Consider the following 57,671-nt stretch of genomic DNA (forward strand, 5'->3'; position numbering starts at 1 on the left):
GGCGGTGTCCATGCCGAAGTCGGTGGTGCGGTGAGTCATGAACATGCCGGTTTCACGGAACGTGCCCTCGTCGACGAAGTTGTCGATACGCTCGCGGGCAGTCATCTTCCCACGTTCGTGCTGCTTGGCCTGGCGGGCTTCACCGCCACCGGCCTCCACACGCTGGCGCTGCGCATCCAAATAATCCAGGCGCTCCGCCATCGAGGCATCGACGCCCGGCGCGACGGCATCCGCCGAATTCGGCTGGTTTGCTGAACTTTGCGACATTGCTATCTCTTCTCCCGATGTTCTTAGGCGGGTTCCACCTGGACGGTCTGCGAGCGACCGCCGACGGTGACCTTGTAGCGGATTGGCTCGCGAATGGCATTGGCAGCGCCAGAGGCCTGCTCTGCCTCGCGCTTAAGCTGCTCGGCGGTCTTGCCGACGTTCTTCGGCCCCTCGCCGCGAGTGGTGAAGAATCCCGGCGCGACGGATGGGAACAGAGCGTTGGTCAAGACGTCTTCCGCAGTGCCGTTGTAGCCGTCGAGCTCCTTGGCCTCCTCGACCAGGTCATCCCACTCTGGCTCGAGCAGATCAGCCGGACGGACAGTGATTTCTTCCTTCTTGGTCTGCTCCGCTGCCTGCTTGATCAGCTCTGGGTTGCGCTCACCCGGGCACTGGCCGTAGTAACCGAGCATGAGGTCGGCGAACTCGGCGGTCATGACCTTGTAACGCCCCATCAGCACATTGAACACAGCCTGCGTACCGACGATCTGCGAGCTCGGCGTCACCAGCGGTGGGTAACCTGCGTCCTTGCGAACGATTGGCACCTCTCGCATAACCTCATCGACGCGGTCGCCCGCGCCCTGGGCCTTGAGCTGGTTTTCCATGTTCGACAACATGCCACCTGGAATCTGCGACATGAAGATGTCGGTGTTGACCAGGGTCTTGGACTCGAACTCTGCGTACTTCGGACGTACCTTGCGGAAGTGGTCACGAATCGTAATCAGATTGTCCATGTTCAGGTCGGTGGTGTAGCCGGTCCCCTCCAGCATCTCCACCAGTGACTCGGTCGGGTTATGCCCCGGACCAAGCGACATCGACGAAATTGCCGTGTCCACAACATCCGCACCAGCTTCGATGGCCTTCATCAAAGTCACCATCGTCACACCGGTGGTCGAGTGACAGTGGACGTTAATCTGGGTGTCCTCGCCGTAAGTTTCCTTGATACCGCGGATGATGTCGTAAGCCGGCTGGGGTTTCAGCAGTGCTGCCATGTCCTTCAACGCAATGGAATCTGCACCCATATCCAGTAGACGACCAGCGAGCTTTACGTACCCGTCGACGTCGTGAAGCGGAGACGTCGTGTAGCAGATCGTGCCCTGCGCATGCTTGTCGACGTTCTTGACCGCGCGCATGGCGTGCTCGAGATTGCGTGGGTCGTTGAGGGCGTCGAAAACGCGGAATACGTCCATGCCGTTTTCTGCGGACTTTTCGACGAATTTGTCGACCACCATGTCTTCGTAGTGGCGGTAGCCGAGCAAGTTCTGGCCGCGCAGCAGCATCTGCAGGCGACTGTTGGGCATCAACTTGCGGAATGTTCGCAGGCGCTCCCAGGGGTCTTCGTTAAGGAAGCGGATGCAGGCGTCGAAGGTTGCGCCACCCCAGCACTCCACACTCCAAAAACCGGCCTTGTCCATTTCTTCACAGACATCGACCATGTCTTCCATAGCCATTCGCGTTGCCATGAGGCTCTGATGAGCGTCTCGGAACGCTACTTCCGTTACACCAATGCTTCGTGGACTCATAATTCCAAAAGTAAAGGCCTTTGGGAATCTTCGCGCGTTGGTGACCGCGAATATTGGGGATTCGGTGCCCACCAAGGTGCGTTTGGAACGTCAAATTGCCCACTTGCAGGGTTAAATACTTATTTTCGCGCGAAGTTTATGCACTTAACCGTTCGACTCGATTTTTTCTTGGGGGTCGTTTTTGCGAAGTGCGCTCGACAGATGGGACGAATGGCGCGCCCACACGGGACCGAAAAGGCTCATGTTTTTTACAAAACGGTTAAGGTAGTCACATGAACCAAGCAAACACAGTCGGCGATTATCAAGTGTGGCCGGGTGAGCCTTACCCGCTCGGATCTACCTACGACGGCGCTGGCACCAACTTTGCGCTCTTTTCCGACGTTGCGGAAAAGGTAGAGCTTTGTCTGATTAGCGCCGAAGGCGAAGAAACACGCATTGAGCTGGAAGAAGTCGATGCGCATATCTGGCACTGCTACATCCCGTCCATCATGCCGGGCCAGCGCTACGCCTACCGCGTACACGGCCCATTCGATCCGGCCAACGGTAAGCGTTGTGACCCCAACAAGCTGCTGGTCGACCCATACGCCAAGGCTTTCGACGGCGAATTCGACGGTCACTCCTCCCTGTTCAACTATGACATTCATGACCACTCGAAGCGCAACACCGAGGACAGCCTGGGACACACCATGACGTCCGTGGTCATCAACCCGTTCTTCGACTGGGGCGCTGACCGCGCACCTCGCACGCCGTACAACGAGACCGTGATTTACGAGGCCCACGTCAAGGGCATGACCATGACTCACCCGGATATCCCGGAGGAGATGCGTGGCACTTATGCAGCGCTCGCTCATCCAGCGATTATTGACTACCTCAAGGACCTTGGTGTCACGGCTATCGAACTGATGCCGGTCCACCAGTTCCTCCAGGACGACCACCTGCGCGAAAAGGGACTGCGCAACTACTGGGGCTACAACACGTTCGGTTTCCTGGCACCTCACCAGGACTACTCAGCTTCCCAAAAGCCAGGTGGCGCAGTCAGTGAGTTCAAGGGCATGGTGCGCGCATTTCACGATGCCGGCATTGAGGTCATCCTCGACGTGGTCTACAACCACACCGCCGAGGGCAACCACATGGGCCCAACCATCTGCTTCCGAGGCATCGACAACGAGGCCTACTACCGCTTGGTCGAGGGTGACCGACAGCACTACATGGACTACACCGGAACCGGTAACTCCCTGAATGTGCGCCACCCTCACTCCCTGCAGCTGATTATGGATTCGCTGCGCTACTGGGTCTCCGAGATGCATGTCGACGGCTTCCGTTTCGATTTGGCCTCCACCCTGGCTCGAGAATTCCACGATGTGGATCGCCTCTCCGCCTTCTTTGACTTAGTGCAGCAGGATCCGATTGTCAGCCAGGTCAAGCTCATCGCAGAGCCGTGGGATGTCGGCGAAGGCGGCTACCAGGTCGGCAACTTCCCACCGCAGTGGACTGAATGGAACGGTAAGTACCGCGACACCATCCGCGACTTCTGGCGAGGTGAGCCATCCACGCTCGGCGAGTTCGCTTCACGTATCACCGGTTCCTCGGACCTCTATGCAAACAATGACCGCCGCCCAACTGCGTCAATTAACTTCGTGACCGCGCATGACGGTTTCACCCTCAACGACTTGGTCAGCTACAACGAGAAGCACAATATGGCCAACGGCGAGGACAACCGCGATGGCGAGTCCCACAACCGTTCGTGGAACTGCGGTGTGGAAGGCCCGACCGACGACGAGCGCATCATTTCGCTGCGCGCTCGCCAGCGTCGTAACTTCCTGACCACTCTCCTGCTGTCCCAGGGCACTCCGATGATTAGCCACGGTGATGAGATGGGACGTGGACAGAAGGGCAACAACAACGTCTACTGTCAGGACAACCGTTTGTCCTGGGTCGACTGGAATCAGACTCGTACCAACTCTGAACTGGTCGAATACACCCAGTTCCTGACTGAGCTGCGTGCGGAGCACCCAGTCTTCCGGCGCCGCCGCTTCCTGCGCGGTGGCCCGCTCGGTGCGGAAACCGACGATCGTGACATTGCCTGGCTGACCTATGAGGGTCGTGTCATGACTACCGATGACTGGAACTTCGACTTCGGCAAGTCGTTGATGGTCTGGCTCAACGGCGATGCCATCACCGAGCCTGATCGCCGAGGTCACAGGATTGAGGATGACTCCTTCCTGCTGTGCTTCAACGCCCACCACGAGGACATCATGTTCCAAATTCCGGGCACCGAATACGCACACAGCTGGGAAGTCATCATCGACACCACAGAGATCACGGGTCGCCCGACCCGCGAGCGCATCGTTGAGCCAGAAGGCGAGCTCCGCGTGCCAGCCCGTTCTACCATCGTGCTGATCGAGCGACACTAGCCGCGTCCGCATTGGGTGTAGGGGCCTGGGCCTGGGGTTGGGCCCTACACAAAAATCCCCTGTCGGCGGAAGTTTTCTTCCACTGACAGGGGATTTTCGGCTCTGAGTTCAACTCAAAACAGGGATTGGGTCAACACAGCACTGCGGGAGCCGAGCTGGCGTGAAGTCTTCTTACGCAGATGCGCGCATATTGAACTCCGCCTGAGAGTTCAACCAGTACTCCGGCTCGGTGTCAAAGTAGTCGGACAGTCGATTTGCGAGGTCAGTGGTGACCGCAGTGCGGCCGGTGCGAAAGCGCTCCAGAGTTGAGCTTGGCACGCCGATGGCAAGAGCCAGTCGGTAAATAGAGAGGTGTCGCGGCTCGAGGAAATTATCGTTCAAGATAGAACCAGGGTGCACAGGATGCGTGCTCAAAATGTTTACTCCTTATTTCATCGCTTCACTGGCATACGTTGTTTCCGCTTTGCCCTTCGCTTGAGCCCGAAAGCTCGAACGACCAGTTACCGCCGTTCGTCGAAAAGTATAAGGAGCGCCCGCTCAAAATGCATCCGGACATTTAATCCCCCAAAACATGTGGTTTTCAGGGGTACAGGCACCCCCACTGCCCGAACGCTCCATAAATATTCCTATTTCTGTGGACATTTCCACACTGTCGAAAGCCACATATACCCGGCGAGAATCGCAGGTACCGCAGCCTCTATGGGGCTCAATCCGCCATCGGCGCTACCATCTAGTGCATGATTACGACCACGCCATCCTCCGAGCCCGCCGTCGTCTTCGAGCTCACCGGCGACACGGTGACTATTACCGCAGATGGGCTCCGCCTTACCCACACCATCAACACGGCTAGCACCGCCCCCGCAAAGCCCCTCCCGCTTGCCGACGTTGCCGAGGTCGCATCGGCAAGTAAAAACGGTGTCTATACTCCGGCCAACCGCTTCTTCCCCGGCACGGTGGACCTCGGGGTAGCTTTGCCAAAGGCCCGTGTGATGTCTCATCGCCAAGCAGCAGCGCAGTTGCTGGCTGACCTCATGGCGGAGATGGCCAAGCATCCGGAGTTCTACAATTCAGCAGATGCTTTTACTTCCACGTTGATGCCGTGGGTGGCACAGCGCGCGGCGGTCACCGAAGGCGTGAGTGTGGTTGGGGGCGCGGGCGACGTCGTTAAGCAGTCTGTGCCCTTTGCACCGCTTCCTACTGGGGATGAGGTTGCGGCATCGGACATCGCACCGTTTGCAGCGTTCGATGTAGAGACAGCGAACGAAGACACCGGCTCGATTATTCAGCTTGGCGTTGCGGTCGTGCGTGGCGGGAAGGTGACGGAGCGTTATTCCTGGATGTGCCGTCCGCCAAAGGGGCTGGAGTATTTTGATGAAGCCAATGTCGCGATTCATGGCATCACGGCGGCGGATGTGGCCGGTGAGCCGTCATTTCCGGAGCAGCTGGCGAAGTTTGTTGACGTCGTCGGGGATTTGGACGTAGTTGCTCACAATGCGCGGTTTGATTTCACAGCCCTGTCGCGGGCGTGCCGGGCGGAAGGCATTCCAGCACCGAAGCTGAATTTTGCGTGTACTTATATGTGGGCTCGGCAGATGCAGTTGGGGCTGCCCAATTTGAAGCTGCCTACGTTGGCGGAGGCCGCAGGGGCGTCGCTGGAGAATCATCATGATGCGACGGCGGATGCGGTCGCATGTGCTGAGGTAGCGCTGTGGTTGATGGAGCAGCAGCGCGCGACATCGGTGGCTGATTTGAGCCAGAAGGTCTCGCTGAGCTTGGGCCAGATTGGCAGTGGACGAGTGCGGATGGTGCGCTATGACCCGTCTGGTGTCGCCAGCACTGGTGCCGGGACCAACGCGGGAACTGGTGCTGGTGCGCAGTCCGGCAGTTCCGCGCCGTCACGTCGGCCGCGTCGCAATGCGAAATGGGATGCAGCCAAGACACCGGACACCATTCCAGACCCAAATCCGGACGCGGATCCAAGCGGCCTCCTGTACCAGCAGCGGGTGACACTGACCGGTGATTTTGCACCGTATGACAAGGGCTTTCTGTGGGACAAGATTGCCTTTGCAGGTGCGAATATCAATAAGGGAGTCACGAAGAAAACGACCATTTTGGTCGCCGGTCCGTGGGATTCGGTGACCTCGAAGGAGAAGAGGGCTCGACAGCTGCAGGCCGAAGGCCAGGAAATCCAGATTTGGACTGAGAAGGAGCTCTTCACCGCACTCGGGCTGAATCCAGAAGAGGATGGCGCGTCCGAAGCCGGAGACACTGCGGAAGGGACGCCTAGCGCCAGCGCCGGGAACAACTCCAGTGAGTCGGTTCCGTTGTTTGGTTCCACTTCCCTGCCCGGCGATGACGGAATGCCGCCTTTCTAGGCCACGTTCACGAGAAGAAATTCGCATTCGGGCGGCGGGCCCAGGCTCCGGGGCTAGCTGCTGCCACAGCGGTCAGGCAGCAGCTTTTCCTGGTGGGCGGTATAAAGGGGAACATGAGTCGCCGACCAATTACGTCCACCTACCGTCTCCAACTCCGTGGCCCCAAGGCCGACCCAAACGGGCGCGCTTTCACGTTCGCTGACGCGGCTGAACAGGTCGGCTACTTGGCAGACCTCGGAATTTCACACCTGTATCTGTCGCCTATCCTCACTTCTGTACCGGAGTCGAACCATGGCTACGATGTCATCGATCCGACGACGGTGAACCCGGAGCTCGGCGGCATGGAAGAGCTGCAGAAGCTCGCGCAGGTGGCGCACAAGGCCGGTCTGGGCATCATTATCGACCTGGTACCGAACCACCTCGGTGTTGAGGAGCCCAAGCTCAATGTCTGGTGGTGGGACGTTCTGACCTATGGCAAGGATTCTCAATTCGAGCCATACTTCGATATCGACTGGCACGAGGACAACGGGGCCAACGGCAAGATGGGGTTGCCGATTCTGGGCTCCCCGGAGGATATCGACAAGCTGGAGCTCGACACCTCTGGCGACGAGCCACTTCTGCGCTACTACGACAATGCATTCCCGGTGCGCCCGGGCACCGAGGACGGCACCCCGCAGGAAGTACATGATCGCCAGGCCTATCGCCTGATGTACTGGAAGGACGGGGTCATTGGCTACCGTCGATTCTTCAGCGTCAACGGTCTGGCCGGCATCCGCCAGGAAAACCCGGTGGTATTCGAGCACACACACCGCATCATCCGCGAGCTGCTGGCTGCGGACATCATTGACGGTGTCCGCATTGACCACCCAGATGGCCTCAGCGACCCATTCGGATACCTCAGTGAGCTGCGCCGTCTACTCGGCGATGACAAATGGCTGGTTATCGAGAAGATTCTGGGTGCCGAAGAGCCACTGGATCCGAGACTCCAGGTTGACGGCACCACGGGGTACGATGCCCTGCGTGAGTTCGACAATGTCTTCGTCAACCGCGACTCCCGAGACGCCATGAGCATGTTGGCTCTGCAGCAGTCCGGCTCAACCTGGGACAAGACTGCCGTGCAGGCAACTGCGCAGGCCCTCAAGCACGATGTCGCAGCGCACGAGTTGGCTGCAGAGGTCCGTCGTCTAGCGCGTGCCCTGCGCCGCGATAACTGGTCTATCAGCGGCACCAGCGTAAGCGACGAGGTACTTATCGACACCATCTGCAAGCTGGTCGCTGCCATGCCTGTCTACCGTTCGGACTATGTCTCCCTGTCACGAGTGGCTTCCACGGTCATTGGTGAAATGGCAGCGCGTTTCCCCTCGCGTGTCTTTGCTCTCGACCTCATTTCGGCAGGTTTGGTAGCCGGTGGTGAGGCCGCCACGCGGTTTGCGCAGGTCTGTGGTGCGGTCATGGCAAAGGGGGTCGAAGACACCACCTTCTACCGTGCCTGTCGCCTAATCAGTCTGAACGAAGTCGGCGGTGATCTCGGTCGCTACGGTATGTCAGCGGCGGAGTTCCACCTGTTGCAGTCGGAACGTGCTCGCCTCTGGCCACGGACCATGACCACGCTGTCCACGCACGACACCAAGCGCGGCGAAGATGTCCGAGCCCGCATTCTCCAGCTCTCCGATGTCTCCGGCGACTGGGCTGAAAATGTCCGCAACTGGATGGCCATCACCCCCGCCCCGGACGATGCCACCGGCTACTTCCTGCTGCAGAACATCATCGGAGTCTGGCCGACTGACGGCGTAATTACCGATGAACTGCGCGAACGCCTCCACAATTACGCCATTAAGGCCATCCGCGAGGCAGATGTTCACACCTCCTGGACGGAGCCGGTCGAGGAGTTCGAACTCGGCATCCGCAGCTGGATCGACGCGCTTCTCGACGGCCCTCTGACCGACTCCATCACAGAATTCGTCCGCTCCATTGCGCCAGCTGCCCTGACCACCTCTCTGTCGCGCAAGCTCCTCCAACTTGTCGGCCCCGGTATCCCCGATACCTACCAGGGGACGGAGTTCACAGAGGACTCCCTGGTTGATCCCGACAACCGCCGCTTCGTCGACTATGATGCGCGCGTCGCGGCGCTGGATAAGGTTGCCCGCGATGAGGTCACGTCGGTGACTAAAAGTCAAGAGCACCCAGCCGAGCTGCCGGAGGACTTTACGGATGCCGATGCGGACGTCGCAAAGCTGATGGTGACTCACCACGGAGTAAAACTGCGTGCGGAGCGCCCGGAGTCCTTCGTCGGCGGTACCTACCAGCCAGTATTCGCCGTCGGTGTGGGCGAGCGTCATCTGGTCGGTGCAGCACGTGGACCGAAGGGCGAGCCGGAAGATGTTATCGCGCTGGTGACGCGCCGCCCGCTGGGGCTGCAGCGCGAAGGCGGTTGGGGCGACACTACAGTGACACTTCCCAAGGGATTCTGGACCGACCGTTTCACCGGCCATACTTGGTCCGGCACCATCACCGTGGCTTCTCTGTTCAGCTCCTTCCCAGTAGCACTGCTGGTACGCGAGGACGATGACGACTAATCGAATGAAGGATTCGCTTGCCGACGATTCCCGCGAGCAGACCCGCAAGGCTCAGTTGGCGGAGGATCGAGAGGTTACCCGTGCGCTGCAGTCGAAGTACGACTCGTGGGCAACTCGGCACCCCACTGCCGCGCAGGACTTTGTCGATGCGATTAAAGAGATTCTCTCCGATGCCGGTTTGGCCTTTGACAATGTCACGGCGCGGGTGAAGTCTTTCCGCTCATTGCGGCAGAAGGCCCTGCGTCGTGAAGCGGACGGCAGCTACGTCTACCCTGACCCGTGGCACGATATCCACGACATCATCGGTGTGCGTGTAACCACGTACCATTCGACGGAGATTCCCGCGATTATGGATGCGCTGGGAGATTCGCTGACTGTGCTGCGCACGATTGACAAAACTGCGGAGACACGAATCAGCGGCCGGTTGGGATACGGCTCCCAGCACTTGATCTGCAAGGTGTCGACGGCGGCGCCGTCAGAGCTAGCTCCATATGCGGATATGCAGTTTGAGGTGCAACTGCGCACTGTGCTGCAGCATGCGTGGGCGGAGTTTGAGCACGATATTCGCTACAAGGCCCCTGAGGGAGCGACAGACCCGCGGATTGATCGAGCTTTTGCGCTGGCCGCTGGCCTTATTGAGCTCGCAGATCAGCAGTTCGACCAGGTCGTTGCCGTGCTGGAGGAGTCTACGCCGGACGATTCCGCGCAGGGAGAGGGTGAAAAGCCCTCGGTTCCGGCAAAGACCACAGCCGATGACATTGTGGTGACTGAGGAAACCCTACCCGGCGTGCTGACGATGCTGCTTCCCGATGCACCCCGCTCAAAATCAGAGCATTACGGCTGGGCAGAAGAACTGCTGGAGCGCAATGGCATTCGCACTGTCGGGCAGCTGCGAGAGCTACTTAATCCGCAGCGCCTCAGCGCGGTAAGTAAGGCCATGAAGTACCGCTTTAACCCCGGCCATGTGCGTGTTATCGATGACCTACTACTGGCGGCTCGCGGTGAAAAGCATATTAAGGCCACTGCGGATACCAGCCATAACCCGAAGCGTCGACCAGCCCGTTTGCGCGCACGGTTGCAGCAACTAGCGGAGGCCGGGATGCCTATGAGCGACGTCCCCGAAGACGATCGAGCTGACGGCGATCGCGCTTCGTAGGCCGCCCGGCACCGCGGTCGCGCATCGGCATCGATGCGAGAATCTCCCTCGGAGGCGGTGGCGGAGAGTGGTCGATATAGCACTGCCTGGCCACCGGAGCTCCGACCCGTTTCTTCACCGTCTTGGTGACCTCAACAACGTGTTCGCGGTGGTTTGCCCACAGTCGCACTCTGTCCCCTGGGACGACTAGAACTGAGGGTTTCACGGCTTCGCCGTTGACTTTGACGTGGCCACCACGGCACGCATCTGCGGCCAATGAGCGAGTTTTCAGCAACCTGACCGCCCAAATCCAGGCATCGATACGCACTGGTTCGGTAGACAATTGCTGCTGAGCAGGCATTTACTGCGGATCCTTGTAGTTCACAATCCGCTGAACCTTTTGCCAATTGAGAAAACCACCGACCAGGCCGACTACTGCCAGGATGAGGAATAGAGACATGCTTCCGGCTAGAAGTCCGAGCACTGCACCGCCGACGACACCGCTGCCTGCCCATACAACGGCATTGCGGGAGTACTTTCGCACCGCGTTCTTGCGGAGCTCAATGGGGTTCTGAGGTTGGGGCTGAAGATAGCTCATGGAGTACATATTAGAGCGTTCTGGTCTCCCTGACGCATCGCATAGGTCGATAGGGCGTACAATTCGGGAAAAATTTCTACAGCCATAGCAAACCTGCTAGATATTCCTATTTGGGTAGGTAATTAACACAATGGCGTAGGTTGATTGCTAGAGTTAGTCCTATGACAGAAACTGTCCGCCCCCGCCACCGCATGGTCGACCGCGTTGCGGCAATCCTCGAACTCGTTGCGCGCTCTAACGAAGGTCTAACCCTCACTGACATCGCCCACACGCTGAACTATCCGCTCAGTACCACGCAGGGCCTTGTCAACGGTCTGACTGTGACAGGTTACCTTGACGAGTCCCACAAGCGTTATACGCTCGGCATGGCGCCGTTTCTGCTCAATGTCATGGCCGGTCGTCGCATGGTCAACGTTCCGACGGCTGAGCTCGAGGCGATTCACAACGAAACTGGGTTGATTACCGTGCTGGCACTGCCGGTTGGTGGCAAGCTTTTCTACCTCAAAACCGTCGGTGAATCCATGCGCTACCAGTACCTGACGGAGAACTTCCTGCCGCGCTCACTGCTGCGCACCTCTGCAGGTTGGGTTTTGATGAGTCGGTTTGAAAAGCGCGAACTGTGGTCCTACCTGAACTCCGCGCGGCCGGAAGACCAGGTCTATGTGGATGATTTCCTCCGCCAGGCCGGGGAAATCGCAGAGACCGGCGTCTGTGCTGCCCCGGGTATTGCCGAAGGCGGTGGCGTTGACGGTGTCTCTATCGCAGTGGAGGAAGACGGTGCTACTGTCGCGGCAGTCTGCGTCTTCGGTCGGCCGGAAAAGATTGCAGAAAATAAGGACGAACTGGTGGAAATTCTCAAGCGCCATCGCGGTGCACATAACGGCGAGGAATCCCCGAACCAGGGTTAATGGCTGTTAGGCGCGCAGCTCCCACCAGATTTTGCCACCGTCCGTAGACGGCTCGCTAGCTCCCTTAGTCAGCGCCTGCATTTCGCCGTCCAGCTGGGCAATCCCATCGGCAGTCACCGCGATGGAAAACTCCACGTTCTGGCCCCACCGCGTTTCCACGATCTCATAACCACGAGCACGCAATTCCGCTTCGATGCGACCGGCATCTGCGGCGGAGATACTCACTACCCTCAAGGCTCTTTGCACGCGCCGCATGCGCGTGACTTTTTCTAGACACTCTGAGACCGAATCCGAATAGGCTCTCACAAGCCCACCCGTGCCCAATTTGATGCCACCAAAATAGCGGATCACTACGGCGGTGACATTCGTCATTCCAGAGCCCTGGAGCACATCGAGCATCGGGCGCCCTGCCGTGCCACCAGGTTCACCGTCATCTGAGGATCGCTCCACCCGATTCCCTCCGACGACCTCATGAATGTATGCGCTGCAGTGGTGGCGAGCATCCGGGTACTCCGCCTTGGCCAAATTGATGACCTCTCGGGCGCTGCCTTCGTCGTCGGCACGCGCGATCCACGTAATGAAGCGAGATTTCTTAATCTCGATTTCATTCGTGACGATGTCACCGTCGGCGGGGACAATCAGCTCGATGTCACGCTGATTCTGCGTCGCTTCGGTCGAAGTGGATGGCTCGGTGGTCATAGTGTCCATTGTTGCGTATGGGCTTAGTGCACACCCAATCACCGCCGCTCGGTACTTTCTCGACCTCACCTTGAGCTCCCCTTGAATCCGCGGTGTTCGAAAACGTTTCCCCTGTGCCAATCCGCTGACTGACCTACCATGGTGCCCATGAGCAACTACCGAGTCTGGGCCCCGTACGCTTCCGAAGTCCGTCTGCTGTTGGGCAATCCTGACGCGCCAGCGATTTTTGATATGCATCCCATCGCTGACGCCACCGATGGCTACGGCGCCAACTCTGGTTGGTTTGAAGCTGATGTGGCTCGCACACCGGGGGATCGCTACGCATTTTCGCTGCGGGCACATGCGGGATACGGCGCGCCTGACGGCGAATCGGGGGACGGCTCCTCCCCCGCTGTCGGTGACTGGACAATACCGCTGCCAGATCCGCGTTCCCAGTCCCAGCCGGATGGTCCGCATGGTTTCTCCGAGGTCGTTGACCTAGGTGCCTATAAGTGGAAGGACTCGGCCTGGTCGGGCCGAATTCTGCCAGGCGGTCTGATTTATGAGCTGCATGTGGGCACCTTCAGCGATTCTGGTGATTTCGAAGGTTTGGTGGAACATCTAGACCACCTGATTGAGCTGGGGATAACGCACATTGAGCTGATGCCAGTGCAGCCTTTCGGCGGTGACCGTAATTGGGGCTATGACGGTGTGTCCTGGCACAGCGTGCACGAGGGCTACGGTGGCCCGCGGGGTCTACAGCAGCTGATTGATACGTGCCACCGAAAGGGTTTGGCTGTCATTTTGGATGTGGTCTTTAACCACTTTGGCCCAGACGGCAACTATGTGGGATTTTTCGGCCCCTACACCGCTGGTGGTACGACGGGTTGGGGTGAGGTTGTCAATCTCACTGGCGACAACTCTGATGAGGTGCGTGCGTATATTTTGGATGCAGTGCGCCAATGGTTGGTGGATTACCACGCCGATGGCCTTCGTCTGGATGCAGTCCATGCCCTGCATGACGAGGGGGCATTCCACATTCTGGAGCAGATGCAGGTTGTTGCAGACACTGTCGCAGCCGAGACTGGTATTCCGCGTTCTTTGATAGCAGAGTCCGACCAGAATGATCCGCGTTTGGTCCGCCCGCGCGCTGCCGGTGGATTTGGCCTCAACGCCCAGTGGGATGATGACGTCCACCATGCACTGCACACGCTGGTCTCTGGCGAGGACCACGCCTACTACTCAGACTTTGGGTCGGTGGAAGCGCTAGCTAGTGCTTTGGAAACTGGCTTCTGGCATACGGGCACAATGTCGACGTTCCGTGGTCGTACTCACGGCCGCCTCTTCGACCTGTCTGTCCAGCCCATGCATGCTTTCGTAACGTACACGACCACACATGATCAAACGGGAAACCGCGCTGTCGGCGACCGTCCGTCGATGAACCTCACTCCGGCGCAGCAGGTTTTAAAGGCAGCAGTTATCGCCTGCAGTCCTTTCACCCCGATGCTCTTCCAAGGTGAGGAATGGGGAGCCTCTACCCCGTTTGCTTTCTTCTGTTCCCATGAAGATCCGGAGCTGCAGCGGCTCACGCGCGAGGGACGCCTTCGTGAGTTTGCCCGTGCCGGGTGGGATCCGAAGGATGTATCCGACCCATCGGATCCAGAGACCTTCCACCGCTCGAAGCTCAATTGGCAGGAGGTCTCGGAGGGCTCGCACGCCACTATTCTGGCGGCCTACCGCGATCTCTTCGCGCTGCGGAAGTCTCACCCGTCGCTTCGCACTCCGTGGTCGGCATCTGTGGTGACCGAGTATGACGAGGACAATCGTTGCCTTGTCGTTGTGCGCAGCCAGGATGAGCGCGAAATGGGTGCCCGAAACTCGGATGCCTTTGAAACTGTCGCTTTGGTTGCGAATTTCTCCGACGCCGAAACCAGCGTCAGCCTGGATTCCGAGTTCGGTTCCGCCCATCTGCTGCACACTTTTGAAGACGCAGCAGCCAGCATCGTCAATGACGAAGCTGCTGGTCCCGAAATCTCGCTTCCAGCGTGGGGCTACGCTGTCGTCTCGCTCAGCTAGTCAGCCGAACTTTCAGCCTCGGTTCCGGGCTCTTGCTCATCCGCCGCACCCGACTCGGGTGCTGGCCACGGCAACTCGGTGACATCACCGTGGAGGACATGAGCCACCAACGCGTCTGCGATGAGAATATCGCTCATCACCAACGTCGGAACCAGGTCCGCCAGCTGAGCCCACATCGGAATCAGCTCACGGACAGCGGCGACACTGGCATCAGAGTTCTCAGCCTGAGTACGGGCCAATACGCGGGCAGCCACTGCAATAAGCAGTGACGTTCCCGGCACCAGAGTCCAGTGCAGCGAAGGATCATCCGCATCGATGCCATCGAGCTTGTGGAAGCGCACATTGACCGCCTTGCGCAGTCGCGGAGACGCCTTCGACACCGTCTTAAACAACACCCGAGAGGCGGCGGCAAGCTGGGTCATCACACCGGATTCCACAATCTCAGCACGATTGCGTACCACTTCGTAGATTGCCGTGAAGCGAGCGTCATCGTCGGTCAGCGGCCCCGGGACCATGCGGTAAGGATCAAAGACCTGCGACAAAATAGCGCTGGCCTGTGCTTCCGGCAGCGAGGTAATCTGCACCGAGCTCTGGTCGATAGTGGCGGACTCCAGAGTGGTGTCCTGGCCGCTGGCAGCAATGTCCAGCAGTCCCTGGCCACCAGTTGTGCGCAGATAATCCAGCTGACGAGAACGGTCCACGCTCTCATCAGTGAGATCCGCCAACGCTGCCAATGCACCGAGCCACGGCACACGGCGACGCCCCGGCACTGGCTTAGTAGCGCTGAAGTCTCCCAGCACGAGTCCGGAGGCGATAAACATACCCGGCTGATCGTCGAGCGCGATGACTGAGCGGTTCAACGCAGCCAGACCGGCGCGTGGTTCAGCACACAAGATCGCACCCAACCTAGGTGCGGCCAGCAGCGGATTCGCCTGCGCCATGTCGGTTGCACGACCAGCCCGCAAGGTCGCCAGTAGCGTCCACAAACGTGCGAGCTGATCCTGATTTAGCTCGCCCCACAGTTCCTGCGCGCGAGCAACGGGATCGGTGTCCTCGCCATCGAGGTCAACAGCCTCGGCATCATCGACATGATGCAGAATGGTAGACCCGGCCGCCGGCCACTGTGGGTGGCGTTCCTTCTCCACACCGAGAGTCACCTGCGCGACAAATGGGCCAAGGCCGCGGAGTTCGTCGGGAAGCTCGCATTCACCCTCCACGACTTCCAGGGCGACGGGTTCGCGCCACGGCTGACCTGCGGCCCAGAGCCACAGGGTCATCGGCAAGTGCGAAACATCGTCAGCGACATCAACCTCGATGATGTCAGTGGCTTCATCGTTGAAGGCAATCTGGCGGATGGCATCGCGGGAGGAAGCCTCCACCAGCGGTACAGACAGGCGCTTACGTCCCGTCACACGTGTCCAGTCCAAACTGATGCGCAGGGCCTTCAGCAGGGAGATACGGTCTGCAAATTTGCCGAACTCCGCGTAGCCAGTATCGCCGAAACGCTTGATGGGGACGCGACAGATGTCGCGCTCACCGCTGGAAACTGCAACATGCGCATGGCGCAACTCGCCCGGGGCATTGACGACAATCTTGCCGAAGGCATCGACACGCTTCGGGCGGGTGACCAATGTAGTGGTGCGGCGGGCGACGGATTCATCGGCAAGCGGAACCTCAAACTGCAGCGTGCCTGGCGTGACCTGCAACTGCAGCCATGCGCCTTCTTCGGTGGAAAGCTCGACGGTACCTGTCACTTCGTCCGCCCCGAGGCGCACGATAGCGGGCTCGGCGTCAAGCGGCTTGTCACCGGAGACAACGCGAATGTCGGCGGGGCTCAGACCGTCGATAGTCGGGATGCGGAAGCCGTCGCCACCACCGCTGTAAGTAATCGTGAGGTCTGCCTGCTCCGCAATGGCGAAGTGCTTCTGGAAGCTGCGGCCACGCGGATTGACCAGGCGAACCACGAACTCGCCGACCCACGGGTAATCGTCATCGGTAAGGATCTCAACCTCGCCACCTGCGGCGGGTACCTCGAGGTCATAGACCATGACGGAATCCGTGGTAAACGCACCGTAACCGCCAAAATCGGTGACGATAGCACGCCAGGACTCGTCCTTACCGGACAGCGTCGGCGGAAACACAGCGACCGGACCACCAGCGTAAACCGGGGTGCCGTAGGCAGACACCGTGCCGTCGAGACGCGCGTGGGGCATGGTCATTCGCGGTTGACGCTGCGGTGACGCTGACCTAACCTCGCCCGCCGCCCCGGACCGACGAACCTGAACTGCATGAACATCGCGAAGATCAATCTCAGCGACTTGCCACAGCTCCCAGTCAAATGGGCGCGGGTCCGATAGCAATGGCACCTCGGCACCCGTGACGGGGTCAACGAGTGTGGCATCAACCGGGTAGACCACCGTAGCGGACGTCGAGTGCAGCGAGACCTTGTCTGTGACCGACTGACCGTCGGCACCGAAAATGAGAATCGGGTCCTCAGTGCTAATCGCCGGGACTCGCCAGTGCTTCTCATCGCCGATTTCCACCAGCACATCGCGCACCGGCTCATCGATGGTCACCACTGGACGCGGCAGCGAATCCTGCAGGCCCACCACCGGTGTCGTTGCTACCGTGCCGCCGAAGGTGACACGCCAGGTCCGTCCCGCCGGATCCAGCGGCGTCGGTAGCTGTACGCCAACGGTCTGCGTCAGCTCATCGAAGTACAGCTGCGGGCGGCCGGTCGTTGCCACCACGCCCACGGCTTCACGACGATTCGCAGTACCCGCCGGACGCATACGCAGCTCTTCACGCGCAGCGGCCACCAGAATGGGCGGAAGGCCCGCGTCAAGCTGACCGAGTTCTTCCCGAGCCTCCCAGTTGGCCGGATCAGCGGCGGTGGCAATGGCGTAGCCGAGGGTTGCCTTAAACAACTTGTGCGCCTGACGAGGTGCCGTCCTGGCCAACTGACGCAGCGCCAGCGGGTAGACACCATCTTCGGCCTCTGCTATTTCGGTCAGCAGCCCTTCGAGCAGCGGATGTACCTTCGACAACGCCTGTACCAGGTCATTGGCCGAAGGATTGGTCAGCTCCGCTACCCCGGCAAGTTCCTCGCAGCGCTCGATAAACAGTGGCATCACCGATAGCTGCACACCCGCGTGCAGCAGAAGCACCTGTGCCGCTTGCTGCAGCTCATCCGAATCGGCCTGGTCGCTGTCGACGTCGTTAGGCAAACCAGCATTGGCCAGCATTGTCGGCACTGCGGCGGCGAGGTGCTCGATGAGCGCGCCGGTAGTGTCAGCGTCTGGATTCAGCTGCAGAGCCGCCGGCCAGTCCAGCCACATTTCGCTTGCCGACGCAACACGCGCGGCGCGTCCTACCAACGAGGCAAGGGTGACCAGCGGGTGATTGTCAACGACACTCTTCGCAGCTTCAATATCGGCAGCAGTACCGCCCTCCAGATGATGGGCCAGGAGCGTTCCCAGGAAGCGGTCGATACGCTCAACCTCGTCCATCGACAGCCCTGACCAGACAAACAGTGGCTCAACTTTGGCCTGTGTGGCAGATTCCAGCAGCCCTGGAATCCGGGTGGCCAGGTCCTGCTCTGCGGCAGCCAGCCACATTTCGACAATCACGGTATTTTCCACTCGGACACCCTGGTCGACACTGCTTGCCCCAGTCATAGTGGGTGGACGCTCCCCTTCGCTACAAAGCTTGCTCGAAAAGATTCAATTAATTGGTTGAGTTGATGGCCCTCGGAGGTCTGTCTCGGAGGTTTCCCAGATTGACCTAGCAAGTCTAGGTCAAAAAGTCATACTCTGGCGTGCCTGGCACCAGTCGGCGGCACTTCAGCGGCGAGGCATCCATGCGTGCGAGCAATTCATCGAGGTCAGAGGCACGACGTAGCTCAATACCGACCAGAGCCGCACCAGTTTCGCGGTTGTTGCGCTTGAGGTATTCGAACTGCGAGATGTCGTCATCCGGGCCGAGAACATCGCTGAGGAACATACGCAGCTGGCCAGGCTTCTGCGGGAAGTTCACTAGGAAGTAGTGCTTGAGGCCGCGGTAGACCAGCGAGCGCTCCATGATCTCGGCATAGCGCAGCACATCGTTATTACCGCCCGAGATGATGCAGACAACAACCTCGCCCGGTTCAAACTGCATCTGCTCCAACGCAGCGACAGACAACGCACCCGCGGGCTCCGCGATGATACCCTCGTTCTGATAGAGATCCAGCTGCGCCTCACAGACCGCGCCCTCTGGCGCAATCATCGGATGAACGCGGTTGCGGTTGGCCTCCAGAATGTGCCATGGCAGGTCACCAAAGCGTGCCACCGCGGCGCCATCGACGAACGGGTCGGTGTGCCCCAGCGTGATCGGGCCGTTGTTCTCCAAAGCTGCGCGCATGCAGGCCGCGCCCGCAGGTTCCACACCCATGACCTGGGTGTTCGGTGACATGTCCGACAGGTAAGAGGTGACACCGCTGAGCAGACCACCGCCACCGACCGGTACGCAGATGGTATCCAGAGTCAACCCCTGACCGGAGAGCTGCGCAATAATTTCAGCTGCGACGGTGCCCTGGCCGACGATGGTGTTGAAGGAGTCGAATGGCTCCACCATGGTGGCACCAGTGCGCTGTGCGTCAGCACGCGCAGCAGCGGCGGCCTCATCGAAGGAGTCTCCGACAACGACGATCTCAACGGCATCGCGGCCGTGGTAAGCGATACGGTCGCGCTTCTGCTTCGGCGTGGCATTGGGTACATAGATGCGTCCCTTAATACCCAGCTGACGGCAGGCGTACGCCACACCTTGAGCGTGATTTCCTGCAGATGCCGCAACGACACCTGCTGCCCGCTCTTCGTCGGTGAGCTGAACCATGGCGTTGTAGGCACCGCGAATCTTGTACGAGCGCACGTCCTGGAGGTCTTCCCGCTTGAGGAATACCTTAGCGCCGGTGATTTCGGAAAGACGTGGGCTGAACTGCAGCGGAGTGGCCGCAATAACCGAAGAAATTCGTGCCTGCGCAATCTGAATATCGGCCGCATGGACAAGTCGGCGTTCGGTCTGGGAAGCAGGCACGGAATTCTCACTCATGAGCTATGACTCTACTCGGTCATACAACCGGTTGCGACAATCAGGGCCACGATAAGCTACCCCAGAATACTGGCCCCAATCGTCGCCTTCAGATCGCCAATCAAGCTGGCGTCCCGGTCGACCCGCAAGTGCTCGCCGAGAACCAAAGTGGTGTGAGAATCGCCGTCGACAAGCTTGAGATAGACGTCGGAGTCGCCAGGGTTGTCCAGCAGTACTGACTTCAGCTTGGCAATCATCTCCGGAGTGCACTGATCAGTGCGCATGGTCAGACGCAGCGGCGCCGAAGTGGAACCATTGCGGCCAAGATCCGGCAGCTTCAGGTCATCACAGACCACACTCATGCGGTCATCGCGGTACTGAACGCGAGCACGAATAAGCACGATGGCGTCTTCAGCAATGCTGGTGGCAATCATTGCGTAGGTTCTCGCAAAAGCCATAACTTCCACGCGCGCGCCGTTGTGGTCCTCAATACCGATAATCGCCCAGGGCTGACCGTTCTTATTCACGCGGCGGTCAACGCTGGAGACAATGCCACCAATAGTGATTTCGGTGTTGTTAGCGACTTCCCCACCGACGACCGTGGTCAAAGCGGTATCGGTCTGCGCGGCCAGCGATTCCTCGAATCCATCGAGCGGATGGCCGGAGACATAGAGCCCCAGCATTTCTCGTTCCAGGGTCAGCTCGTGCTTGCGATCCCACTTCTCATCCGGGACACGGATTTCAAAAATGCTCTCCGAACCAGTGTCCTCATCTCCACCGAAGCCGGCAAACAGGTCGAACTGTCCCTTATCTGCAGCCTTCTTGGTCGACAGCACCGAGTCAATGGCTTCTTCATGAATGAGCGCAAGGCCCTTTCGTGGGTGCCCCAGCGAGTCGAAAGCGCCGGCCTTAATCAGCGACTCAGTGATGCGCTTGTTACACGGCAGCGTCTCAATCTTGTCCAAATAGTCCGAGAAGGACGTGAACTTGCCCTTCTCCTCACGCGTCTTCACAATCGACGCGACCACATCATGGCCGACGTTACGGATAGCGCCGAGACCGAAGCGAATATCCTCACCGACCGGCTCGAAGTCCATACCCGACTCATTGACATCCGGCGGCAGCACCTTAATGCCAAGGTGGCGACAGTCCGACAGATAAATAGCCAGCTTGTTCTTATCATCCGCCACCGAGGTGAGCAGCGCCGCCATGTACTCAGCGGTGTAGTTGGCCTTCAGATACGCGGTCCAGTAGGACACCAGGCCGTAGCCCGCCGCGTGAGACTTGTTAAACGCGTACGAGGCGAAGGGCAGAATAATATCCCACAGCTTCTGGACAGCGTCCTTGGAGTAGCCGTTTTCCAGCATGCCGCCTTCGAAGTTCACGAACTCCTTAGCCAGCACCTCGGGTTTCTTCTTACCCATGGCTTTACGGAAACCATCTGCTTGACCTGCAGTGTAGTTAGCCAGCTTTTGCGAGATCTTCATGATCTGCTCCTGGTACACGATCAGGCCGTGTGTTTCTTCCAGGATTTCCTTCAACTGCTCATCCAGTTCCGCATGGATGGCGTTATAAGGCTTGCGACCATTCTTAATATCCGCGTAGTCAAAGTGCGCGTTCACACCCATCGGTCCCGGACGGTACAGCGCCAGCGATGCCACGATGTCGTCGAAGCCCGTTGGTTGCATGCGTTTGAGCAGCTCACGCATTCCGCCACCATCGAGCTGGAACACACCGAGGGTGTCACCGCGCGACAGCAGCTCATAGACCTTCGGATCATCGGTCTGAAGGTCATCGAGCAGAACTGTCTCTCCTCGGTTGGACTTGATGTGCTCAATACAGTCACCGATAACCGTCAGGTTTCGAAGACCCAGGAAGTCCATCTTCAACAGACCGATAGCCTCACACGCCGGATAGTCCCAGCCAGTGATGATCGCGCCGTCAGCCTGTCGCTTCCACATCGGAATGTGATCCATGAGCGGCACCGACGCCATCACCACGGCACAGGCGTGCACACCAGTCTGCCTAACGACGCCCTCGAGACCACGAGCCGTCTCGTAGATTCGCGCCACATCCGGGTCGGTCTCGATGAGCTGTCGAACCTCGGCGGCTTCACCGTAGCGTGGATGCTCCGGGTCGACAATACCTCCCAGCGGAATATCCTTGGCCATAATCGCAGGTGGCAGCGCCTTGGTGATACGGTCTGCAATCTGATAACCCGGCTGACCGAACTGCACACGCGCCGAGTCTTTCAGAGCCTGCTTGGTCTTCACCGTACCGAAGGTGACCACCTGCGCCACCTTGTCTTCGCCCCAGCGATCTGCCGCGTAGCGAATCATTTCATCGCGGCGGCGGTCGTCGAAGTCGATATCGATATCCGGCGCGGACGGACGCTCTGGGTTCAGGAATCGCTCGAAGAGAAGACCATGCTCGATTGGATCAATATTGGTGATCCACGTCGCGTATGCAACCAGAGAACCGGCAGCGGAACCACGCCCCGGACCGACCTTGATCCCTACCTCACGGGCATGCCGAATCAGCTCCGCCACGATAAGGAAGTACGACGGGTAGCCCTTACCGTCAATAACCTCAATTTCGTACTCCGCGCGCCGGATGTACTCCTCCGGTACCTCGCGGCCCTCAAAGCGCTTGCGCAGCCCCTCCATCACGTTGTGATGCAGCCATGTCGTCGGCGTCTCTCCTTCCGGAACGTCCGCCTTCGGCATGCGGTCGTGCGGATGTTCTTCCCACAGCTCGTCGTAGTCCTCAACGCGCTCCGCGATGAGCAGCGTGTTATCGCAGGCACCCGGAACTAGATGATCCCAGGTCGCACGCATTTCTTCGGCGGACTTAATAAAGTAGCCATCACCGTCGAATTTAAAACGGTCCGGATCATTGAGCGTCTTACCCGTCTGCACGCAGAGCATGGCCTCGTGAGCCTTAGCCTGGTCACGGGTGACATAGTGGCAGTCATTCGTAACCAGCGGCGGCAGGTTCAGCTTCCGGCCAATCTCCAGTAGCTCACTTCGCACACGGGTCTCAATATCCAGCCCGTGATCCATCAGCTCGAGGAAGTAGTTTTCCTTGCCGTAGATGTCCTGCCACATACCGGCGGCCTGCAGAGCCTCGTCGAACTGCCCCAGGCGCAAACGCGTCTGCACATCACCCGACGGGCACCCAGTGGTTGCGATAATGCCCTCGGCGCGTTCCGCCACCAACTCGGCATCCATACGCGGGTACTTACTAATTTGCCCCTCATACGATGCCATCGACGACAGGTAGAACAGGTTCCGCAGACCCTGCGCATTCGCAGCCAACATGGTCTGATGCAAGTAGGAACCGCGACCCGAGACGTCATCTCGACGCTGATGCGGTTCACCCCACTGAATGCGCTTTTTATTAAAACGGCTCTCCGGCGCCATATAGGCCTCAATGCCGATGATCGGCTTGATGCCCTTGGACTTCATTTGCCGATAAAACGCATTCGAGCCAAACATATTGCCGTGGTCAGTAACACCGACCGCGGGCATCCCCTGACGCGCAACCTCGTCGGCAAGCAAATCGATCTTCGCCATACCGTCGAGCATGGAGTACTCGGTGTGATTGTGGAGGTGCACGAAGGAGGAGTTAGCCATGAGTCCAGATTGTAGACAATCCCCCGGACTGAACAAGATTCCTTCGAACACCCAAAATGAAGCAGCCCCTTATGCCTGCACAGTTATAGCTAAAGACGTGTGCAACATCACTCTTACTTTTCCTTTACTTACCAAAAGCAATTGGCAATACTTGACACCACGGTTCGTGAGGAAGTCCTCATATTTCCTTGCGGCCATAGAGAAACGCACTGCCCTCAAGCAAAGAACCAAAGGAGCAATACAGTGTTCGCACCACTTTCCGATGGCCACTTCACCTACTTCCCTAAGCCCGAGCTTGACGAGGTTCTCGCAACTATCGACCGCCGCCCTGTTGCCGCCGGCTACCTCGTCGATGGCGATGTCATCACCTCCAACATGGATGCCGCCCGCTACAGCTGGCTGGTCTAGAAAAGCGCAGACCTGGAAAATTCTGACTTTCTTTTCAAAATCAAAGACAGTACAGGTTTTCAATGATTACGTTTTAGGGCATGAAACTTTCTCGAGCTTCTGCCCCGGAGTCCTCGGGCACATCCCGCCCGGCTCCGACATCGATGTCTCACCTGCCTGAGGCGCTGCCGCCGCAGGCGCCCCAGCCAGCCCGCCCACCATTGGCGACCGACACGCTGCTTAACTGCACTTCCCTTCCTGCCGTCGTCGTCGACCTCGCGGCGGTCGAAGCCAATGCCCGCGATATGCTCCGCCGTGCAAACGGGATGCCTATCCGCGTTGCCTCGAAATCAATTCGCATTCCACAACTAATTTCGCACGTCCTGGCCTTCCCCGGTTTCCAGGGCGTGCTGGCATATTCGCTGGCAGAGGCGCTGTACCTATTCCGAGAAGGCATTAGCGACGACATCGTCGTCGCCTACCCAACACTTGACGCCCGCGCTATCTCAGAGCTTGCCGACGATGATGCAGCGCGTGCCGCCATCTGCGTGATGGTTGACCGTCCCGAGCATCTAGAGGCGCTGGCGTCGTCGGCAAGCGAAAATGCGCCAATCCGCGTGTGTATGGACGTCGACGCATCCTTTCGCCCCCTGCCCGGCGTGCATATCGGTACGCTGCGCTCCAGCCTGTTCTCGCCGAAGCAGGCAGCGGCGTTTGCCAAGCAGATCCTTGCCCGTCGGGAACTGCAGCTGGCGGGAATCATGATGTATGAGGGGCACATAGCCGGAGTAGGCGATGCCGGAAACTCCCCGCGTGCGCGAGCAATTCGGGCGATGCAGGCCGTTTCAAAGAAGGAGTTGGCGAAGCGCCGCGCGAAGGTCGTCGCTGCAGTCGAGAAAGTGGCGGGGCCGCTGGAGTTTGTCAACGGTGGTGGCACGGGGTCATTGGAGTCGACGTGCGCCGAAGCCGCAGTAACCGAGGCAGCGGCGGGGTCGGGATTCCTGGCTCCAACCCTCTTCGATAACTATCGCGCATTTAATCTGCGCCCGGCGTCCTGGTTTGTATTGCCGGCGACGCGACGCCCTAAGAAGGGCGTGGTCACGGTGTCCGGCGGTGGTCGAATTGCCTCTGGTACGGCGGGGGCTGACCGGCTGCCAACCCCCTGGTACCCCACTGGCCTGCGCTACGCGGCAGAGGAAGGCCCCGGTGAGGTGCAGACTCCGCTGCTCGGCAAAACCGCCGACGCAATTTCGCTGGGAGATCCCGTGTGGTTCCGTCACGCCAAGGCCGGCGAAACAGCCGAGCACACACAAGAAGTCATTGCAGTTCGAGATGGCGCCATCGTCGCCCACTGGCCCACGTACCGAGGAAAGGGATTGATCTTCACATGAGCAATTCACGCAACAACGCCCGCTTCACAGTCTCTACAGTTGAGTCCCGCGTACCACGCGTACGTCGGCGTGCGCAGGCGAAGGCCATCGCCAACTCTCATTGGAACAATTGGGCTCACACGCAATCGTGCACCCCGTCCTACACTCATCAGCCACACGATGATGAGGGCGTCATCTCGGTAATTAAAGCGGCGAAGACCGAAGGAACTACGGTGCGTCCGCTGGGGGCCGGTCATTCCTTTACGTCCGTGGCCACCACCGATGGGCACCGCATTCAACTCGACCGCTGCTCCGGCCTCGTCGAACTCGACGCCGCCAACCAGACCGCCACGCTGCGTGCTGGCACTCGCCTGCGCGACACTCCAGGTATTCTGCGCCCGCTCGGTTGGGCACTTCCCAACCAGGGCGATGTCGATCCGCAGTCGCTGGCCGGCGCTATCTCTACTGGCACGCACGGTACCGGGCTTGGGTTCACCGGCTTCGCAGGCACCGTGAAGGGATTCAAGATTGTCACCGCGGATGGCGTCGTCAGGCACTGCCATCCGGACGCTGAGGGAATCAACGGCGAGCTCTACCGCCTCGGACGGCTGGGGCTGGGTGTCTTCGGCGTGCTTACGGAGGTCACGATGTCCGTCGTGCCGGCGTTTGATCTGCACGCCGACGAGCACCGCGAAGAGTTTGATTCCCTGCGTAAGAGTTTCGCCGAGCGCTGCAAAGAAGCTGACCACCTAGAGTTTTTCTGGTTCCCGGGACAGCGCGAGACGCTGGTCAAGCACAATACTCGGATTGAACCGCAGCGCCACCGCCGCCCGAGCCGCAATAGCCTGAAGCAGCGCCTGGGCAGCGCGCGCACGTATCTTAACGACGAAGTCGTCAACAATATGGGACTCTTGGCGTGCTGCGAGATTGCCAAGGCCATTCCCGCTACGACCGACACCATCAACCGGATTGCCACCAACACCGTGCCTGAGCGCCGCTACTCCAACGAGGCGCACAAGGTCTTTGTCTCGCCGCGCCGAGTTCGTTTTTCCGAGATGGAGTACTCCGTCCCGCTCGAGGCCGCTTCCGATGTCCTCGGAGAAATCCGCGACGCAATTGCCCGCAAGAGGATGAAAGTCTCCTTCCCCATCGAGGTGCGCTCCGCGAAAGCCGATGATGTGGCCCTGTCCACTGCGTACGGTCGCGACAGTGCCTACATCGCCATCCACCGCTACTGGAAGGAAAATTACCGAGAATACTTCAATCTCATCGAGCCGATTTTCAAGGCCCACGAAGGTCGCCCGCACTGGGGCAAATTGCACACGCTCGGCGCGGAGGATTTCACAGAACGCTATCCACTGTTCGGCGAGGTCCAGGCACTACGGGAAAAGGTCGACCCGCAGGGAATCTTCCTGAACGAGCACCTGCGCGACCTTTTCTGCTAATTTTCCGAAGGCTTTACGACGTCCCGGGTAACCGCCCCATCCGTCTGGTCGGCGGCATCGTCGGAACCCGCGGTCGGTTCAACACCGGCCTTGCGGAGTTCCCGGCGCACCCGACGCTGTCGGCGCATCTTCAGGATGAGGTCGCAGATAAACAGCGCGACGGCACCCCAGATGATGAAGAATCCGATCCAGCGCTCCGGTTCGAGCTCCTCGCCGAGCACGGTGACTGCCAAAGTGATTTGGAGAACTGGAGTGAGGTACTGCATCAGGCCCAAGGTGGCCAACGGCAGGCGTTTGGCACCTTCGCCGAAGAGCAGCAACGGAATGGCGGTAGCAACACCGGCGCTCATCATGAGCAGCGTGTGACCAGTTCCTTCGGAGGTAAAGGTGCTCTGCCCGTTGTAGGTCAACCAGAGGATGTAGGCCAGCGCAATCGGTGTGATCACGGCGGACTCGGCCGTCAGCGAAGCTGCGGAGGAAAGCGAAACCCGCTTCTTCATTAGCCCGTAAAAACCGAAACTGAACGCCAACGCCAGCGCACCCAACGGCGGATGTCCCACACCGATAGTCAGAACAATGACCGCGATGGTAGCCAGAATGACGCTGCCGAGCTGCAACCACGAGATGCTTTCACGGAAGAAAATCATCGCCAACAAAACGCTGACCAGCGGGTTAATGAAGTAGCCGAGCGCAGCCTCCGCCACCTGCCCATTGTTGACCAGGTAGACGTACACACCCCAGTTGACGGAGATCAACAGTGCAGCAATAAAAATAGTGCCCCAGGTCTTGGCACTCGCGGCCTTCAGCTCTGGCCATGCGCGCATGAAGCTGAGGGCAATGACCATAAAGACAAGGGTCCAGACGAATCGGTGCGCCAAAATCTCCACGGCCCCTGCTGGTTCCAGCAAGGGGAAATAGAGCGGAAACAGCGCCCACAAAAGGTACGCACCGAATGCCTGAATCACTGTTGACTTACTCCTTCTCGTTCTCGTTGAAACTGACTGCGTACTGTCGGCAGAGTTCTAGGCGCTTCATCCTAGTCGTTTGGATTTGGGCACTTAGTTCTGGCTTCTATTAGTTCTGGCTCAGCCCTGGCGCAAAGAGCGGATCTTTATCCGTGAAACCGGAACTCAGCACCGGGCGAATACCAAAACGGCCACGCGCCGCATCTGATGGCAGCGCCTCGACTGCTTTCACATCGGGCATTTTCTTGACATCCATCAACGATTCAGCGTCACCATAGACCAGTAAACCGTTGAAGCCGAGCCGTTCGTCGTCAATCGCGACATCTGCGTAGGCAGCCGCTAGCTCCAGTTGATCTTGCAGCAGCTTTTCTTCGCTCGCTGTTCTACTCGGCTGCGGCAAATACCGGGTGCTCACACCGCCGATGATTGCCGTCGATACTCGCAGAGAGGGCTCTTTTTCATAGACCTGTGCCGCTTCTTGCGCATCGAGCAGCCGATCAAAAGTCACCATCGCCCAGAACTTCGGGTCCTCCACGACTGGCTGGCCTGTCTTTAGCCGGTAGTCCTCTTTCTTCATATTCTCGAGGGACTCGTCGGCACGCTCTACGTACTGCTCGGTTGCTTCCCACGGATCCGGGCCGAGCGCATCGCCGTTGAGATTCTGCGGCTTGCTTACCCGATCGGAGGTCGAAGCGACTGCTAAAACAATCACTAACACGACAACACAGAAACCAGAGATCAGTGCCATCGCAGGCGAAATACTGCCGTCACCAGTGCTTTTCGCACGAGTTTCACGGCGTGGTGGGTTCTTGGATCCCGATGGGGTCTGCGTCATGCGCCCTGCCTCAAAACTTCCAATGCATGGTTCAAATCATCTGGGTATGGACATTCGATTTCCATCCAGCGACCATCTGCCGGATGGTGGAAACCAAGCGAGACCGCGTGAAGCCACTGGCGGTTGAGCCCCAGCCGCTTGGCCAATGCCGGATCGGAACCGTACATGGGATCGCCACAGCATGGGTGATTCAGCGCAGAGAAGTGCACGCGAATCTGGTGCGTGCGCCCAGTCTCTAAATTCACCTTCAGCAGCGTTGCTGGGGCGAAGGCCTCAAGCGTTTCGTAGTGCGTCACAGCATGCTTGCCATCCTGGCGGACGGCAAAGCGCCAACCCGCCGAAGGATGACGGCCAATCGGCGCATCAATTGTCCCCGACAGCGGATCCGGATGCCCCTGAACCAGAGCGTGGTAGGTTTTCGACACCTCGCGGTTTTTAAACGCCCGCTTGAGCACGGAGTAGCCCCGCTCGGAGCAGGCGACAACCATCACGCCAGAGGTGCCAACATCCAGGCGATGCACGATGCCTTTTCGCTCGGGCGGACCGGAGGTGGAAATGCGGAAACCAGCAGCCGCCAGTCCGCCGATAACCGTTGGACCTTCCCAACCGACCGACGGATGTGCGGCCACACCGACTGGCTTGTGAACAGCCACCAGATCGGAGTCGTGGTAGAGCACGTCCATGCCCTCGACGAGTTCCTCTTTGGGAACCAGTGGCTTTTCCACCGGCGGCAACAACACAGAGAGGAAAGCGTTTTCTTCCAGTCGGTCGGACTTGCCCACGCTCACGCCATCGACTGTGATGTCCCCAGCTGCTGCCAGGTCAGCCACCGCTGTGCGCGAGAGTCCCAGCAACTTAGCCACACCGGCGTCTACCCGCATACCGGCCAAGCCCGGTGGAACGGGCATCTGCCGGGTTTCTCGGTCGGGCTGGTGCGCTCCCCCGAGTGCTGCACCACCATTTACTGCATTGTCGTTCACTGCTGTCCTCCCTCCGCCGACTGCTTCTGATCCTTCTGGGCAGATTTCTTCTCTGCTGCAATCTGATCAGCGAAGAGATCCGGCTCCTTGGAAAAAACCATCCAGATAACGAGGATAATAACGCCCACAGTAATCGCGGAGTCCGCGATATTAAACACGGCAAAACCCTTCACCGACAGGAAATCGACAACGTGGCCGACGTAGAAACCGGGTTCCCGAAACAGCCTATCGATGAGGTTGCCCAGCGCACCACCAGCAATAAGCCCCGCCGCAGTCGCGGATATGGGACTGCGCAGCCAATGGGAAAAGCACATCACAGCCAGGATGTATACCAGCTGCAACGTGGTAAAAACCCAGGTGGCGTTCGTGCCAAAGGAAAAGGCTGCACCGGGGTTAAAAACGAGCCGCAACTCGAAGAGATCGCCAATCACCTGCACCGCAGGACGGCCATCGAGAGTCTTCAAAGCGATAATCTTGGTCAGCTGATCGATAATCGCAACTGACACAATGACCGCAGCGAGAATCCCCCGCCGCGGGAAATATGTCCTCGTTTCCTTCTTAGTCACTGTCCCATAATGGCCTAACAAACCCATATTCAGCCAACTGACACCGCCCGGGTGGTTCCTATTCACCACGAAACCGGTACGCTAACCGGTGTGACTCGACGTTTCCAATCTCAGTTTGTTCCGGCCTTCTCCGCTTTACGACGTGCAGGAGACACCTCCTCCCCGTGGTTCCGTCGACCTAGCCGTAGGGACCAGCCTGGTCACACCAAGCGTGGCCTGCTGGCGAGGGTCGGCACCGCTGTTGTTGCCGCTACCACTGTGGTGTCACTGGCCGCGTGCACGTCGGAAAGCTCGGTGGAAACGCAGCCCGTGGACGTTGCACAACCCAAGGTCGAATTGACCAGTGCTGGTAGCGGCGAGCTGGCGAGCGTGCGCTGGAAGGACGACGGCGCGGAGCAAGAGTCGACCGTGGCGGTGACGCAGGGCTTCGCGCAGCGTGGCGGAAACGCCGATAACGACCAGACTTTCCCGGACACCCGCCTGGAAATTCCCATGACCAGCACTGTTACCAGCGATAACGATACTCGTGTGGTGACGTCAGAGGTGGGTAAACCCCACGGCTCCAACGATGAGCTGAATGAGGATATCGCGACCGCACAGGGCTTTATCTCTGATTCGTCAACAACGGCCACAGGTGAGGTCAAGGAACTCAAGCTGGGAGCGCCGGAGAAAGCGACCGACACTGCTCGCGCTGGTGTGGAGATGGCGCTGCAGCAGCTGCATTCCGTACCTATCGTCTTCCCTTCCGAGGACATCGGAAAGGATGCGACCTGGACGGTCGAAAGCGAGGTCGAAGGCCAGACCAAGATGACGCAGAAGGTGACCTATACCCTGCTCAGCCGTGCGGGCGACGTTGTTAATTTGAAGGTCGATGTCAAGCAGGTGCCGACCGTCACGGAGTTGGACACTGGCGGCGAGGGTGCACTGAAGGTTGTCGAGGCCACGACCGACATGCTTGCCGACCGCGTCACCATCGACCTGACCAAGCCCCTTCCGATGAAGGGCAACATCGACTTTGTGACCTCCGTGACCTACGGCGACGGCAACTCTGATGTGCGCATCACTCAGCAGACGCACCGCGGGCTCGAATTTAAGGACGGCAGCGGGTCGAAGAAGTAGCCCAGAGCCCAGAAGAAATAGCTCTGGCCAGCGCAAGGTTAGAAGACCAGAAAGTGTCTTGGTTTAGGACACTTTTCTGCCCAAAAATGGGTGGAACTGCCATAAGCCTAGACACTTTCTTTTGTGTGGCCAGTCGCCCCCGACCAGACTAGGCTGTGATGCCTGGCCCGACGGCACCTAAGCCGGTGGAGGCGGTGGAGGCGCGTCCTCCGCCGGTGCCGGAGCCGGTGCCGGAGCCGGTGGTGGCGGGACCTCCTCAGCCGGCGGTTCAGGTGCAGGAGGCGGAACTTCCTCAGCGGGCGGTTCAGGCGCCGGAGCCGGTGCTGGCTCCTCGACCGGTGCTGGGGCCTCCTCGACCGGAGCCTCCTCAACTGGGGCTTCTTCCTCCGGCTCAGGTGGCGGCGGAGGGGTTTCGCCCGGCGCGAGGCAGAACCCAGGTTTGTGCTCCGGATCAAGCGTCGATGCCAGGTTGCAGGCCCATTCCTTGCTCAGCATCCAACGGCCATCCCTGTAGATGAAGTCCACCTGATCCACGAGCATCGGATCTTCCTCCGGGCGGAGGATATTGACGCCGGCTACGGCCTGCTTCGTCGTGAAGCCGGGCGTGACCGGATCAATGACATCAAAGCTGATTTCCTGCTCATTGACACTATGGGTAACAATGTCGAAGAAATCGCCGGCAGTATCGCCGTCCTCGATGGTCAGCGCCTTTTCCTCGATAGGTAAATCCGGGTTGATAAGGCGTGCGAGGACGTCGTTAAGCTCTGCGCGCGTCGGCAGCATGATGACGGGTTCCGCCGAGCTGGATGTCTTCGATTCAGTCGTCGGCGCTGCAGTATTGCCACCACCGCAGGCAGCGAGCCCAAGTGCGCTGACCGAGACCATCGCCGCTACTGTCACACCACGCGTTGTGCGCCAACGCATTCCGCTAACGCGCTGGTTGCAGGGGACTTTCATATGTGCACTACTCCAATAAAATCTGCATGAAGATTCGCTGGCTTCACGCCTTCCATAATCCTACACAAGGCCAAATCATCGCCTGGGTATGATGGTGGACATGTCGACTCAGGATCATTCCCCGGCTAGCTCGACCTCGTCTAGCACAGCCTCCCCTCGCCGAATCGTTGTCATCACCACCGGCGGCACCATCGCCTGCACCACGGATCGCAGCGGTGCGCTAACCCCGACCATCTCGGGCACGGAGCTCGTCGCAGCGGTCTCGCAGCGTTATCCAGAGGGCATGTTAGAGCTGGAGGTTCGTGAACTCGGCATGTTGGACTCGTCGAATCTCGCGTTCACCGATGTTGACCGTATTCTCGCTGCTATTCACGAAGTGCTTGACGACGACTCCGTGGACGGTGTCGTCGTAACTCATGGCACGGACACGATGGAGGAAACGGCCATGGCTGCCGATATTTTCCATGCTGACTCGCGTCCGGTTGTCTTTACTGGTGCACAGCTTCCCTACGATCATCCGGAAACCGATGGGCCGGGGAACCTCTTTGAGGCCGTGACCATTGCTTCCGATGCCTCTGCGCAGGGAATTGGCGTTCTTATTGTCTTTGGCCACGCAGTCTTGCCGGTACGAGGTGCGACGAAGTGGCACACAACCGATCCTTTGGCTTTTGCCACTAACGCCCCGGAGGAGCCGGTTCGTCCAGATCCGCTGCCGCTGGCGGCTTTGGCGGGCTCGAAGGTAGAGATTATCCCCGCCTACTTGGGTGCAGATGGATCACTTCTGGATTCGGCAGTCGCCGCCGGTGCACGCGGCATTGTCGTAGAAGGCCTGGGGTCGGGCAATGTCTCCGATGAGTTTGCCGCTGCCATTGACCGGGCCATTTCCGCTGATGTGACCGTCGTGATGGCAACGCGCGTCCCGCGCGGTGATGTCCACGCGGCCTACGGCGGTGCCGGTGGCGGTGCGACGCTGGCTCGGCACGGTGTGATTAGCGCTGGTTGCGTGCATGCACCGCAGGCGCGCATCATTCTCGCCGCCGCGCTGGCTGCGAATGTGCATCCGCAGACGTTGTTCTAATTCACGCCTCGATGAGGCGGATAATTTTCGCCGGGTTTCCAGCCACGACTACGCCCGCGGGAACGTCCTTAGTCACCACGGCACCCGCGGCGACTACAGAATTATCGCCGACGTGAACACCGCCCAGGATGATGGCTCCGCCACCGATCCAGGCATTGCGTCCGATGATGATTTCATCTCCAGACTCTAGATAAGCGGCGCGGGCCTCAGCTCCCAGTGGGTGCACCGGTGGAAGTAGCTGAACGTTGGGGCCGAGCTGCGCATGGTCGCAAATGGTCACCTTCACCACGTCAAGAGCGGTGAGGCCGAAGTTAATGAATACGTTGTCTCCGATGTGAACGTTGTCACCGTAGTCCAGGTAGACCGGCGGGCGCACTGTGCTGTTCTTGCCGAAAGACCCCAATGCGGGTGCCAGCACCCGCTGTGCCGCCTGTTGATCTTTGCGAAAGGCTACTTCAAATTCAGCGGCCACCTGGCCAATTCGCGCGTTCAGAGCCTGTGATTCCGGATGGTCCGCGATATACCACTGACCGTTCAACATGCGCTGGCGGTTATCCAGACCGTCGTCGGGAAGTGTGGTCGACGGATTCGGATCTCGATCGGTGTTGCGCAATGAGGCTCGGCGAGCTGCCTCGAGCTCTGCAATGCGGGATTCGGTAGTCATAGTGCCCCAGTTTACGGACAGCGCATAAACAGAGAGCCGCGAACGGCACTGAGGCAGTCAGCCACATCAAGCATCCGCGTCGGGGCCGAGATCGTCTTCGCTTTCCCGCTCAGGTTGCGGCAAGTCGAGAGCTGCTGCTTCGTCGGATGCCAGCCACTCCGGCCAGTCCAAACTGCACACCGCAGAGCACGGGCGCAGCTCCGGGTCGTCCTCCTTCAGCGTGATCATGCGCCCGGGGCCGCTGGTGCGGCTTTCAAAGCGGACGGTCACAATCCCGTGACCCGACCCCTGTACCCAACCATGGCCATGCTCGCTGTGGTGCACATCAGAGGTAGGTGCCCACTTGGAGTCGGAAAGCCGAACGGTCGGCAACGCGCCGGTTCCAGATAGCTCGACCAGGCCGGCGGGAGCGTCGGAAAGCGCAGGTGCTGGTACTCGATCTTCGACGGTGACGGTGCGGTCGAGCTCCGGGAACAAGACTTCTTGTAGATGAGAATCCAGCCCGGAGAAACCGACGCCGACTAGTCGCACCGGACCGACCTCAGCCGGTGTAAAAGCGATGCGGTGCGCAACGGCCATGAGGGTATCGAAATCCTGTGTGGCGTACGCCAGCGTCTCGGAGCGAGTGTGAATGCTCAGATCGGACAGACGTACCTTGCAGGTGATGGTGCGCGCACCACGGCCATCTTTTTTGAGCCGTCGAAAAGCTGACTCACCTGCGCGATCGACAGCGGCGTGGAGCTGTGCGTGCGAATCCAGATCTTCGGGATAGGTGTACTCCGCCGACACGGACTTAGCGACATCGCGCTCCTTGACCGGCCGGTCATCTCTCCCCTGCGCCAGCTGCCACAGCATCACACCGGTCTTGGACGTCAGCGAAACCTCAACATCGCGTCGCGACATGGAGGCGAAATCGCCAATCGTCTCCACACCCATCGTGTGTAGCTTCGCGGCCGTGACGGGGCCAATGCCCCAGAGCTTCTCCACCGGCAGCGGGTGCAGCAGCTCGTGATTGCGTGCGGGATCCAGCACGTACACGCCGTCGGGTTTCGCCAGGCCGGACGCAATTTTCGCGTACTGCTTGCCCGCACCCGCGCCTATCGACGAGGCCAAACCGGTCTCCCGCCGTATATCTGTCCGCAGTTGCTCCGCCCAGGTTATAACCTGCTCCATAGAGGCACCCTGCAGCTCTTCGGGTTCCATGAAGGCCTCGTCGACGCTAAGCTGCTCGACTACGGGCACGCGCTCGCGAACCACAGAGAACACGCGGCGCGACACCGGCCCATAGATACCCTTGCGCGCGCTGACCGTCACAGCGGTCGGCGGCATGAGCCGACGCGCTCGGGCCATCGGCATGGCCGAATGCGCGCCGTATGCGCGGGCCTCATAGGAAGCACCGGCGACGACACCTCGACCGCCCAGTCCGCCGACGAGAACTGGTCGCCCGCGCAGAGTCGGGCGAGTGAGCTGCTCGACGGACGCGAAGAACGCGTCCATGTCGATGTGCAGGACCCACCGCCCGGAAGTCGGCATTGAGATTGCTCTCCCCTACTGCTTGGCAATATCCGCCGAGCAGCCGTCCGCCACGTCGTAGCTCAGGGATTCTCCACCAACGACAACCTCAAAAGCGGTTGCGAGGACCTCGCGGGCGATGAGGTCAGCATGGCGGTTAGCCCACTCCTCACGCTCGGCCGGAACCTGCAGCTTCACCGCGATACGATCGGTAACCTCGAGACCAGCGTTCTTGCGGGCATCCTGCAGACCGCGGATGCGGTCAGCGGCCCAGCCACGGGACTCCAGGTCCTCGTCGAGCTCAGTGTCGAGCACGACCAGACCATTGACACCGTCGACCTCAGCGGTGGAATCCGGCGAGATCGCGACCAGGTTGCGGGTGTACTCGCCCTCCTGCAACGGAATGCCATCGGCGACAACCGCGCCGTCGACAACCTCGTAGTTGCCAGACTTCACAGCCTTGATTACCCTCTGGACGTCCTTACCCAGGCGCGGACCGGCCACGCGAGCGTTGACGGAGACCTCGAAACGCCCCACCGAGTCCACGTCGGAAGTGAAATCCACCTCGTCGACGTTGACCTCAGAGGAGACAATGTCGGCGTACTCACGCAGACGCTCGGCATCCGGGAATGCCAGGGTCAGCTTCTTCAGCGGCAAGCGGTTACGCAGCTGGTTTGCCTTGCGGATGCGCGATGTTGCCGAGCAGACATTGCGGACAATGTCCATGGACTCGACGAGCTCGTCATCGGTCGGCAGCTTGTCGACGTCCGGCCAATCCTCCAGGTGCACCGAGCGGCCGCCAGTGAGCGAGCGCCAGATGACCTCGGTGGCCATCGGCAGCAGCGGAGCAGCCACGCGGGTGAGAACCTCCAGCACCGTGTACAGGGTGTTGAACGCCTCTGGGTGCTTGACATCGCCGGCCCAGAAGCGGTCGCGGGAGCGGCGCACGTACCAGTTGGTCAGTGCGTCACAGAACTGACGGACCTCATCGGTGGCAGCAGCAATGTCAGTGTTGTCCAGGCACTCAGTGACAGCACGGACAGTTGCTGCAAGCTTGGCCAGGATGTACTTGTCCAGGATGTTGTCGGAGTCCACCGACCACTCGGCCGGCTTGGAGGCGTAGAGCTGCAGGAACGAGTATGCGTTCCACATCGGCAGCAGCGCCTGGCGCACGCCCTCGCGAATACCCTGCTCGGTGACGATCAGGTTGCCGCCGCGCAGGATTGGGCTGGACATGAGGAACCAGCGCATGGCGTCGGAGCCGTCGCGGTCGAAGACCTCGTTGACGTCCGGGTAGTTGCGCTTGGACTTACTCATCTTGTTGCCGTCATCGCCCAGCACGATGCCGTGGGCGACGACCTTCTTGAACGCCGGGCGGTCGAACAGTGCAACCGACAGGACGTGAAGCAGGTAGAACCAGCCGCGGGACTGACCGATGTACTCCACAATGAAGTCGGCCGGTGCGTGGGACTCGAACCACTCCTTGTTCTCGAACGGGTAGTGGAACTGCGCAAACGGCATCGAACCGGAGTCGAACCAGACATCCAGGACATCCGGGACGCGGCGCATCATGGACTTACCGGTCGGGTCATCCGGGTTCGGGCGCACCAGCTCGTCAATCTCCGGGCGGTGCAGGGTGGTCGGGCGAACGCCGAAGTCCGCCTCCAGTTCGTCGAGGGAACCGTAGACGTCGACACGCGGGTACTCGTCGTTGTCGGAAACCCACACTGGAATAGGCGAACCCCAGTAGCGGGTACGGGAGATGTTCCAGTCGCGTGCGCCCTCGAGCCACTTGCCGAACTGACCGTCGCGGACGTGCTCCGGCATCCACTCAATCTCGTTGTGGTTGAGCTCCACCATGCGCTCGCGGATCTTGGTAACGGACACAAACCAGCTCGGCAGTGCCATGTAGATCAGCGGCTCGCCCGAACGCCAGGAATGCGGGTAGGAGTGCTCGATGGTGCGGTGCTGGACGACGCGGCCAGCGGCCTTCAGGTCACGGATGATGTCCTTGTTGGCGTCGAAGACCAACTTGCCCTGGTACTCCGGCACCTGCGACGTGAACTTACCGTCCATGTCCACCGGAATGATGACATCAATACCGTATTCATTACAGGTGTTCATATCGTCTTCACCGAATGCCGGTGCCTGGTGGACCACACCAGTACCGTCCTCGGTGGTGACATAGTCGGCCACCAGAATCTGGAAAGCGTTCGGGTGATCTGCGAAGTAGTCGAAGATCGGCTGGTAAGTCAGCCCCTCCAGTTCAGCACCGGCGAAGGTAGCGACGACCTCGTGCTCTTTGCCCAACTCCTTGGCGTAGGCACCAATCAGAGCCTCTGCCAGCAGGAAGCTCTGGCCCGCAAACTCCGGCACCGACGAGTCCTCGCCGACCTTGACCACTGCGTAGGTGACCTTCGGGTTCACGGCCAGGCCGAGGTTGGACGGAAGCGTCCATGGCGTGGTGGTCCAGGCAATAGCCGAGGTGTCAGCGAGCACCGGGTTGTCCGCCAGGGTCTTCTCCGCGGCGGAGCCGGACTTGGCGCCGGTGAACGGGAAGGTGACGGTCAGGGTCGGGTCCTGGCGCATCTTGTAGGAGTCATCCAGGCGGGTCTCCTGGTTAGACAACGGGGTGTGCTCTGCCCAAGAGTACGGCAGCACACGGAAACCCTGGTAGACCAGGCCCTTCTTGTAGAGCTCCTTGAAGGCCCAGATCACGGACTCCATGTAACTCATGTCCATGGTCTTGTAGCCGCCGTCGAAATCAACCCAGCGCGCTTGACGAGTGACATACTCCTTCCACTCGCCCGCGTACCGCAGCACCGACTCTGCGCAGTACTTGTTGAAGTTAGCCAGACCCATTTCCTCGATCTGGCCCTTGTCCTTAATACCGAGCTGCTTCTCTGCCTCCAGCTCAGCCGGCAGACCATGGCAGTCCCAGCCAAAGACGCGACCAACCTGGTAGCCACGCATGGTCTTGTAACGCGGAACGATGTCCTTGACGTAACCGGTCAGCAGGTGACCGTAGTGCGGTAGACCGTTGGCGAACGGCGGGCCATCATAAAAGACGTATTCGTCAGCACCATCACGCTGATCAATAGATGCCTGGAAAGTGTTGTCCTTACCCCAGTAGTCCAGGACCTTCTCCTCCAGCTCCGGGAACTTCGGGCTCGAGGTGTACTTACCAAAGTCAGCAGTGCGCGGATACGCGCCACCTGCCGGAGTGGCCTCAGCAGAGGCATTTACATCGTTCGAATTAGACACCGTTTTTACGTCACTTCCGTGGTCGAACATCATTAATACTCACCACGGGGACGCGTGCCTAGCCCCTTCAGCGTTGTTACTGGTGACGCTGAAAAGGAGTCTCGCGCGGTACCACCCCGCTTGGCATCACGCTTTACGACGGTTCTTGCGACCAAGAACCATGCGGTTTCACGCGATAGCCCGCTTATTTAATAAGGCTTTATAACGGTGCCAAACCGTTCGGTTCTACTGGGTCCATCTATTGCTGGACTGTTCTTCCGAAACGCTCCCCGGTGATGGCCGGCTCATTGCGCGTATTGCAGTCAGTATAGCAGTCTCGCAGGCAACTACTACAACCTTAACCGGAACAAAGAATGCGATTGGTTCGCAGGGAAAGATAACAAAAACCACCGCGCTCTGCCTCCCCTCCCTGGGGAGCCGAGCGTGGTGTTTTTCTACGTGCTGGCTACGTAATTAGTTGTTGTAGCCGTCGGCCGGGGCAGCCGACTCGCGAGAGTTCAGGTCGTCCAGCTGGGACTCCAGGAAGGTCTTCAGGCGGGTGCGGTACTCGCGCTCGAAGATGTGCAGCTCCTCGATGCGGCCCTCCAGAGCGGTCTGCTGCTCCTTGACGGTGGTCATAATCTCGTGGTGCTTGCGCTCTGCATCCTCCTGCAGCGCGGTTGCCTTCTGCTGCGCTGCGGTGATGGTGGCGTTGGAGCGAGCGTCTGCGTCGCTGATCATCTGCTCGCTGCGCTGGCGAGCGTCAGTGAGGGTCGACTCAGACTCATTGCGGGCATCAGCCAGCAGCTGCTCACTGCGCTCCTTGGCATCAGCCAAAGTTGCGTTTGCCTCATTGCGAGCGTTGGTGACAGTGCGCTCGGCCTCTTCATTTGCCTCTGCCACGGTGCGGTCAGCGTTCTCACGAGCCTCGGTGACAAGCTTGTTGGCCTCAGCGTCAGCGTCAGTGGTGACGCGATCAGCGGTGTCCTGAGCAGCCTGCAGGATACGAGCAGCGCGGAGGCTAACTTCCTGCGACTCAGTGCCGGTGCTAGCTGCAACTGCCTGCGGCTGCTCCGCAGATGCGGAGGAAGCCTGCTGCGCAGAAGCCTCTGCCTCAGAAGCACGCTTCTCAAGAGCATCCAGACGATCCTGGTAGTGAGCCTCAATCTCCTGCTGCTGAGCGCTCAGGCGCTCGTTGTACTCAGCGCGCAGCTCCTGCTCAATTTCCTTGCGCAGCTTGTCCTCATCGACAGCCGGCGCCGCAGCGGCAGCACCGGAAGCGGCGTAGTCTGCGCCGCCACCCTGCTCAAGCTGCCCTTCAAGGTCCTCAACGCGCTGGCGCAGCTCAGCGTTTTCATCCTGGAGCTCACCCAGTGCGTCCTCCACGAGGTCGAGGAACTGATCGACCTCATCCTCGTTGTAACCACGCTTGCCAATCGGAGGCTTGCTGAAAGCCACATTATGCACATCAGCCGGAGTCAACGGCATGGTGAGTTCCCCTAACACTTTGAGCGGACAGTTCTTAAGAAATCTTAAGAGAATTATTTCCAGTAGTACTGTTTACCCGGCCAATCCTACCTGCTCTAGTCACAGTCCTCACCCCATTTACTTTGGGCAGGACTCTATCCCCCACGTTCTACCCAGTGGCAAAGTTCTAGTAAAACGTTAAACCTCGCCCTTACCCTGCACCTTTAGCCACAGCACTTTACCCCCGGCACAACAAAAACCCGTTGGGGATTGCATTCCCCAACGGGTTCCTATTATTGCCCCCGGTTAACACCCCCGGCAGCAATTCAATGCCCGAGAACATCACATTCGGGACAACCAAAACAACACAGCTCCACCGAAATCCACATTGTGGACCCCAAGCAAACAGTTAGCGATAATTTACGCCACCGCGCCTAGAGCTACCTGCAGCACCATTCGCAGAATCATAAGGATGAAGAACAAGACAAGCACAGACATGTCCACCATCACGTTGCCCATCGGCATAGGCGGGATGAGTCGACGCAACAGCTTCACCGGCGGGTCGGTGATGACAAAAATAACTTCGCCAATCGACGAAAACACCCTACCTGGTCGCCAGGAGCGAGAAAATGACTGAATCATTTCAATCACAATGCGAGCCAACAGCAGATAAGTGAAAAGCTTCAGCAGGATTAGCAGAACTAGCAGTAGTGAAGACACGAATAAACAGTCTAGCTAATTAATCGAGATACGAAACACTAACAAGCCATGCGCGCCGGCTAACTAGCCGGACATCCGGTCGAACTGACTCTCGTTGACATCGCAGCCGTGCGGGTACAGGGTAAACACGGAGCCGTCAGCCTTAATCCGGCCGCGCAGACCGAAAACCAGTCCAGCAACGAAGTCGACGTAGCGCTTAGCCTCAGATGGGTCGAGCTCACTCAGATCGAAGGTGACGATGTCACCGTCGCGGAAGTGCGAACCGATGTCCGGAGCCTTGGAGTACTTGTCCTGGAAACCACTTTCCGGCTTGATGAAGACCTGCTCTGGTTCCTTGGTCTCAGCAACGGAGTGCAGTTTGCCATAGCGGTAGTCCTCCTCGCGGGAGTTCACACTTGCAGCCTCACGTGGAGCCTCTTCGCGCAGCTCGTAGCGGTGGCGCTCCGCACGACGCGAGTCGGCATAGGAGTCATCAAAACGCTCCTCGTCACGGCGGTCAAACTCGTCGTAGTGCTCATCATAAGCCGCGTCATCAGTCGGGGTAAGACCGAAGAAATTTGAAACCCCACGGAAGAAATCAGCCATCTTCTGCTACGTCCTTCTTAGTGTGCGAATTTAAGTCTGTGCTACCCACAACCTACCGGCTGGGTCAGCAATATCGCATAGACACGCGCAAATTTGGCGAGCCAAAATTACAACTTTGAAACTTAGTCCTGCTCAGGCAGGATCACGATGCCCGCCTGACGGCCAGTTTTTCCCTCTCGCCGGTAGGAAAAGTACTGCTCATTGTCAATAGTGCAGCTGGGCTCGACGTTGACATGCCGCACACCGAGGTCATAGAGCTGACGCATCAGGCCGGCACGCACGTCGACACCGGCAGTCCCCTGTTTCGTTCGCGTCTTCGCTCCGGGCAAATGCTTATCGACGTCATCGGCCATCGGCTCAGGCACCTCGTAATTGTGACCAGAAGCCGCCGCACCGAGAAGTGCATGGATATTCTCGGGCATGGCACCGAGCTCAATCATCTTCTCAACAGATTTACGAACGATTCCGTTGCGGGCACCGGTCCGCCCCGCGTGTACCGCAGCGGCGACACCCGCATGATCGTCGGAAAGCAAGACGGGAACGCAATCGGCAACGAGCACTACCAGCGCGAGACCCGGCGTGGTCGTGACGATGGCGTCGGTAGCCGGGACAGGCTCGGTTTGTGGCTCGTTAACGACAGTGACTGTGTTGGTGTGAAGCTGCTCCATATAGACGAAGCGGGCGCGGTCGATTCCCAGGGAATCGGCCAAGCGCTGGCGGTTGCGTTCGACTGCGGACGGGTCATCGCCGACATGATCTCCAAGATTGAAGGAATCATATGGTGGCAGCGAAAACCCGCCGCGCCGATTCGTCAGAATTTTTCGGCTGCGGCGGGATTCAGTCATGATTTCTTAGAAGCCCCACTCCGGCAGGTCGCTGGAAGCCTGGTAGCCGCCACGACGATCATCGCGGTCATCGTCACGGTGAGCACCCCGGTAGTTGCGGTTTTCCTGCGTACGCGGTGTCGGGTTGTCGGTGAACAGACCACCGCTGTTCGGGCTTGTGCGCGGGACAAAGCGGTCACGGTCCTCGCGCTCGCGCGGCTGTGCGACCGGGCGTTCTTCCTCTACACGCGGAGCCGGAGCGCCGAGGTTGTCACCGCCCGGCAGTGCGCTGCCCTGTCGCGGCGCCTGTTCAGCGACCGGACGCGCCTCGGTATCCTGCGCAGCCGGACGTGCAGCGGCACCTGCGGCTGGCTTGTCCAGCGGGTTGCCGTTACCCTGCTCAAAACCGGTAGCAATCACAGTGACGCGAACTTCGTCACCGAGGTTGTCGTCGATGATGGTACCGAAGATGATGTTGGCATCCGGGTCAGCCTTTTCCTCCACGATGGACGCGGCGGCGTTGACCTCCATCAGGCCGAGGTCGGAGCCACCGGCGACGGAAATAAGCACACCCTGTGCACCATCCATGGTGGACTCCAGCAGCGGGGAGTTAATGGCCTGAGTAGCGGCGTTCATCACACGGTCGTCGCCGCGTGCGGAGCCAACACCCATCAGAGCCGAGCCAGCCTCAGCCATCACCGAGCGGACGTCGGCAAAGTCGACGTTAATCATGCCCGGAATGGTAATCAGGTCAGTAATACCCTGGACACCGTTGTATAGAATCTCGTCGGCAAAGCGGAACGCGTCCATCATGGACAGATCCTGCTCACCAATCTGCAGCAGACGCTGGTTCGGAATGGTGATAAGCGTGTCACAGACCTCCTTGAGGGTTTCAATGCCCTCTGCGGCCTGGCGCGCACGGCGCTTGCCCTCAAAGTCGAACGGCTTGGTTACCACGCCGACGGTCAGGGCACCGGACTTCTTGGCGATGCTCGCGACAACCGGAGCTGCACCGGTACCGGTTCCACCACCCTCACCTGCGGTGACGAAGACCATATCGGCGCCCTTGAGGGTCTCTTCAATCTCATCCTTGTGGTCTTCCGCGGAAGTGCGGCCAACCTCGGGGTTAGCGCCAGCTCCCAGACCACGAGTTGCCTCACGCCCGATGTCAAGCTTGACATCAGCGTCGGAGAACATCAGGGCCTGCGAGTCGGTGTTGACTGCGATAAATTCGACACCCTTCAGCCCCTCCTCGATCATGCGGTTGACAGCATTGACGCCACCGCCGCCGACACCGACGACTTTGATAACGGCGAGGTAGTTATTCGGGGAGGTCATTGCGCGTTTCTCGCCCTTTCCTATAGGTCCTAAATAATTTCATCTAGCCACGTTGCACATGGGCCGCACGACAGCATTAGCACCGCCGGGCAGTACAGCTCTCCATGACACCGCACGGAAGAAGTGCATCATGGCCGAAAAGCTGTTGACCCCATTGTGGTCGAAAACTGCAAATAATTCAGCGACCTTTTAGCGCGTGTCGCTACCTTAAACCTGCACTTGAGGGATAGCGTTTAGCCACAGAAATCACTCCAGGCACCACCATTCTCTACTCTCCCTTAGCAGCGGGTAGTCGGGGGTTGGAGACATCCCAAATCTTCTCGCCACGGTTCAGCACAATCTCCGTCGCGCGTGCCTTTTCTGCCGCATTATCCGAGGATCCGAAGTACACCTCGTATCCATCGGTCAGAAATAGCTTGATCTCTGCCTCGGAAGGCGCACTAATCCGCTCCACACGGTGCGCGACGGGCTCCGGCAACGCCTTGACGACGTTCAAAACCGCCTTGATAACGCGCGGTTCGGGGTCAACTTTGCCGTCTGTTGGCTCATCCACGCGAGGTGCATCGACAACCTCGATGACACCCGGCGGCGGGGCTGCCGTGACGAACTCCTGACCATTTGCGGAAAACAGGTGCTCTCCGTCAGTGGCACGGACAAACACCAACGGGGTGAATTCCCGTACCGAAATAGTCACGCTCTGCGGCCACGAACGACTGACGGTCACGCTATCGACCCACGGCTGCCCCGCCACGGAGCGCGCTGAGGCATCCGTGTCCAAGCGAATGAGCTTTTGATTCTCGGAGATACCACTGGCCTCGACAATCGCGTCTTTATCCCCGTGGACGACGCCTTCAACATGGATGTTTTTCACAACCAGCCACGGCGAAAACCACACCACCGCTGCAACGATGGCGATAATCGCGATTAGGCCACCGCCGATGAGCCAACCGCGTCGCGGGGCGCGCGCTGAACGCTGTCGCCGCGACTCTGCTGTGCCCTGGTCTGCACCTTCGGTCTGCTGAGATTGCTTTCGGCTGGTTTTCACAGTGCTACGACTCCACCTGTCCGTCGTTGTCTCCGCTGAGCTCGCGAACGATTTCGTCGGCAAGCATCGTCACAGAGCCAGCGCCGATGGTCAGGATGACATCGTGCGGTTCGGCGATTTCGCGGACGCGAGCCGGGACGCTGGTGAAATGCGGCTCATACGTCACAGGGATGGTCATTTTGTTGGCGATGAGCGCGCCGTCGACGCCCGGCAGTGGCTCCTCACGGGCACCGAAGACATCGAGCAGTACGGCCTTGTCCGCCAGCGACAGGGCGGCAGCGAACTCGTCGGCAAAGTTGCGAGTACGCGAGTACAAGTGCGGCTGGAAAACGGCGATGACATTGCCACGACCGGCCTCGGTGACCAATTCCCGAGCTGCGCCGAGAACTGCGGAGACCTCGGTCGGGTGATGCGCGTAGTCGTCGTAGATACGAGCGCCAACAAATGGCCCCTCGCCGATACTGCCGTGATAGTCGAAGCGACGACGCACACCGGTGAATTCACCGAGACCTCGCGCCATACGTCCCAAATCTGCTCCGACGCAGTCGCCACCAACCATTGCGGCCAGCGCGTTGAGCGCCATGTGACGGCCGGGCTGATGCAGTTCAAACCTCACCGATGTCGAGCCAACGGTGGCCTCCACGCGGGCGCCACCACCGACGGGAGTCCAACCGTGCAAAACGGCACCGACCGGCAGCGTCGGGTGTTTAGCCAAGGCATCTTCCCCACCATAAGCCAGCACGTTAATGCCGCGTTCCACCGCGCGCTCGCCCAACGCGGCCGCATGCGGATCCTCAGCACAGACGACCAGATGACCGCCATCCTTAATGCGCTCTGCAAAAGCGTCAAAGACGGCGTAGTAGGTTTCGTCGTCACCGAAAAAGTCAAGGTGATCGGGCTCGATGTTGGTAATTACGGCCACTTCCGGCTGGTAGGTCAACAATGAGGCATCCGACTCATCGGCCTCAGCAACAAAGACATCGCCACTGCCCTGGTGAGCATTGACACCGGCCTTGCTCATCAGACCACCAACGGCAAAAGACGGATCCAAACCAGCTGCCTGCAAAGCGGCGACGGTCATCGACGTAGTCGAGGTTTTGCCGTGAGTACCGGCGATCAGAAGAGCCTTGGAGTCCTGCATCAACAGTGCTAGCACATCGGAACGCTTGAGCACCGGAATGTCCAGCTCATGTGCACCGGCCAGCTCTGGATTCGTCTTCGGAATAGCTGCGAAGGAAATGACCACTGCCTCTGGCAGCTCTCCCTCGCCAGCAAGCTCAAGATTCGCACGGTCATGGCCAATGGCGATGGTGGCTCCCATCGCACGCAGTCCCACCACCGCGCGGGACTCCTTGACATCGGAACCGGTAACACGAATGCCACGAGCCAACAGGATGCGAGCGATACCGGACATACCGGCACCGCCAATGCCAATCATGTGGACACTTGCGGGCAGCTCTCCCGTTACCGGCTGAAAGTCATCGAAATTAACGTTCATGTTTATGCTCGCTTTACTTCTTAGAGTTCACAGCCGCAGACAGCACCCGACGGGCGATGTTCTCCGCAGCGTTACCATGTCCAATATTGGCCAGGGCGCGGCGCCCGTCGGCAAGCTTTTCTGGGGACGTGACCAGCGGAATCACGATATCCGAAACTGATGCCGCAGTCAGCGACTCGTCGGCGATGAGAATACCGCCACCAGCATCGATGACATCGGTGGCGTTGAGCGCCTGTTCTCCATTTCCGTGTGGCAGCGGTACATACACTGCAGGCAAGCCGACAGCTGAGACTTCAGCCACCGTCATCGCACCGGAACGGCACAAAATCAGGTCGGCGGCGGAGTACGCTAGATCCATCCGGTCGATGTACGGCACAGCGACATAGGGGGCGTCCTCGCGGATGGACTCGACCTCGACGTGATTCTTTTTGCCGTAGGCATGCAGTACGGATACACCGGCGTTGGCGAGCTCTGCAGCTGCACCGCTAACAGCTTCGTTGATGGAACGTGCCCCCTGAGAACCACCCGTGACAAAGAGCACCGGTCCCTCCTGCGGTAAACCGAAGAACTCGCGGGCTTCGGCACGCTTGGTGTCACGGTCCAGCGCCGCGAGGCTGGCACGCACGGGATTGCCAACGACCTCGGCCTTCAGGCCAGAGCCAGTCACTGCGGCCAAACCGACGCCCCCGAGTGCGACACCGAGCTTATTGGCCAGGCCCGCACGGGCGTTGGCCTCGTGAACCAGGAACGGAATCTTCTTCCCCGCACGGCACGCCATGTAGGCCGGTGCCGATACGTAGCCACCAAAACCGATGACCGCATCAGCGTCAATACGCTTGAAAACTTTGCGGGTCTCACGCACCGCACGAGCGACGTTGAGAGGCAGCTTGAACAAATCCGCAGTCGGCTTGCGCGGCACCGGCACTGGCGGGATCAGCTCCAGGTCATAGCCTCTCGCCGGTACGAGGGTCGACTCCAACCCCCGATTCGTACCGAGTGCAATGACGTGGGCTTCCGGCTGCAGGTTCAAAATCGCATCCGCCACTGCCAGCGCGGGTTCGATATGGCCAGCCGTACCACCGCCGGCCACCACAATGGTCGGAGCAGAGCCGTCTTCCTTGAGAAACTGCTCAGACTCCGAAGCGCCTTTCGCCCCAGCGGCTGCGCCCAGATTCTTGTCTGCCATGGTGTTATCGATTCCTCCTCCGCGGTGCTGAACCGCCGTTCCTATTGTTTCGGCCCGGGCGCTGGCGCGAACGCGACTGTCCGCCACGGCCTTCGCCCCGAATCCTACTGCCCCGGCCTGAGCTTGACGACGACCAGGAGGCCTGTGACCGTCCAGTCCGCGGCAACCTCGCTGTAAAACCCCGCGTCCGTCCGTCGTCACTACGAGGGGAATAATCCACTTCGCGGCCACGAACGCTGCCCGAGTTTCTGGAGCTGCCGGAGGTTCGGAAGCCACGCTGCGGGGCGGCAGCTCGACCACTGCGGCTGCCTCCGCTACGGCCAGCCCGATTGGGTCGGTCAGGTCGGCCACTGTAGGTTTCCCGCACCTGCGTCCCCTCGCCGCGTGGAGTACGCGCTCCACTGGTCACCACGGGCGGACCAAAGCGTTGCGGATCGCGATGGGCACGCACCTTCGGGGCGTGGCGACGCGATTCGTCATACGGGATTGGCTCCGGAATACCCAGGAACCTGTCCAGCCCCGGACGGCCCGAAGTCTGCATTGCAGAGACTGCTTCCGATTCGTGGCGGGCACATGTGGCCAGCAGGCCCATCGAGAACAACGTCACCATCGCCGATGTACCACCGGCGGAAATCAGCGGCAGCTGCAGACCAGTCACTGGCAACGCACCGACGACGTAGCCAATGTTGATGAAAGCCTGCACCACGGTTGCAGCAGTAATCGTGCCCGCGAGCAGACGCAGAAACGGATCGTTCTGGCGACCGGCGATACGAAGTCCCACCCAGCCGAGCGCTGCGTAGAGCAAAATAACCATCAGCGCGCCGAGGAAACCAGTCTCCTCACCGATAATGGCGAAAATGAAGTCATTCTTCGCCTCCGGTAGGTATCCCCACTTCGCGCTCGATTGACCGAGACCGACACCTGTGAGAGAGCCGTCGGCAAGCGAAAGAAAGCCCTGATAGGACTGGTAGGCATCGCCCTGCACGTCGTTGAAGTTACCAAGCAGCGAGTCCAAGTAGACCCTGATGCGCGCCGAACGGAAACCCGCGGTGGCGGTGAAAATCACCAGGGCGAAAGCCGCGGCGGCAAGCAGCCCGGTGATGAATACGCGCGGAAGACCAGCGAACCAGGCCAACGCCACCACGACGAACGCCATGGAAGCAACCATGCCGAGGTCACGCTGCAGCATCACCAGTGCCAATATCACGAAGCTGACCGCACCGAACAGTCCGAACAAATCGGTATAGGACACAGCAGTGCGAACCTTTTCGGCCAGCAGCTTCGAACCCCACAGTGCCAGCGCGATCTTCGCGATTTCTGATGGCTGCATGGTGATACCACCAATACTCAGCCACGAACGCGCACCGGTTTCCTCCAGGCCAATGCCGATGCCAGGGATAATCACCAAAATCAGCAGGACAAAGGACAAAATGAGTGCTGCCGTCGACAGCGAGCGAATCAGCTCCACTCGCATTCGCAGCACAATCCACATGGAGGCGAGACCCGCCACCACCATGATCAGCTGACGGATGAACACCGACCACACGCTGCCCGAGTCGTTACCCGCGCTGGCCATGGATGCCGACAGCACCATCACCAGGCCTATCGATGTCAGCAGCGCGACGATGATCATCAGTAGGTGGTAGTCGAACAGCGGGCGCGACTTCCAGTCGTTAAAACGCTCCACCCACGCCGGCCGCTCTCGAGCACTAGAGCTTGACGACGAGGGCCGCTGTGGATTGGTAGCCTTCGTCCCCTTTTGTGCCGTCGCGGCGCTAGCGCTTAAATTACGAGCCTTGCGGGAGTTATCCATCAGTTGACGTCACCTTCTGCGCCCATTGCGCGAACAAGTCGCCACGTTCAGCCATACCGGAGTACATGTCCAAGCTGGCGGCAGCTGGTGCCAACAGCACCACATCCCCGGGGTTGGCATATTCACTAGCTGCCATACAGACCTTCGCCATGGCATCGACCTTGTCGGTGTCATCAATGACAACGACCGGCACAGCAGGTGCGATGCGAGAGAGCGCATCGCTGACTAGTTGCCTATCGACGCCCAGAACCACGGCGGCCTGCAGGCGATGAGCATGCTTCGCCACCAGTGGCGAGATTTCCGCGCCCTTGAGCTGACCACCGACAATCCAAACGACACGCTCATGACCGGACAGTGCAGCGTCGGCAGCGTGGGGGTTCGTGGCCTTGGAGTCATCAATCCACACGACATCATTTGCTTTATGGACGATCTGACCGCGGTGTGCGCGAACTTCGAAAATCTCCAGTGCCGCTGCAATTTGCTCCGGTGAGGTACCGATACTGCGCGCCATCGCAGTGGCCGCCACCGCGTCGAGAACTCCTGCCCGGCCGGGAGGAGAAATTCCCGCTATCGATGCGATGACAATGCCCGGCTCAGAGTCGTCAGCTGCGGCATCGCCGCCGCCAAAAGCACGGTCGACAATCATGCCGTCACGAACTCCGACCTGGTGTGCCTCCGGGGGACCATCGGTGAAGCCCACGACAGAGTTGCCGAGCTCATCGTTTTTCCGCATCTTTTCCACGTGCTCGACCACATCTGCGTCATCCGCACCGTAGATTGCGACAGCGCCGCGCAGCGCACGGGTCTTGTCCATACCGTAGTTTTCGTAAGAACCGTGCCAGTCGATGTGGTCTTCCGCCAGGTTCAGCAGTACTCCGGCATCTGGGCGAATATTCGGCGCCCAGTGCAGCTGGAAGCTGGACAGCTCTGCGGCCAACACCTCGATACGAGGCTCAGCAGTCAGTGCGTCGTACAGAGCCACACCAATGTTGCCCACAGCTGCGCCCTGCTCCCCGAGCATGGCGGCCAGCATGGAGGTGGTTGTGGTCTTGCCGTTAGTGCCGGTGACTACCAGCCAGGTACGTTTCGGCCCCCACAGCTGGGCACAGTCGCCAGCGAAAGCCAGCGCCACATCGCCGAATACCGGGACACCGGCCTCAGCGGCGGCGCCAAACAGCGGACTGGTCGGACGCCACCCCGGGGAGGTCACAATCGCAACTACGTCGGCAAGCTCGTCGCGAGCGTCTGCGGTCGTGACATGCCGAACCGAAAAGTCAGCGGCAACCAGTGCGCCGAGAGCGGAGTCGTCCACGACGACGACTTCCGGACAGCCGATGTCCTTGAGCATCGCAATGGCACCGCGACCGGAAACCCCGGCTCCTGCCACCAGAACTCGACCGGAGCGCACCGTAGCGACTAAGTCGAGATTTCGGATATCGGTGAGGTTGGTCGGGTCTGGTGAGTTAATCATTGAAATACGCCTACCTGAGAGAGCCAGTCACTGTAGAAGATGGCCGCGCCGATCATGTTGAAAATGCCTGCGAGTAGCCAGAAGCGAACGACAACAGTTGTCTCCGCCCAACCTCCGTTTTCGAAGTGGTGATGGAGAGGTGCCATGCGGAATACGCGCTTGCCAGTCGTCTGGAAAACCGCAATCTGGATTGCCACGGAAGCAACTTCCATCACGAAGATGAAGCCAATGATAACCATCAGCAGCTCAGTCTTGGTGACAAATGACAGACCCGCTACCAAACCGCCAAGAGCCAAAGAGCCAGTATCTCCCATGAAGATCTTTGCCGGCGCTGCATTCCACCACAGGAAGCCCAAACAGGCCCCCAGACCCGCGACGGAAATAACGGCGATATCCAGTGGATCGCGGACGTCGTAGCAACCGCTACCCAGAGAAGCCTCGCAGGAGTTACGGAACTGCCAGAAGGAAATCAGCGTGTAGGTGGCCAGCAGCAGCGCGGTGGCGCCAGCGGCCAAGCCGTCAAGGCCATCAGTGAGATTGACGGCATTCGACCATGCGGCAATGACGATGAAGACAAATACCAAGAAGACAGTCATGCCGAACCACACCGGCCCCGGTGCCAGATTCAGGAACGGAATATCTCGAATCAGCGACAAGCTAGTCGAACCCGGAGTCAAGCCAGACGCATCCGGGAACTGCAGCAGCAGCACACCGAAAATCAGCGCTGCCGCCAGCTGCCCAACCAGCTTCGCTGTCTTGTTCAGCCCCAGGTTGCGTCCTTTGTAGAGTTTGATGAAGTCATCGGCAAAACCCAATGCGCCCATCGCCAGAACCAGGAACATCACCAACAGGCCGGAGGCGGACGGCCCCACGCCAGTCTGGATATACGTAACGAGGTGAGAGAGGAAATAGCCAGCGACAATCGCGGCGATGATGGCGATGCCGCCCATGGTCGGAGTTCCCCGCTTGCGCAGGTGGCTCTTCGGCCCTTCTTCACGAATCTCCTGGCCAAGACCTTCAGCAGAGAATTTGCGAATAAGCACTGGTGTTAAAAAGACACTCACCAGGAATGCAATCGCACCACTGAGAATAAGTTGAATCACTTACTTTTCCTCTCCGCTTTCACCTTCGGGCGTAGTTCCAACCTTGGCAGCTAGCGAGTCCGCGACCCGCCACATACCGTCCGCATAGGAGGCCTTGACTAACACCACATCGTCCGGACGCACCTCGGCCGCCACCAAATCCGCGGCAGTGGATGTATCCGGCACCCTAGAAGTATTTAACCCCAACTCTTCCGCTTTGTCGGCCAGGGCATGCACATTAGAACTCTCTCCGACTGCAATGAGTCGATCGATGCCGCGGCCCACAAGGTACTCGCCAAGTGACGAGTGCTCATCTTCAGCGGAATCGCCAAGCTCACCCATTTGTCCCAGTACGGCCCACGATGAGGCGTCCTGGTGCGTTGGGCCAGCTGCTGTACGTGCCAGAGCGTCAATCCCCGCACGCATCGAATCGGGGTTGGCATTGTAGGAGTCGTTAATAACGACGATATTGCCGGTGAGCTGCTGGACATCCATGCGCCGCTCTGACGCTGCCACATGCGCGGCCATCGCCTTTGCGACCTGCTCAGCATCTATACCGGACTCCACTGCCACCGCAATCGCCGCCAGGGCATTGGCCACTTGGTGCGCACCATAGACCTGCAGTTGGATTGGGAATGTACGCCCATCCGGTACATGCAGGTCAAAGGACGCACGAGCAAAATCGTCGAGCTGCACATTCGTGGCGCGGTAATCCGCGGTTGCGTGGCGTTCGGAGCTCTCATCGGCAGAGAAGAAAACCACCTTCGCCTGGGTACGCGGAGCCATGCCAGTGACGTAGTCATCGTCGGCATTGAGTACGGCCACACCGCCCTGCTCCGCAGCCGGCAGCGCTTCTACGAGCTCGCCCTTAGCCTGCGCGATTACCTCGCGCGAGCCAAACTCACCAAGGTGGGCCGTGCCAACATTGAGTACCGCACCGATCGTCGGTGGTGCGATGCGCGCCAGATGGGCCACATGCCCAATTCCGCGCGCGCTCATCTCCGCAACCAGGTACTTCGTCTCCGGAGTGCACTGCAGCACCGTGTACGGATGCCCAATTTCGTTATTAAACGATCCCTTCGGCGCCACCGTCGGACCGTCGGTACGCAGCAGCGTCGCCATCATGTCCTTCGTCGACGTCTTTCCCGCCGAACCCGTGACACCGACGACATGCAGCTGATCCTTCTTCAGCTCGTCGACGACGTAACGCGCCAACTTACCAAGCGCTTCCAGCACCGCCGCCCCGGACCCATCCGGATCGTGTGCAAATGCGTCGGCATTGGAGTCCTGCTTACCAAGGGGCTTGACGACGACCGCAGGTTGCCCAACATCTCGTGCCGCCAGTGCCATCGTCGCTCCAGCCGCCACAGCCTGATCGATGAAGTCATGGCCGTCGACACGCGCGCCCGGCAGGGCGAGGAAGAGTGAGCCTTCGCGGATCTTTCGGGAATCGAATTCTGCGGGCTGAGTCACTGTGGCGTCATCATCGACGTGGACGAGTTCACCTCCCACGATGTGAGCGATTTCCGCGGCGGTCAGGGCAATCATGATGTCTATAGTCCTTGTTGGTTAGAGTTCCAGGCGCCTAGTAAAGGATGATTTCTTGTTTTTATTCGCCTACCGCGAATGGTTCGCGGTAGGCATGTCAGGTGGTGCGCTTCCTCAGCGATTTCAGCAATCTCAATCAGCGGCTTCTTCCAGTCGCTGTGTGAGTGCTTCAGCCAGCTGTTCACGGTCATCGAACGGGTGAATCACGCCACCGATATCCTGGCCGGTTTCGTGTCCCTTGCCCGCCACCACGATGCTGTCGCCGCTGTGGGCGAGCTCGACGACACGGCGAATTGCCTGGCCGCGATCGCCGATTTCCTCAACAACCGTGTCAGAACTGGCCTTGCCGCTGGCAACGGCTTCCTTCGCACCGGCGACCACGGCCGCACGGATTTCAGAGGGCACCTCGGAGCGTGGATTGTCATCGGTGATGATGACGACATCGGCACCGCATGCAGCCTCAGCTCCCATAATTGGACGCTTGGCACTATCGCGGTCGCCACCGGCACCGACGACAACCAGCACGCGACCTTCGGTCTGTGCACGCAACGTGGCCAACACCTCAGCTACTGCGGCTGGCTTGTGGGCATAGTCCACCACAGCCAAGAAGTCCTGTCCGCGATCGATGCGCTCCATGCGGCCTGGCACACGTACCTGTGCCAGGCCGCTCTTGGCCGCGTCTTTGGCATGCCCAACCGCATCGAGCACAGCCCAAGCGACTGCGGCATTGGCAACGTTGAAAGCACCCGGCAGAGGAACTTCCACCTCAACTGTGTCAGTGTTATTTCGCGTTAGCTCCACATGCTGGACACCGTTCGTGGCGACAGTGGCTGCAGCGGCGTGCCATTCTGCAAAGACCTCGGCAGCTGGCGACTTGTCGGTTACGCGATGCTGAGTATGGACAGTGGTGACTTGGACATCCGGGTCGCCGGCAGCGATATCCGCCATGCGGACACCCCAGTCGTCGTCGATGCATACGACAGCCTTCGGTGCGTGTGTCGGACCTGCGGGATCAAAGAGCTTGGCCTTGGCTTGGAAATACTCTTCCAAGGTCTTGTGGAAGTCCAGGTGATCCTGCGAGAGGTTGAGGAAACATCCGACGTCGAAACTGACTCCGTCTACACGCCCCAACGACAGTGCGTGAGAAGAAACCTCCATGACGACGTGCGTCACGCCTTCGGAGAGCATCTGGTGGAACAGACGCTGGAGCGCCGGAGCCTCTGGGGTAGTCAAGCTCGACGGAACGGCACGGCCATTGATGCGCGTGCCGGTAGTACCAATGATGCCTGTCGAGCATCCAGCTGCCAGCAGCGCGCCCTCCAGCATGTAGGTCGTGGTGGTCTTGCCAGAGGTACCGGTAACTCCGATGATGGTCAGTGAATCCGAGGGGTGATCGTAGATTTCTGCGGCAACGTGCCCCATGACAGCCCGGACATCGTCGACAACCAGGACTGGGCGAGTCTCCCCTGCTTCCCGCAGGATTTTCAGACCTTCCTCATCAGTCAGGACGGCTGTAGCAGCCGACTGCTGCGCGTAGCGCGCACCGTGCGTGCGAGTACCCGGGACGGCAGCAAACATTCCGCCCTCGGGTACGTCGGCAGCGTTGAGCTCGAATGCGGCGATATCCGCTCCTGCCGCAGCGGATTCGGTAATGCCGTCAAGTCGGCCATGCGCGAGGTTACACAATTTCGCAAGGGTGGCGGTCATTGGCTGTTCCCTCTTTCAAGTCAGTCGTTGGTGTACAACAGGTTGGAAAAATTCAAGAGATTCCCTTTGCAGGAACCAAAGTAATAAAAGTCTGTGTATTAGTGCTGTCGCGGTAACTTCATTGTGGTGGTGACCTCGTTACGGCTGCAGCAATAACTTGCCCTCGCGGGGTGGCGACGGCGGTACGTTGTAGCGGTTAAGCGCCCAAGCGGCGATGTCCTTAAACAGTGGGGCTGCTGACTGGCCGCCCTCACCATGGACACCACGCTGGGGTTCGTCAAGCATGATGCCAATGACAAAGCGCGGATCGTCAGCAGGCGCGATGCCTGCAAACGTGATGTGGTACTTGGAATTCGAGTAAGCGCCGGTGTCGGGGTCGACCTTCTGCGCCGTACCTGTCTTGCCTGTGAGCGAGTATCCCTCAATACTATTGCCGGCAGCGGTACCCGACTGCTGCCCAGTGGGATCAGACTGCATAACGCCTTCAAACATGGCGCGCACAGTTTGGGCGGTCTCCGGGCTAACCACACGCACTGTTTCCGGGCGCTCCGTTGCCGTCTTCGTGCCGTCCGGGGAAATTGTCGAGCGAATCATACGCGGCGGGATGCGCTCGCCATCGTTGGCGATTGCCTGGAAAACTCCTGTCATCTGCAGCAGTGTCATGGCCATACCCTGACCAATGGGCAAGTTCGCAAACGTACCGCCCGACCACTGCGGACGCTGCGGCACCAAGCCGGACGATTCACTGGGCAACTCGATACCCGTGGACTGCCCCAGCCCGAAGAGATGCAGCATCTCCGCGAAGCGGTCCTGGCCCAAACGCTCTGCCAGCATTAGGGTGCCGACGTTGGAGGACTTGCCGAATACACCGGTCGTCGTGAAAGCTTCCGTGCCGTGGTCCCATGCATCGCGCACGGTGACACCCGCCATATCAATAGAGCCTGGGACCTGCAGAACCTCGTCCGGTGTGGTCTTGCCATCTTCGATAGCGGCCGCGGCGGTAATGATCTTTGCCACAGAGCCCGGCTCAAATGGGTTAGATACGGCGGAGTTTCCGATAGTGCGGCCCTCTTCGAGCTCGGCCCCCATATCCTTATTCGGGTTCGCCGTATCCGCCTGCGCCATTGCTAGCACTTCGCCGGTCTTCGCGTCGAGCACGACTGCCGACGCATCCTTCGCTCCCGAATTGGCCTTCGCCTGGTTGACCTGCTGCTGGACAAAGTACTGCATGTCTAGGTCCAGGGTCAGCTCGTATGTCGTACCGTCCACAGCCGCGTGAACATCGCGCGTGGATCCCGGGATTGCCACACCGTTAGAGGCGATATCAATGGTCTTGCCGCCGTTAATACCCTGCAAAGTGGCATCACGAGAGGCTTCAAAGCCGAACTGGCCGACGCCATCCATGCCAATCTTGCCGATGACGTTAGCCGCCGTCGCCCCATTCGGGTACTGGCGAATATCCTGACGCTCCGCCACCAGTTCCGGATACTTTTCCACGATGGCAGCGGCCTTGTCCGGATCGACATTACGCACAAGCACCTCGTAGGTGCTGTCCTCATTGCGCAGCTTCTCCAGAATGTCCTTCGAGCTCACCCGGGACGGCGAGCTCATCACCGAGTTCTCCTCGGTTTCGGGTTCCGCTTGACGACGGCGACTGCTTCCCGACTTCTCCGCATCAATATCGGCCACGTCGAGTAGCTTCGGCAAATCCTTGGCGATCTGCTCGAGGCGTTCATCGTAGGTAGCGACATCATCCGGGCGCTGTTTATGGGCGTCCCCAATCCACTTGCGCAAAGTGTTTGGGTGCACGGTGATACTGCGCGCCTCCATCGTGAAGGCAAGCTGAGCTCCATTACGGTCGAGAATCGCACCGCGTCGAGCTGCATCAACAACTTCCACCGTGCGCTGATTCTGCGCCGCCGCCGACAGGTCAGGACCTGCGACCAGCTGCACCCAAGCCAAACGGGAGACCAGCACTACAACTGCGATAGCGCCTATAAACTGCAGCCAGTTGCGACGCCGGATGAAGTCCTTATTACTAATGCGCATTTTTTCGCGCGGGGGCACGCTTCGGTTGGTACTAGCTTCGAGCCCCCGGCTGCGCTGACCATCCCGAACGCGACTTTGGTTTCTGCGCTCACGGGATGTAATTCGGTAAGCACGTTCGCCGAAGTCATACCCCCCTCCACGGTTGGGGTAGTCGTCTTCAGATCGAATCATGCGCTAGTGCTTTCTACTAAGTCGATTCTCCCGCGCGCGATAACGTTAGGCGGTATTCCCTGCCATCGCGAGTACTGAATTAATTAGTCTACAGTCGCCTGACCAGAAACAGTGGAACCGCCAGAATATCGGACAGTTGGCCAGTTTGGCCGTGCTTAATTTCTAAGTTCCTACGGCACCGGAGCTGGCTCGGGTGCCGGTGCTTCCGGTGCTTCCGGTGCTTCCGGCGCCGGGGCTGGCGCTTCTGGGGCTGGCGCTGGCGCTTCAGCCTCAGGCGCTGGAGCCGGAACTGGCGCAGGTGCTGGTGCGGGCGCGTGATTCTGCGGCGCATACGGAGCAGTTGCCGGCAACCCGTTCGGACGTGGGTGAGCTTCCTCAATAGCCGGTGCCTGCATCCCCGGAACACTCTCGGTGTCCTTCGGGTTCGACGACGGCGCATGCGGATTATTCGGCGACTCACTGTTGAGGTCGATAATCTTCTGCTGCTTCTCATCGCCCGGCCGCACTTCCACGACCTTGCCTTCCGGATCAGTCGTCAAAACGGCAGGCTGCTCCGGATTGACCATGCCCTCTTCCACAGCACGCTGCGCGATAGCGCCGGTTGACTTCATGTAAGCAACATCCCGCTCGAGTACCTCAAGCTGGTTACGCAGCTCCTTTTCCTTGGTCTGCGCAGCATCCAGCTGCAAGGATGTCGAGGTCGAAATACCCGACAGGAACATAGCCATCACGATGCCCGCGACAACGAGAAAAATCATTAGAGCCGCACCGGCAAACTTGTGGTTATCCCTCGAGGA

At 59.5% G+C, this 57,671-nt stretch carries 43 protein-coding genes (2 of these 43 cut by a window edge); 11 read left to right on the forward strand and 32 right to left on the reverse strand.

From position 1 onward, the window contains the following. Nucleotides 1–267 carry the start of an acyl-CoA carboxylase subunit beta gene (locus tag CORAM0001_RS04265; protein WP_005510405.1) on the reverse strand. Its footprint begins 1,347 nt before the window's first position, so 267 of the gene's 1,614 nt are visible here — the first part of the coding sequence; the start codon lies at nt 265–267; its stop codon lies beyond the left edge, outside the window. 23 nt (nt 268–290) lie between these two features. Next, a complete protein-coding gene (locus tag CORAM0001_RS04270; RefSeq protein ID WP_040361163.1) occupies nt 291–1,787 on the reverse strand; it encodes a methylmalonyl-CoA carboxytransferase subunit 5S in 1,497 nt (498 codons plus the stop codon). A gap of 272 nt (nt 1,788–2,059) precedes the next feature. Between CORAM0001_RS04270 and glgX the strand changes: the two genes are divergently transcribed. Continuing rightward, nucleotides 2,060–4,201: a glycogen debranching protein GlgX gene (glgX, locus tag CORAM0001_RS04275; RefSeq protein WP_005510414.1), complete on the forward strand. Its 2,142-nt coding sequence runs from the start codon at nt 2,060–2,062 to the stop codon at nt 4,199–4,201. 171 nt (nt 4,202–4,372) lie between these two features. Here the strand turns inward: glgX and CORAM0001_RS04280 are convergent, their stop codons facing one another. Continuing rightward, a complete protein-coding gene (locus CORAM0001_RS04280; protein WP_005510305.1) occupies nt 4,373–4,615 on the reverse strand; it encodes a HigA family addiction module antitoxin in 243 nt (80 codons plus the stop codon). A gap of 323 nt (nt 4,616–4,938) precedes the next feature. Between CORAM0001_RS04280 and CORAM0001_RS04285 the strand changes: the two genes are divergently transcribed. The 3 genes from CORAM0001_RS04285 to CORAM0001_RS04295 all read left to right on the forward strand — a co-directional run bounded on the left by CORAM0001_RS04285 (nt 4,939) and on the right by CORAM0001_RS04295 (nt 10,308). Further along, a complete protein-coding gene (locus CORAM0001_RS04285) occupies nt 4,939–6,576 on the forward strand; it encodes an exonuclease domain-containing protein (RefSeq protein ID WP_005510392.1) in 1,638 nt (545 codons plus the stop codon). Between the two features lie 113 nt (nt 6,577–6,689). After that, nucleotides 6,690–9,152: a malto-oligosyltrehalose synthase gene (gene treY, locus CORAM0001_RS04290; RefSeq protein WP_005510353.1), complete on the forward strand. Its 2,463-nt coding sequence runs from the start codon at nt 6,690–6,692 to the stop codon at nt 9,150–9,152. Further along, on the forward strand, nt 9,142–10,308 hold the full coding sequence (locus tag CORAM0001_RS04295; protein WP_081451096.1) for a GTP pyrophosphokinase: 1,167 nt from the start codon (nt 9,142–9,144) through the stop codon (nt 10,306–10,308). The genes treY and CORAM0001_RS04295 overlap by 11 nt, the downstream gene beginning before the upstream one ends. Here CORAM0001_RS04295 and CORAM0001_RS11035 read toward each other — a convergent pair. Continuing rightward, nucleotides 10,256–10,648 carry an RNA-binding S4 domain-containing protein gene (locus CORAM0001_RS11035; protein ID WP_081451097.1) on the reverse strand — a complete coding sequence of 131 codons (393 nt, stop codon included), beginning with the start codon at nt 10,646–10,648 and terminating at the stop codon, nt 10,256–10,258. The two genes, CORAM0001_RS04295 and CORAM0001_RS11035, sit on opposite strands and share 53 nt — an antisense overlap. Next, a complete protein-coding gene (locus CORAM0001_RS04300) occupies nt 10,649–10,894 on the reverse strand; it encodes a hypothetical protein (protein ID WP_005510313.1) in 246 nt (81 codons plus the stop codon). It abuts the gene before it with no gap. Between the two features lie 152 nt (nt 10,895–11,046). Between CORAM0001_RS04300 and CORAM0001_RS04305 the strand changes: the two genes are divergently transcribed. Continuing rightward, nucleotides 11,047–11,793, forward strand: a complete 747-nt coding sequence (locus CORAM0001_RS04305; RefSeq protein ID WP_005510320.1) for a helix-turn-helix domain-containing protein — start codon at nt 11,047–11,049, stop codon at nt 11,791–11,793. A 6-nt stretch (nt 11,794–11,799) separates the two neighbouring features. On the opposite strand, the gene CORAM0001_RS04310 is transcribed toward CORAM0001_RS04305, so the two are convergent. Then, nucleotides 11,800–12,501, reverse strand: a complete 702-nt coding sequence (locus CORAM0001_RS04310; RefSeq protein ID WP_208854630.1) for a YigZ family protein — start codon at nt 12,499–12,501, stop codon at nt 11,800–11,802. 129 nt (nt 12,502–12,630) lie between these two features. On the opposite strand from CORAM0001_RS04310, the gene treZ reads away from it, so the two are divergent. Then, nucleotides 12,631–14,547, forward strand: coding sequence for a malto-oligosyltrehalose trehalohydrolase (treZ, locus tag CORAM0001_RS04315; protein ID WP_040361166.1), 1,917 nt, complete (start codon nt 12,631–12,633; stop codon nt 14,545–14,547). On the opposite strand, the gene CORAM0001_RS04320 is transcribed toward treZ, so the two are convergent. The 3 genes from CORAM0001_RS04320 to dnaE form a co-directional block, all read right to left on the reverse strand. Beyond that, on the reverse strand, nt 14,544–18,224 hold the full coding sequence (locus tag CORAM0001_RS04320) for a hypothetical protein (RefSeq protein WP_050773592.1): 3,681 nt from the start codon (nt 18,222–18,224) through the stop codon (nt 14,544–14,546). The genes treZ and CORAM0001_RS04320 overlap by 4 nt on opposite strands. A gap of 115 nt (nt 18,225–18,339) precedes the next feature. Next, entirely contained in the window at nt 18,340–19,635 is a 1,296-nt protein-coding gene (gene ilvA, locus CORAM0001_RS04325; protein ID WP_005510291.1) for a threonine ammonia-lyase IlvA, read from the reverse strand. Nucleotides 19,636–19,691: 56 nt separating this feature from the next. Beyond that, nucleotides 19,692–23,249, reverse strand: a complete 3,558-nt coding sequence (gene dnaE, locus CORAM0001_RS04330; protein ID WP_005510340.1) for a DNA polymerase III subunit alpha — start codon at nt 23,247–23,249, stop codon at nt 19,692–19,694. Nucleotides 23,250–23,492: 243 nt separating this feature from the next. On the opposite strand from dnaE, the gene CORAM0001_RS11325 reads away from it, so the two are divergent. The 3 genes from CORAM0001_RS11325 (at nt 23,493) to CORAM0001_RS04340 (ending at nt 26,451) form a co-directional block, all read left to right on the forward strand. Then, nucleotides 23,493–23,657, forward strand: coding sequence for a hypothetical protein (locus tag CORAM0001_RS11325; protein ID WP_005510327.1), 165 nt, complete (start codon nt 23,493–23,495; stop codon nt 23,655–23,657). An 80-nt stretch (nt 23,658–23,737) separates the two neighbouring features. Next, the gene (locus CORAM0001_RS04335) at nt 23,738–25,027 is read left to right on the forward strand and encodes an alanine racemase (RefSeq protein WP_005510413.1); all 1,290 of its coding nucleotides are present in this window, start codon (nt 23,738–23,740) and stop codon (nt 25,025–25,027) included. Then, the gene (locus tag CORAM0001_RS04340; RefSeq protein WP_005510379.1) at nt 25,024–26,451 is read left to right on the forward strand and encodes a D-arabinono-1,4-lactone oxidase; all 1,428 of its coding nucleotides are present in this window, start codon (nt 25,024–25,026) and stop codon (nt 26,449–26,451) included. The genes CORAM0001_RS04335 and CORAM0001_RS04340 overlap by 4 nt, the downstream gene beginning before the upstream one ends. Here the strand turns inward: CORAM0001_RS04340 and rarD are convergent. The 4 genes from rarD to lspA form a co-directional block, all read right to left on the reverse strand. Then, on the reverse strand, nt 26,448–27,416 hold the full coding sequence (gene rarD, locus CORAM0001_RS04345; protein ID WP_005510416.1) for an EamA family transporter RarD: 969 nt from the start codon (nt 27,414–27,416) through the stop codon (nt 26,448–26,450). The two genes, CORAM0001_RS04340 and rarD, sit on opposite strands and share 4 nt — an antisense overlap. Before the next feature lie 109 nt (nt 27,417–27,525). Then, nucleotides 27,526–28,251 (reverse strand): hypothetical protein, encoded by a 726-nt coding sequence (locus tag CORAM0001_RS04350; protein ID WP_005510357.1) that lies wholly within the window; start codon nt 28,249–28,251, stop codon nt 27,526–27,528. Continuing rightward, entirely contained in the window at nt 28,248–29,159 is a 912-nt protein-coding gene (locus CORAM0001_RS04355) for an RluA family pseudouridine synthase (protein WP_040361184.1), read from the reverse strand. The genes CORAM0001_RS04350 and CORAM0001_RS04355 overlap by 4 nt, the downstream gene beginning before the upstream one ends. 68 nt (nt 29,160–29,227) lie before the next feature. Next, nucleotides 29,228–29,797 carry a signal peptidase II gene (gene lspA, locus CORAM0001_RS04360; RefSeq protein WP_005510314.1) on the reverse strand — a complete coding sequence of 190 codons (570 nt, stop codon included), beginning with the start codon at nt 29,795–29,797 and terminating at the stop codon, nt 29,228–29,230. Nucleotides 29,798–29,887: 90 nt separating this feature from the next. Here lspA and CORAM0001_RS04365 point away from each other — a divergent pair, with 90 nt between their 5' ends. After that, the gene (locus tag CORAM0001_RS04365) at nt 29,888–30,916 is read left to right on the forward strand and encodes a hypothetical protein (RefSeq protein ID WP_244261990.1); all 1,029 of its coding nucleotides are present in this window, start codon (nt 29,888–29,890) and stop codon (nt 30,914–30,916) included. A 177-nt stretch (nt 30,917–31,093) separates the two neighbouring features. On the opposite strand, the gene CORAM0001_RS04370 is transcribed toward CORAM0001_RS04365, so the two are convergent. Then, nucleotides 31,094–31,840: a WKL family lipoprotein gene (locus CORAM0001_RS04370; protein ID WP_244261991.1), complete on the reverse strand. Its 747-nt coding sequence runs from the start codon at nt 31,838–31,840 to the stop codon at nt 31,094–31,096. Between the two features lie 124 nt (nt 31,841–31,964). On the opposite strand from CORAM0001_RS04370, the gene CORAM0001_RS04375 reads away from it, so the two are divergent. Further along, nucleotides 31,965–32,951, forward strand: coding sequence for an asparaginase (locus tag CORAM0001_RS04375; protein WP_005510298.1), 987 nt, complete (start codon nt 31,965–31,967; stop codon nt 32,949–32,951). A 1-nt stretch (nt 32,952) separates the two neighbouring features. Here CORAM0001_RS04375 and CORAM0001_RS04380 read toward each other — a convergent pair whose 3' ends face one another. The 18 genes from CORAM0001_RS04380 to ftsL all read right to left on the reverse strand — a co-directional run. Beyond that, a complete protein-coding gene (locus CORAM0001_RS04380) occupies nt 32,953–33,615 on the reverse strand; it encodes a sugar O-acetyltransferase (protein WP_005510278.1) in 663 nt (220 codons plus the stop codon). Nucleotides 33,616–33,681: 66 nt separating this feature from the next. Continuing rightward, complete coding sequence (locus tag CORAM0001_RS04385; protein WP_005510332.1) at nt 33,682–35,148, reverse strand: DNA polymerase IV; 1,467 nt, start codon at nt 35,146–35,148, stop codon at nt 33,682–33,684. A gap of 15 nt (nt 35,149–35,163) precedes the next feature. Next, nucleotides 35,164–38,424 (reverse strand): isoleucine--tRNA ligase, encoded by a 3,261-nt coding sequence (gene ileS, locus CORAM0001_RS04390; protein ID WP_040361169.1) that lies wholly within the window; start codon nt 38,422–38,424, stop codon nt 35,164–35,166. Between the two features lie 420 nt (nt 38,425–38,844). Next, a complete protein-coding gene (locus CORAM0001_RS04395) occupies nt 38,845–39,858 on the reverse strand; it encodes a DivIVA domain-containing protein (RefSeq protein WP_005510342.1) in 1,014 nt (337 codons plus the stop codon). A 399-nt stretch (nt 39,859–40,257) separates the two neighbouring features. Next, complete coding sequence (locus tag CORAM0001_RS04400; protein WP_005510341.1) at nt 40,258–40,557, reverse strand: YggT family protein; 300 nt, start codon at nt 40,555–40,557, stop codon at nt 40,258–40,260. 63 nt (nt 40,558–40,620) lie between these two features. After that, nucleotides 40,621–41,142, reverse strand: a complete 522-nt coding sequence (sepF, locus tag CORAM0001_RS04405) for a cell division protein SepF (RefSeq protein ID WP_005510351.1) — start codon at nt 41,140–41,142, stop codon at nt 40,621–40,623. 122 nt (nt 41,143–41,264) lie between these two features. Continuing rightward, on the reverse strand, nt 41,265–41,987 hold the full coding sequence (gene pgeF / locus CORAM0001_RS04410; RefSeq protein ID WP_005510334.1) for a peptidoglycan editing factor PgeF: 723 nt from the start codon (nt 41,985–41,987) through the stop codon (nt 41,265–41,267). Between the two features lie 6 nt (nt 41,988–41,993). Next, entirely contained in the window at nt 41,994–43,304 is a 1,311-nt protein-coding gene (ftsZ, locus tag CORAM0001_RS04415) for a cell division protein FtsZ (RefSeq protein WP_005510355.1), read from the reverse strand. Nucleotides 43,305–43,572: 268 nt separating this feature from the next. Continuing rightward, on the reverse strand, nt 43,573–44,349 hold the full coding sequence (locus CORAM0001_RS04420; RefSeq protein WP_005510310.1) for a cell division protein FtsQ/DivIB: 777 nt from the start codon (nt 44,347–44,349) through the stop codon (nt 43,573–43,575). Nucleotides 44,350–44,353: 4 nt separating this feature from the next. Beyond that, nucleotides 44,354–45,847: a UDP-N-acetylmuramate--L-alanine ligase gene (gene murC / locus CORAM0001_RS04425; RefSeq protein ID WP_005510378.1), complete on the reverse strand. Its 1,494-nt coding sequence runs from the start codon at nt 45,845–45,847 to the stop codon at nt 44,354–44,356. A gap of 13 nt (nt 45,848–45,860) precedes the next feature. Then, on the reverse strand, nt 45,861–47,033 hold the full coding sequence (gene murG, locus CORAM0001_RS04430; protein ID WP_005510299.1) for an undecaprenyldiphospho-muramoylpentapeptide beta-N-acetylglucosaminyltransferase: 1,173 nt from the start codon (nt 47,031–47,033) through the stop codon (nt 45,861–45,863). 4 nt (nt 47,034–47,037) lie between these two features. Further along, nucleotides 47,038–48,846, reverse strand: coding sequence for a peptidoglycan glycosyltransferase FtsW (locus tag CORAM0001_RS04435; protein ID WP_005510307.1), 1,809 nt, complete (start codon nt 48,844–48,846; stop codon nt 47,038–47,040). Continuing rightward, complete coding sequence (murD, locus tag CORAM0001_RS04440) at nt 48,839–50,317, reverse strand: UDP-N-acetylmuramoyl-L-alanine--D-glutamate ligase (protein ID WP_005510293.1); 1,479 nt, start codon at nt 50,315–50,317, stop codon at nt 48,839–48,841. The genes CORAM0001_RS04435 and murD overlap by 8 nt, the downstream gene beginning before the upstream one ends. After that, nucleotides 50,314–51,420, reverse strand: a complete 1,107-nt coding sequence (gene mraY / locus CORAM0001_RS04445) for a phospho-N-acetylmuramoyl-pentapeptide-transferase (RefSeq protein ID WP_005510276.1) — start codon at nt 51,418–51,420, stop codon at nt 50,314–50,316. The genes murD and mraY overlap by 4 nt, the downstream gene beginning before the upstream one ends. Beyond that, nucleotides 51,421–52,947 (reverse strand): UDP-N-acetylmuramoyl-tripeptide--D-alanyl-D-alanine ligase, encoded by a 1,527-nt coding sequence (locus tag CORAM0001_RS04450; RefSeq protein ID WP_005510324.1) that lies wholly within the window; start codon nt 52,945–52,947, stop codon nt 51,421–51,423. 132 nt (nt 52,948–53,079) lie between these two features. Beyond that, nucleotides 53,080–54,654, reverse strand: coding sequence for a UDP-N-acetylmuramoyl-L-alanyl-D-glutamate--2,6-diaminopimelate ligase (locus CORAM0001_RS04455; RefSeq protein WP_005510318.1), 1,575 nt, complete (start codon nt 54,652–54,654; stop codon nt 53,080–53,082). A 138-nt stretch (nt 54,655–54,792) separates the two neighbouring features. After that, a complete protein-coding gene (locus CORAM0001_RS04460; RefSeq protein WP_005510349.1) occupies nt 54,793–56,703 on the reverse strand; it encodes a peptidoglycan D,D-transpeptidase FtsI family protein in 1,911 nt (636 codons plus the stop codon). A 341-nt stretch (nt 56,704–57,044) separates the two neighbouring features. Then, nucleotides 57,045–57,671 carry the 3' portion of a cell division protein FtsL gene (ftsL, locus tag CORAM0001_RS04465; RefSeq protein WP_005510393.1) on the reverse strand. It continues 198 nt past the right edge of the window, so only the last 627 of its 825 coding nucleotides appear in the window; its start codon lies beyond the right edge, outside the window — the gene reads right to left on this strand; its stop codon occupies nt 57,045–57,047.

Origin of the sequence: Corynebacterium amycolatum SK46 (assembly GCF_000173655.1) — a bacterium.
Lineage (GTDB): Bacteria > Actinomycetota > Actinomycetes > Mycobacteriales > Mycobacteriaceae > Corynebacterium > Corynebacterium amycolatum_A.

Coding starts and splice junctions, on each gene's coding strand:
- CORAM0001_RS04335 (WP_005510413.1), top strand. CDS start 23,738: ATGAAACTTTCTCGAGCTTCTGCCCCGGAGTCCTCGGGCACATCCCGC.
- ilvA (WP_005510291.1), bottom strand. CDS start 19,635: ATGAGTGAGAATTCCGTGCCTGCTTCCCAGACCGAACGCCGACTTGTC.
- CORAM0001_RS04455 (WP_005510318.1), bottom strand. CDS start 54,654: ATGACCGCCACCCTTGCGAAATTGTGTAACCTCGCGCATGGCCGACTT.
- pgeF (WP_005510334.1), bottom strand. CDS start 41,987: ATGACTGAATCCCGCCGCAGCCGAAAAATTCTGACGAATCGGCGCGGC.
- treZ (WP_040361166.1), top strand. CDS start 12,631: ATGGTGCCCATGAGCAACTACCGAGTCTGGGCCCCGTACGCTTCCGAA.
- sepF (WP_005510351.1), bottom strand. CDS start 41,142: ATGGCTGATTTCTTCCGTGGGGTTTCAAATTTCTTCGGTCTTACCCCG.
- CORAM0001_RS04460 (WP_005510349.1), bottom strand. CDS start 56,703: ATGCGCATTAGTAATAAGGACTTCATCCGGCGTCGCAACTGGCTGCAG.
- CORAM0001_RS04450 (WP_005510324.1), bottom strand. CDS start 52,947: ATGATTGCCCTGACCGCCGCGGAAATCGCTCACATCGTGGGAGGTGAA.
- CORAM0001_RS04435 (WP_005510307.1), bottom strand. CDS start 48,846: ATGGATAACTCCCGCAAGGCTCGTAATTTAAGCGCTAGCGCCGCGACG.
- CORAM0001_RS04355 (WP_040361184.1), bottom strand. CDS start 29,159: ATGCCCGTTCCACCGGGCTTGGCCGGTATGCGGGTAGACGCCGGTGTG.
- CORAM0001_RS11035 (WP_081451097.1), bottom strand. CDS start 10,648: ATGCCTGCTCAGCAGCAATTGTCTACCGAACCAGTGCGTATCGATGCC.
- CORAM0001_RS04320 (WP_050773592.1), bottom strand. CDS start 18,224: ATGACTGGGGCAAGCAGTGTCGACCAGGGTGTCCGAGTGGAAAATACC.
- CORAM0001_RS04270 (WP_040361163.1), bottom strand. CDS start 1,787: ATGAGTCCACGAAGCATTGGTGTAACGGAAGTAGCGTTCCGAGACGCT.
- CORAM0001_RS04295 (WP_081451096.1), top strand. CDS start 9,142: ATGACGACTAATCGAATGAAGGATTCGCTTGCCGACGATTCCCGCGAG.
- murG (WP_005510299.1), bottom strand. CDS start 47,033: ATGGCAGACAAGAATCTGGGCGCAGCCGCTGGGGCGAAAGGCGCTTCG.
- CORAM0001_RS04300 (WP_005510313.1), bottom strand. CDS start 10,894: ATGTACTCCATGAGCTATCTTCAGCCCCAACCTCAGAACCCCATTGAG.
- dnaE (WP_005510340.1), bottom strand. CDS start 23,249: ATGGCTAACTCCTCCTTCGTGCACCTCCACAATCACACCGAGTACTCC.
- CORAM0001_RS04305 (WP_005510320.1), top strand. CDS start 11,047: ATGACAGAAACTGTCCGCCCCCGCCACCGCATGGTCGACCGCGTTGCG.
- ftsZ (WP_005510355.1), bottom strand. CDS start 43,304: ATGACCTCCCCGAATAACTACCTCGCCGTTATCAAAGTCGTCGGTGTC.
- CORAM0001_RS04385 (WP_005510332.1), bottom strand. CDS start 35,148: ATGCCGACTTCCGGGCGGTGGGTCCTGCACATCGACATGGACGCGTTC.
- CORAM0001_RS04375 (WP_005510298.1), top strand. CDS start 31,965: ATGGTGGACATGTCGACTCAGGATCATTCCCCGGCTAGCTCGACCTCG.
- ileS (WP_040361169.1), bottom strand. CDS start 38,424: ATGATGTTCGACCACGGAAGTGACGTAAAAACGGTGTCTAATTCGAAC.
- CORAM0001_RS04310 (WP_208854630.1), bottom strand. CDS start 12,501: ATGGACACTATGACCACCGAGCCATCCACTTCGACCGAAGCGACGCAG.
- CORAM0001_RS04380 (WP_005510278.1), bottom strand. CDS start 33,615: ATGACTACCGAATCCCGCATTGCAGAGCTCGAGGCAGCTCGCCGAGCC.
- CORAM0001_RS04370 (WP_244261991.1), bottom strand. CDS start 31,840: ATGCGTTGGCGCACAACGCGTGGTGTGACAGTAGCGGCGATGGTCTCG.
- treY (WP_005510353.1), top strand. CDS start 6,690: ATGAGTCGCCGACCAATTACGTCCACCTACCGTCTCCAACTCCGTGGC.
- CORAM0001_RS04350 (WP_005510357.1), bottom strand. CDS start 28,251: ATGACGCAGACCCCATCGGGATCCAAGAACCCACCACGCCGTGAAACT.
- CORAM0001_RS04395 (WP_005510342.1), bottom strand. CDS start 39,858: ATGCCGTTGACTCCGGCTGATGTGCATAATGTGGCTTTCAGCAAGCCT.
- CORAM0001_RS04340 (WP_005510379.1), top strand. CDS start 25,024: ATGAGCAATTCACGCAACAACGCCCGCTTCACAGTCTCTACAGTTGAG.
- glgX (WP_005510414.1), top strand. CDS start 2,060: ATGAACCAAGCAAACACAGTCGGCGATTATCAAGTGTGGCCGGGTGAG.
- CORAM0001_RS04285 (WP_005510392.1), top strand. CDS start 4,939: ATGATTACGACCACGCCATCCTCCGAGCCCGCCGTCGTCTTCGAGCTC.
- murC (WP_005510378.1), bottom strand. CDS start 45,847: ATGAACGTTAATTTCGATGACTTTCAGCCGGTAACGGGAGAGCTGCCC.
- murD (WP_005510293.1), bottom strand. CDS start 50,317: ATGATTAACTCACCAGACCCGACCAACCTCACCGATATCCGAAATCTC.